Source organism: Croceicoccus sp. Ery15, from assembly GCF_020985305.1.
Classification (GTDB): Bacteria; Pseudomonadota; Alphaproteobacteria; order Sphingomonadales; family Sphingomonadaceae; genus Croceicoccus.
The window spans coordinates 848354-904860 of record NZ_CP087588.1; the positions used below are offsets into that span (position 1 = coordinate 848354).

Sequence of the window (56507 nt, forward strand, 5' to 3'; positions counted from 1 at the left end):
TCCGGAACGGTTCCTTCATCGCCAGCTTTCGCCATCAGCGTCAAGAGACGAGATTTTTTGTACGATTGTTGCGGTGCGGGTTCAATCGCGCAATATCGTACGTGATTGCGTTTTTTGGGGTGTCCGCGTGGCTTTGATTATTCCGGTTCGTTCGGTCGTTCTGACGTTTGCAGCGATGGCGCTTGCCTCATGCGGCTCCGCACCGGAGGAAGAGGCGGCTGACGTGGGGGAAGAGGCAGTCGCTGTTATGGACGCAGAGCCGGACGATATGGTCGAACCGATAGCCGATCCTGTGGAAGTAACTGCCGAACCCGAACCCGAACTCGCCGAAACGGCCTCGGATTCTGAAGCGGCGCCCGTCGCGCCCGCAGCGATGCCGGTCGCCGCGGTGGCTTTACCCGAACCGGCGTCACTGGCGCAGTGTAAATCCTGCCACAGCTTTGGCGAGGGCGAATCGGCGCGGATCGGGCCGAACCTGCATGGCATTTACGGGAACAAGGCCGCATCGGTCGCGGGATTCAATTATTCCCCCGCGCTGAAATCGTCCGGTCTGGTGTGGGACGAAAAGACGCTGGACGAATATCTGGCGGCGCCCACAAAGTTGGTGCCGGGCGGGCGCATGCCGATGGGGCAGACGAACCCCGACAAGCGCAAGGACATCATCGAATATATGAAGTCGCAGGGGTAACGCCGGTCAGGCGATCCACAGCCTGATTACCCAGCCGACCGCGCCCAGCACGGCGACGCTGGCCGTCCAGATCGCCGCCATCCACACCAGCCGCCGCCACAGCGGCTGCGCCTCCGCCGCCTTGCCGGGGGGGAGGGGGGTATTACGCCCGCTCAATGATATCCCTCGTCCGCGACCTTGCCGCGAAATACCCAATATGCCCAGAACGTGTAGCCAAGAATCAGCGGCATGGTGATCGCCACGCCCACCAGCATGAAGATCTGGCTGCGTTCTGGCGCGGCGGCATCCCATATGGTCAGCGAGGGCGGGATGACATTCGGCCAGATCGTCACGCCCAGACCGGCCATTCCCATCAGGAACAGAGCGATGGAGAGCCAGAACGGCAGCGCCTCGCGCCCCTGCATCAGCGCGCGGATCAGCCAGATCGCCAGCACGCCGGTCACCAACGGCACTGGTGCGACGTAATAGATTTCCGGTGCAGACAACCAGCGGTCGGCATATTCGGGCCGCAGCGCTAGATTATACAGGCTGACCGCGGCCATCAGCGCAAAGGTCGCCAATGCGGTCATTTTTGCCATGCGAAAGGCATGGGTCTGGCAGGGTCCGTCGGTCTTCCATACCAGCCATGTGGAACCTAGCAGCGCAAAGCCCGCCACCGTGCCCACGCCGGTCAGCAGCGTATAGGGCGTCAGCCAGTCGAACCAGCTGCCGGCATAGGCGCGGTCCACCACGGTCACGCCCTGCAGCATCGCGCCAAGGATCATGCCCTGCGACATTGCCGCCACCAGCGATCCGCCGAAAAATGCCCAGTCCCAGAATGCGCGGTGGCGCGGATCGCGCCAGCGAAATTCAAACGCGACACCGCGAAACACCAGCCCCAGCAGCATGGCGATGATCAGCGGATAGGTCGCGGGCAGCAAGATCGCATAGGCCAGCGGAAACGCCGCCAGCAATCCGCCGCCGCCCAGCACCAGCCATGTCTCGTTCCCGTCCCAAACGGGCGCGATGGCGTTCATCGCGCGGTCGCGCTCTGGCCCGGCTGCGATGGTGGGGAACAATATGCCGATGCCCAGATCGAACCCGTCCATTACCACATAGGCGAATACGGCAAAGGCAATGATAAAGGCCCAGATGGTGGTAAGGTCGATACTGACAGCCATCAGCCTTCTCCGTCCTGCGGAATGCCGCCCGATGCGATGCCCGCCGTGCGGATCGGCCCTTCGGCCTGCCGCTGCATTGCGGCCTCCTTATCGTGCGGAGTGGCCGACATCAGGCGCAGGATGTACCAGACGCCCACGCCGAACACCGCGAAATAGACGACGATGAACGCCAGCAGCGATGCGCCAAGGGCCGGGGCATCCAGCGGGCTGGCGGAATCGGCGGTGCGCAGCAGACCATAAACGGTCCACGGCTGGCGGCCCACCTCGGTAGTGAACCAGCCTGCGATCACCGCGACGAAGCCCGCAGGCCCCATCGCCAACGCCGCGCGGTGTAGCCACGACCAGTCGTATAATTTGCCGCGCAGCCGCGCCAGCAGGCTCCACGCGCCAAGCCCCAGCATCGCAAAGCCCAGCCCAACCATGATACGAAACGCCCAGAACACCACGCCGACGGGCGGATGATCTTTCTTGGGAACGGTGTCGAGGCCGTCCAGCGGCGCATCCCATTCATGTTTCAGGATCAGCGAGGAGAGCTTCGGGATCTCTACTGCGTAATGCACCGTCTCTTGCTCGCTGTCGGGAATGCCGAACAGGATCAGCGGCGCGCCGTCGGGGTGGCTCTGGAAATGGCCTTCCATGGCCATAACTTTGGCGGGCTGGTGTTCCAGAGTGTTCAGCCCGTGCATGTCGCCGACGAAAATCTGGATCGGGGCGACCACCATGACCATGCCCATCGCCATGGAGAACATGGTGCGCGCCTGCTTGTTCGTCCTGTCCGTCAGCAAATGCCACGCGCCCACGCCGCCCACGGCCAGCGCCGTCGTCAGATAGGCTGCCGTCGCCGTATGGACGAGGCGGAAGGGAAAGCTGGGGTTGAAGATGATGTCGATCCAGCTGTCGCCCGGCAGGAACTGTCCGTTTGCGCCGATGAGATAGCCGGTGGGCGTATGCATCCAGCTGTTGACCGACAGGATCCAGAACGCGCTGATGAATGTGCCCACGGCCACCATCAATGTTGCGGCGAAATGCAGCTTGCGTCCCACGCGTTCCATGCCGAACAGCATCACGCCCAGAAAGCCCGCTTCCAGAAAGAACGCGGTCAGCACCTCATAAGCCATCAGCGGTCCGATCACCGGTCCGGCCTTGTCGGAAAACACCGACCAGTTGGTGCCGAACTGGTAGCTCATCACGATGCCCGATACGACGCCCATGGCAAAGGCGATGGCAAAGATTTTCAGCCAGTATCGGAACAGATCGAGATAGCGTTCCCGCCCGGTCCACAGCCACATGCCTTCCAATACGGCAAGATAGCTGGCCAACCCGATCGAAAATGACGGGAAGATGAAATGGAAGCTGACCGTGAACGCGAATTGCGCGCGGGCCAGAAACAGCGCGTCGAGTCCTTCGAACATGGGCTGCGCTTCTAGACCCGATTGTCAGTAGCTTGAAGAGCGTATTCGGCAAATCCGATTGCGTGTGATGCAAGTCTGGATGGATTCAATCCCCTTCGAATGCGATCAGGGACTGAACGCTAACGCCTGCCTCGCGCAGCCGGTCCGCGCCGCCCAGATCGGGCAGGTCGATCACGAACAGGGCCTGTTCGACATGCGCGCCGCGCGATGTCAGCAGCTCCACTGCGGCCAGCGCCGTGCCGCCGGTGGCGATCAGGTCGTCGACCAGCACGATCGAGGCGCCGGGGCCGCAGGCATCGTCATGCATTTCCAGCATGTCGGTGCCATATTCCAGCGCATATTCGACCGACACGCGCGGACCGGGCAGTTTGCCCCGCTTGCGCAGCATCAGCACGCCGCAGCCAAGGCGATAGGCCAGGGCGGAAGCGAATACGAAACCGCGCGCCTCTATCCCCGCGATCAGTTCGGGCGGATCGCCTTCGTTTCCATTGGCCAGCGCATCGGCCAGCCGGTCGATCGTCGCGGCAAAGGCCCCGCCGTCAAGCATCAGGGTGGAGATATCGCGGAACATAATCCCCGGCTTGGGATAATCGGGGATCGTGCGGATCAGCTCTGCCAGATCGGCATTGGGCGCTTCGTGCTTGCTCATATCGTGGACCGTAGCTGCTTGTGCCGCATGCCACCAGCCTCGCGACGCTCGAAGCGCCGCGGGCAGGATTGCGCTTGCAGCGGGCAGGCGCTAAGGGCGCGCTCAACTCTTTCTCATCAATGTAACCGGACGCCTGCGACCATGCTGTCGGCACGCGATCCCCAATGGCAGGTAATCGGCATATGAAGATCAGCGGCGTGGATATCCGTCCCGGCAATATCCTGGAATATGAAGGCGGCATCTGGAAGGTCGCCAAGATCCAGCACACCCAGCCCGGCAAGGGCGGAGCCTATATGCAGGTCGAGATGAAGAACCTGCAGGACGGTCGCAAGACCAACGTCCGTTTCCGCAGCGCCGATACGATCGAACGCGTGCGCCTCGACACCAAGGACTTCCAGTTCCTGTATGCCGAGGGCGACATGCTGGTGTTCATGGACACCGAAACCTATGAACAAATCAACCTGCCCGCCGACCTTCTGGGCGATGCTGCGGCTTTCCTTGAAGACGGCATGCAGGTGATGCTGGAACTGTGGGAAGAAAAGCCCATTTCGGTCCAGCTTCCCGAACAGGTCGAAGCGACCATTGTCGAGGCCGACGCCGTCGTAAAGGGCCAGACCGCTTCGTCCAGCTATAAGCCTGCCGTTCTGGAAAACGGTGTGCGTGTAATGGTGCCGCCGCATATCGAAAGCGGCACGCGCATCGTCGTCGATGTTTACGAACGCACCTATGTAGGGAAGGCGGGCTAAGGCCCCCTTTAGCTAGGCAAAGACAATGGCAGTTTCCGGTATCATTCGCGTGTTGGAACGCGCCGCCCGCAAGGCGGGTTCGCGCCTGCGCCGCGATTTCGGCGAGGTCGAGCATCTGCAGGTCAGCCGCAAGGGGCCTGCCGATTTCGTGTCAAAGGCGGATGAGGCGGCAGAGCGCATCCTGTGGGACGAATTGCGCGCCGCGCGCCCCGACTGGGGCTTCCTGCTGGAAGAAGCGGGGGAGATCGAGGGCGACCCCACCAAACCGCGCTTCATCATCGATCCGCTGGATGGCACGACCAATTTCCTTCATGGCATGCCGCATTTCGCGATTTCCATCGCGGTGCAGGAACCCAAGCTGGGTGGCGGCGGATGGGGCGAGGTGACCGCCGCGCTGGTCTATCAGCCGATCACCGACGAAAGCTTCTGGGCGGAAAAAAGCCGCGGCGCATGGTTGCACGATGCGCGGCTTCGCGTTTCGGCGCGGCGCGAATTATCCGAATCGCTCATTGCGACGGGCATTCCCTTCGGCGGGCACGGCAATTTCCCCGAATGGCAGAAGATCGCGGGCGCCATCGGCCCGCGCGTCGCCGGTATCCGCCGCTTTGGCGCGGCCTCGCTCGACCTCGCTTGGGTGGCGGCGGGCCGTTACGAAGGCTTTTGGGAAGCAGGGCTGAAGCCGTGGGACAGCGCGGCCGGCTGCCTGCTGATCCGCGAGGCGGGCGGCTTCGTTTCCGACTGGCGCGGCCGCTCGCTGCCGATCTGCGACCAGACCATCCTTGCCGGTAACGATACGCTGCATTCGCGCCTGCACAAGCTGCTGGTCGGTGCGCTGAAAGGGGATTGATCGTTTTCCCTGCTTGATAGCGGAGCAGTCCCTGACTAAAGGGCCTGCTCCACGACGTTTTGCAACCGCAAGGCGTGCCCCTGTGGCGGAATGGTAGACGCGAACGACTCAAAATCGTTTGTCTTCGGACGTGCCCGTTCGAGTCGGGCCAGGGGCACCATCGTCGCAACAAAAGTCGTTCATCTGGGCGCAATCTTGCTGGCGTGGCGACGAAACCGCTGTTATCTGCCAGCATAATGCCCGGTTTTCCTACATATCACGCGCTGGGCGCCATGGTCTTGACCTTGGGCATGTTCATCGCATTCGCCCGCGGTCGCATCGCGACAGAGATCGTCAGCCTGGTCACCATTGCGATCATCGCGCTTGGCCTGTTCTTCTTCCCGCTCGACCTGCAAAAGCCGACAGACGGGCTGATGCTGGCCTTTGCCGGGTTCGGCCATCCGGCGCTGATTACCATTTGCGCGCTGATGATCATGGGGCGCGGCCTGGTCGTGACCGGCGCACTGGAACCGGCGACCCGCTTCCTCGACAGCGTGTGGAAGATCGACACCCGCCTCGGCATGCTTGTCTCGCTGCTGATGGCAATGGGGCTGTCGATGATGGTGAACGACACACCGGTGCTGGTGCTGTTGTTGCCGATTTTCGTCGCCTTGGCCGAACGCGGGGCGATGGCGGCATCGAAAACGCTGATCCCGCTGAATGCCGCAGTTTTGATCGGCGGCATGGCCACCACTATCGGCACATCGACCAACCTGCTGGTCGTTTCCATCGCCGAAGATCTGGGCATGGACCATATTCGCGTGTTTGATTTCACGCCCATCGTCGCCATCGCCGCGCTGATCGCGCTGCCCTATCTATGGCTGGTGATGCCGCGTCTGTTGCCCGATAACGGCACCGCAAACCTGCGCCAGCGCCGGGCGTTCGCTGCGACCTTGCGGTTCGACGATAATTCCGAACTGATAGGAATGACCCCGCGCGATCTGGAAGAAAGGCTGCCTGACGGTTTCCGATTCGAAGGGCCGCTCGACCGCCAGATCACCGCCAATTCGCGCCTGCCCGTCAGCGGTTCGCACCACGCATTGGAAGAGGCGATGCGCGTGTTCAAGGCCCGCGTTGCGCCTGCATGGGTGATCGAGCGGCTGAATGCCGCCGCCCATTCGCAGCAGGCCGATGTCGTGGTCGTCGAAATGGCGATCACGGCGGAATCGCGGCTTGTCGGCCTTACCATCCCGTCATCGGGCGTGGCGGGGCAATTCGGCGTGGCCGTGCTGGGCATTCACCAGCAGGAACGTGGGCCCGACAAGGGACGGCACGAATATTCCGAACTGCAGCTTAAAGCAGGAGACGTGCTGCTGGTGATGGGCCCCATGGCAGAGATCGAGGAATTTGCCGAAACCGACCGGCTGCTATTGCTGGAGGGGGTCAAGGAAGTTCCCCGCCGGTCCAAGGCCGTGCTGGCAGGCGCGATCATGATCGGTTCGGTCGCTACGGCCAGTTTCGGCCTGTGGCCCATCGCCATTGCCGCGCTGGGTGGGGCGATCGCGATGTTCGTTACCGGGTGCGTCAAGTTCGACCGCGTGGGCAGGGCGCTGTCCGCCAATGTCATCGTGCTGGTCGCGGCCAGCATTGCGGTCGGGCGACTTATTCTGGAAAGCGGGGCAGCCGAATGGCTGGGCGCGATCATGGCGGCAGGGCTTCAATTTCTGCCCCCTGCGGCGGTGCTGGCGGCGATCATGCTGTTCGTGACGTTGCTGACCAATTTTGCGTCTAACGCTGCGGCCGCCACGGTCGGCACGCCGATTGCGTTCAATATCGCCAATACGCTAGGCATCCCTCCAGAGCCGATGATCCTGGCGGTGCTGTTCGGTTGCAACCTGTGTTACGCCACGCCGATTGCATACCAAACCAACATGCTGATCATGGAAGAGGGCGGTTACAACTTCCGTGACTATATCCGAACCGGGGTCCCGCTGGTGATGCTGATGGCGACCACGCTGTCGGTGCTGCTGGTGATGTTTTACATGTAGCAGGATCGGGCGGAGGCTGTGGGGCTGTAAAAAGTCACTCGATGCCTGCGACCAGCCGGTAACCGATAGCCGCTTCGCTTAACAGATAGCGCGGCATGTCTGGCTCGGGCTCGATCCGGCGTCTCAGCTTGCCGATTGCGACGCGCAGATATTGCGGTTCGTAAGCGTGGCGGCCCCACAGCGCTAACAGTTCGTCGTGGACAACAAAACGACCTTTCGCGGCAATCAAAAGTGTCATGATCTCGACCTCGCGATCGGTCAGCTCGTGCTCCACCTGTCCGATCTGCAATTGCTTGCCCGAAAGCATCGTCCCTTTCGGAAGTGCGCTACCCGTCTCGATCAATCGCAACCGCGCGGATAATTCGGCGGCATCGACCGGACCGGTCGACAGGAATTCATACGCACCGGCGGCAAGGGCGTGTTGCCTTTGCGCGGTCCATGCCCGCCCAGCCAGCACAATGACGCGCTCTTGCCGGGATATATGCGCGCTCAGATTTTCGATGAAGGCATCGTGACTGGCGCTAAGCCATACGGCTCCCGACGGCGGATTTGTTCGTCCCAGATTCGAAAGCGCTGCATACCATTCTTCGCGGTCCGGATCGGTCAACCCTGCCAGTGCGCCGGAATCGTCCGAAAACTTGCTTGCGCAATCATGCATCACCGCGAGTCCTGTCTGTAGAAACAGGAAATATTCGGTCGCATATTTGGATACAAATGATCATTCATTTCGTTTTCGTGACAATGTTTCTGATCTATTGACAACTCTGTCAAATCTGCAATTTTCTGGCTCATCCGCTCGGTATGGAATGAGGGCGAGCATGAAACAGATGTATGCGCAAGTGCATGAACACAATGCGCTCAACGATAATGACGGTATTGGCGATATCGCTGCATGGCTGGACGGTTTGAAACGTCCCGCTGACGGCGGCGCGCGCGGTTTCCGGCGTACCATTGATTCGCTGATGAACGGTTGACGAACGAACGGCGGGGTAACTCCCCGCCGTTTTCGTTTCGTACATCGATCTCGGACTGTTTGGCCCCAATCACTGGGGGGCGATCGCTTGTGCGGCCAGTTTGCCAGTCAAGGTATGGGCAGCGGAACAGGCGGAACCGTTTTGCGCGCACCAGCGTTTCCTCTTCATTATTTCAAGGGGATTTTCGCATGACAGAAGAACGTATTACGCGCGTCGAAACGCCCGAAGGCAACACGCATACGACCACCGAAGTGATCCGCGACACCGAACCGCAACGATCCTCTGGCAAGGGGATGATGCTGCTGGTGCTGGTGGTGATCATCGCGCTGGTTGGCGGCTTTGTCCTGATGCAGGGACAGGATGCCGAAATCGCCAAGGATAACGCCATCGCCAATGCAGCGGACAGCGTTGGCAATGCAGCCGATTCCATCGGCAATGCCGCGGACAAGGCGGCGGACAAGATCGCCAACTGAACCCGACCATCCGGCGCAAAGGGCGCGGCAGGCGGCAAAGACCCGCCTGCCGCGCCTTTTTGCGTTCCGCTTTACGCCGCGTTTACCATGGTGCCGCTAGGCTGCCTTCATGGCCCGATCCCTCCGACAAAGCTGGCGCTTTCCCGTATCTGAGGGACGTGACGCATGACCGGTCTGGTCTGGCAAGACTGGCTTTCTCCTGACTGGCCATCTTCCGGTTGGACGGCCTTCGCAAGCGTAACGGCGGCCCTGGGCGCTTTCGCCTGTTTGTGCGCCCCTCTGCTGCTGTGGAACCGCGGGCGCAGCCTTGCCCTGCGCGCGATGGTGGTCACGGCTTTGGGCGCGGCGGGGATCACGCTGGTCACCGGTGTCGCGCCTGCCATCGATCCGCGTCTTGCATGGCTGGTCGAAACATTGCGCAATCTGGCCTTTCTGGCGCTGATCGGCGCGCTTTTGTCGGCAGAGGGCCGGCATGGCAGCCTGACATTGCTGCGCCCCGTCCTGTTCGCGCTGGCTCTGGCAGAGCTGGCGCAATTGCCGTTGATGATGCTGACCGAATGGTTCCGCCATCCCGATGCACTCGTGCTGATCATGAATGTCGCCGCGCTGATCCGCATGTTGTTCGTGGTGGGCATGCTGGTGTTGATCCATAATCTTCTTGCCGGTGCAGAGCCCGAACAGCGATCCCGGCTTGGCCCTGTCGTCACGGCGCTGGTGCTGGGCTGGGGGTTCGAGCTGAATTTCTATGCCTTCACCTATCTGTCGGGCCATGCGCCTCCTGCTATGGTCGCGGTACGGGGGCTTGCATGGGGGGCGGTGGCGGTGCTGCTGTATCGCGACGGGCGGGCACTGCCCGAACGCCGTTTCGCGCCGTCGCGTTCGGTAACGTTCCAGTCGTTGTCCCTGCTGGTTATCGCCCTTTACCTGCTGGGCATATTCGCGCTGGATACGATCTTGCAGGCGTTCGATATCGACATGGGTGTGGCCAGCCAGTTCATGGCGATCGTGCTGACCATGATGATCGGGCTCCTGCTCGCTTCGCCGGGCCTGCGGGCGATGATCCGCGAGGGGATATCGCGCAATCTGTTCCGGCACCGTTTCGATTATCGCGCCGAATGGCTGCGCTTTGCCGGCAGGATGGGTGCGCAAGGCGGCGGGGCCGCGCCGCTGGCCGTGCGCGCGGTGGAGGCTCTGGCAGAGATTCCCGACAGCCGCGGGGGACTTTTACTGACGCCCGACGACGATGGCCTTGGCAATGGGCAAGGACATCTGACCCTCTCCGCGCGATGGCAATGGCCCGATATCGACGTACCCGCCATCGCCCTGCCGCAACAATCCCTGCGCGCGATGGAAGAGGCCGAGGATGTGCTTGCGCTCGATGCTTTGCGGGGCAGCGATGCTGCTGCGATTGCCGTCCATTTGCCGGCATGGCTGCTTGACGATCAAAACGCGTGGGCGCTGGTGCCCCTGATGCTCGACGGGCGGATGGCGGGGGCCGTGGTGCTGGCCCGGCCTGCCTTTGCGCGCAAGCTGGATTGGGAAGATCACGATCTGCTGCGCATCATCGGCCAGCAACTGGCGGTGCATCTGTCCGAACAGGCTGCGCAGCGCCAATTGCTGGAGGCAGCGAGGTTCGACGAATTCAATCGCCGCATGGCCTTTGTGATGCATGACATCAAGAACCTTGCCAGCCAGCTGGGGCTGACGGTCAGCAATGCTGAAAAGCACATCGAAAACCCCGCATTTCGCGCCGACATGCTGATCACGCTGCGCAATGCGACCGGCAGGATGGAGGCGCTGCTGGCCCGATTGTCGCGTTATGGTGCCGGAAGCGGTTCGGGCAACGGATTTCGCGGCGATTGCAGTGTGGAGGAAATCTGTGCGCAGGATCTGGCGTGGCAGATATTCGGCGCTCTACCGTTCAGGGACCGGGTTGTTATCGAACGTGCGCCCGTAGCAACCGCCATGGCCAACCGCGAAGGGCTGGAGCAGGTGATGCGCCATCTGGTGCAAAACGGGCTGGATGCCAGCGCGCCCGATGCCACGGTCGTGATTTCCTTCCGCCATGACGGGGAGCAGACGGTGATCGAGATTGCGGACAAGGGCGGCGGCATGTCGGCAGAATTCGTGCGCAACGGGCTGTTCGCGCCCTTCGTTTCGACCAAGAACGACGGTTTCGGCATTGGCGCGTTCGAAGCACGCGAGACATTGCGCGCGATGGGTGGAACGCTCGACGTCGTTTCGCGCGAAGGGGAGGGGACGCGCTTTACCATCCGCCTGCCCTTGGCCGCCGACACTCCCAAGGCCGATACGGCAAGAAAGGTCGCCTGATGCCCGCGAAACCCGACATGGCGGACAAGCCCAAGCTGCTTGTGGTCGAGGACGACCCCGGCCTTGCAACTCAGCTGAAATGGGCATGGGACGAATTCGACGTGATCTGTACCGGTGACCGTGAAAGCGCCATTGCCGCGCTGCGTCAGCACGAACCCGACGTGGTGACACTGGACCTTGGCCTGCCGCCCGATCCCGACGGCACGACCGAAGGTTTCGTCGTGCTGGACGCGATCATGGCGCTCAGGCCAGAAACCAAGGTGATCGTTGCCAGCGGGCATGGCGCGGCGGAAAGCGCGATGCGCGCGATCGAGCAGGGGGCGTATGACTTTTATCGCAAGCCGGTAAAGATCGAGGAACTGGCCCTGATCGTGCGCCGCGCATTGCATCTGGCGGGGATAGAGGCGGAAAACCGCCGCCTTGCCGCCCGCAGCGGTGCGGATTCGACCGTGCTGGGCAGCATCGTTACCGCAGCGCCCGAAATGATCCGGACCGCCCGGACGGTCGAGCGTGTGGCCGCCACCGAAGTATCGGTCATGCTGATCGGCGCCAGCGGCACGGGCAAGGAATTGCTGGCGCGCGGTCTGCATGCCGCCAGCAGACGGGCGGGCGCGTCCTTTGTGGCGATCAATTGCGCCGCGATTCCCGATCATCTGCTGGAACAGGAATTGTTCGGCTACGAAGCCGGAGCCTTTGATGGCGCGCATTCGGCCCGCGAAGGTCGGATCGAGATGGCGAGTGGCGGCACTTTGTTTCTTGACGAGATGGGCGATCTGCCACCCGCGATACAGTCACGCCTGCTGCGTTTCATCGAAACCCGCGCTGTCGAACGCATGGGCAGCGCACAGGCCATCCCCGTCGACGCGCGCGTCGTTTGCGCCACCACGCGCGATCTGCCCGCCATGGTTGCCGAAGGGGATTTCCGCGAAGACCTCTATTTCCGGCTGGCCGAAGTGGTGGTTGCGATCCCCGCACTCGCCGAACGCGCGGGCGATGCGCCCTTGCTCGCCCGTCATTTCTTGTCGCGTTTCGCGGCCGAGATGAATCCGCAGATCAAGGGCTTTGCTCCCGACGCGCTGACCGCGATCGATACGTGGCACTGGCCCGGCAATGTCCGTGAGCTGGAAAACAGGGTCAAGCGTGCGGTAATCATGGCTGATGGCAGGCTGGTTAGCGCCGAAGACCTCGACCTTGCTGAACCCGATGAGGAACTGGCACAGGCGCTGAACTTGAAGGCGGCGCGCGAACAGGCGGATCGCAAGTTGATTCGCCATGCGCTGGCGCGCAGCGAAGGTAATATATCGTCTACCGCGCGCATGCTGGGCATTAGCCGGCCAACACTTTATGACTTGATGAAGCAATACGATCTTACGACTTGACGTCCATCGGACCAATTCTTCCGCTGGTCGAACAGCGCAATGGGATTATGTGGATAAGTATGCTATGGCGCTCTCGAGAGAGGGAGAGCGAGCGTGGAAGACATTCTTGAGAGATGTATGCTCGATGGATTGCGATATTATCGCGACGAAACGAAGCAGATGCTAGCCATGGCCACCGACACGGGCGACAGGACCGATGCGGCACGGCTGGAACGCAGGATGCACAGGCTGGAGGACCGGATCCGTGACTGGGATCTGACCAGCCGCCAGATGCACTGAACGCGGGCAGTGGCCTCAACATAGCCGAAAACGGCCCTCCGATCCGCGTAGGGCGGGTTCGGAAGGCCAGGGGTGTGGGGTCTTCAGTGTGTGGCCGGTTTTCCGGCTCTTGGCCGACCGTCCGGTCGGCATCATGCCTCGCGGTACAAGCATGCGGGCATGATATCGTGGCGGGCCGCCCGACCGCAACGGCCGGGCGACCCGCGATCGTCGATCAGAAGGCGAAACCTGCGCCCGCGCTGATCCCTGCATGGCCGCGTGTATTGACCGAGCCGTTGAACTTGGCCACGCCGCGCCCGTCGTTAAAGGCTGCTGACGCACCCAGCGCAAAGGCGGTTTGCCCGCGATAGTGCCCGACCGAACCGGCCAGCATGCGCCCGTCGCTTTCGATCACTTGCGGCAGGCCCGCTGCGGCCAGCGCATTTGCTGTGCCCGCATTGCTGTCGCGGCTCAGCTTTTGCAGGTCATAGCTGAAGGATTCGAACATGGTGTTGGTGTAATCCATTACCATGGCGAGCCCGTCCTGCATCTGCTGCACGTTCACCGCATCGTTGGGAAGCACGCCCGCGGCCACATTATGCATCACTACCGGAGCCGAACTGTCCGCACCGATCAGCGTGACGTCGTTCGTTATGGTGCCGCCATTGCTGACGGTCGGGTTGTCGGGGTCGGAATACTGGACCGCGACGACCGTGCTGCCGGCATAGTTGTTCTGGATATTGGTGATTGCATTCGTGTTGTTGTCGATATCGGTGCGGTTGTTGGCGATGGCCACCGTATTGGCATCGATATCGGTACGGTTGTTGTCGATATCGACGCGGTTCGCTGCCACCTGCTGGTTCGTGGCATACAGCTGCGCCCCGTTTACGGCATCGGTCGAGGTAGCATTCAGCGCGGCCGGTGCCACATTAGTCAGCGTGACCGGCGCCGAGGTATCAGCCCCGATCATGGCCGCCGTCTGGGTCGGCGTGGCGCTGGCAATCGACGGATCGGCATCGCTGACATAGCCCAGCGGCACGTTGTCGACCTGGGCCTGGATATTGTTGATCGTCGTCGTGTTGTCGGTAACCCGCACGTCAAGATCGTTGATATCCCCTTCGTTCACGGTCACGCGGCTGTCGATATTGGCGATATCGCCTTCATTGACGGTCACGCGATTATCCAGGTTCGCAATGTCACCTTCGTTCACTGTGACGCGGTTGTCGATATTGGCGATATCGCCCTCGTTCACCGTGACGCGATTGTCGAGATTGGCGATATCGGTCTCGTTCGTGGTGACACGATTGTCGAGGTTGATGATATCCCCCTCGTTCGTCGTCACCCGCGCATCGATATTGGCGATATCGGTGGTGTTCTGGTCCACCTGCTGGTTGGTCGCGAACAATTGCGCGCCGTTCACCGCCTCGCTCGACGTGGCCGACAATTCGCCATCTGCCACGTTGGAGATGGTGGTGCCGCCCGCACCGCCCAGCGCCACTTCGGTCTGGGTGGCGTCGGTATATTGCACCGACAACGCCTGCGCATCCTGAAGATCGGCGATATCGCCTTCGTTCACGGTTACGCGATTGTCGATATTGGTGATATTGGTCTCGGCTGTCGTCACCCGCGTATCGATATCGGTGATCGCGGTGGTATTGGCATCGACCTGCTGGTTGGTGGCAAACAATTGCGCCCCGTTCACCGCTTCTGCCGACGTGGCCGAAACCTCGCCGTCGGCGACGTTGCCGATGGTCGTGCCGCCGGCACCCGCCAGCGTGACCGACGCCTTGGTGCCGTCGTCATACAGGACCGCATCGTCGGCCAGTTCGGCCACTGCACCGGTTACCTGCCCGACCGTGGCGGCATCGCTATCCTGCGTGCCGGGGGCGACATTGGTGATCTGGCGCAGATTGCCCGCACTGCCGACCGATACGGTGCCCACGCTGTCGAACGTGCCCGACAGGCCGGGGGCGGTATAGCCCGCGAGCGCGCCGCGATCGGCCAGCGATCCGCTGCCCAGCGCAACGCTGTTGGCCGCAGTCACGGTCGCATCGGCACCCAGCGCGAGCGAACCGGTCGCGCCGACATCGGCCAGCGCACGGTTGCCGATGGCAATTGCATCGACGTCATTGGCCAGCGCCACTTCGCCGTCGTCGCCAAGGCCGGTAATCTGGTTGCCACCGATAGTGATGCCGCCAGACGTGTTCAGCGAATATCCGTCTGCCGCCAGGTTACAGTCGCTGCCCGGTGCCAGCAGGTTGCCATCGGTGTCCAGCACCTGAAGGCTGATCGGTTCACCCGCAGCGATACCGGCGAGAATGCCGTTGATGTCGGTATTGACGTCGGGAACGTTCAGCAAATCTCCCGGCCCGAAAATCGATCCGATCAGGTCGCCCACGACAGGCAGGCTGACGGCATCGAGCGTTGCGTCGATCTGGATCAGATTGTTGGTCAGCGTTTCAAGCGATCCGATGATTGGATCGTTTGCTGCATCGATAATATCGGTGACGGCTGATGGCGGCAGAGAAACGCCGGTGCAGACATCGACCACCGGCTGAAGTGCCTGTGCTTTGGCTTCCTGTGCGTTCAGCGCAATGGCTAGCGCGCTGACGGCGACGGCCCCTGCAAGCATGGTTCTGGACTGTGAAAAAACCCCGTTCATCGCTTGTACCTCTCATTTGCGTCGAGTTTTCAACTGCTTCGAGGGTCAGGGCATGGGATGAAGAAAAAGTTACTCGATTATTGACGTCAATGTTAATTGAAACGGTTTGTTTACCGACAAATGTTTGTCATGATTGTATCAGTTCAAATTTGTAATTTTTTTTTGCATTTTATGTTAGTTTTATAACAGATGCCTTTATGGAAATCGACTATCACCGGAATTTAATTTTAACAGAGTGAAATTCCTGGAACAAAATAATATCTAGTAACATGTTTATTCCGTCCGTCGGCATGAAAAATTACGCCATGTCACTCACGGAACAGAGAATCGGGCAGAATGATCGGTCGGGCCAGAGATATCCTCGACGTGATCCGAAGCGCTGTCCGGCACATGCTGTTGAACGGGGACAGGATGCTCCCCAAATGGCGGACAACCGGTGCCGTGCATCTTGACGCGGCGGAACATCTGCGGAACATCCATTCTCCATGAGCCTTACCACCATTTCCGTCCGCGGCGCGCGTGAGCATAATCTCAAAGGGATCGACATCGATCTGCCGCGTGACGCGCTCATCGTGATTACGGGCCTGTCCGGTTCGGGGAAATCCAGCCTTGCCTTCGACACGATCTATGCCGAGGGGCAGCGCCGCTATGTCGAGAGTCTGAGCGCCTATGCGCGGCAGTTTCTGGAAATGATGCAAAAGCCCGATGTGGAACATATCGACGGGCTGAGCCCCGCGATTTCCATCGAGCAGAAGACGACCAGCCGGAACCCGCGTTCCACCGTGGCGACGGTGACCGAAATCTATGACTATATGCGTCTGTTATGGGCGCGCGTGGGGGTGCCCTACAGCCCCGCGACCGGCCTGCCGATCGAGGCGCAGACCGTGTCGAACATGGTCGACCGCGTGATTGCGCTGCCCGAAGGGACTCGTGCCTATCTGCTGGCACCCGTGGTGCGCGGTCGAAAGGGCGAATATCGTAAGGAACTGGCCGAATGGCAAAAGGCGGGCTTTACCCGCGTGCGCATCGACGGCGAAATCTATCCGATCGAGGAAGCGCCCGCGCTCGACAAGAAATACAAGCATGACATCGAAGTGGTGGTGGACCGGCTCGCCGTTCGCCCAAGTAAAGACGGACAAGGTGGGATCGAAACGCGGCTTGCGGATTCGTTCGAAACGGCTTTGCGTCTGGCCGACGGGCTGGCCTATGTCGATCTGGCCGATGGTGTCGTGCCGGGGCGCGAGGGCGAGGGGCAGTCGGCCAATGCGCGTGGCGGCAATCTGAAGGGCGCGGGCATTCCGGCGAACCGGATCGTCTTTTCCGAACGTTTCGCTTGTCCCGTCAGCGGCTTTACCATCGAAGAGATCGAGCCGCGCCTGTTCTCCTTCAACGCACCGCAAGGCGCGTGTCCGGTTTGCGACGGTCTGGGCGAAAAGCTGCTGTTCGATCCGCAACTGGTGGTCCCGAATGAGCAATTGAGCCTGAAGAAGGGCGCAGTCGTGCCATGGGCCAAATCGAACCCGCCATCGCCCTATTACATGCAGGTGCTGGCCAGCCTTGCCAACCATTACGGTTTCGAGTTGGAGACGCCGTGGGAGGAACTGGCGCAGGAACACCGCGATGCGATCCTGTATGGCACCAAGGGCAAGCCGGTGCCGCTAACCTTCAAGGACGGGCGCAAAAGCTATACGGTGAACAAGCCGTTCGAGGGCGTGATCGGCAATCTCAATCGCCGCATGCTGCAGACCGAAAGCGCGTGGATGCGCGAGGAACTGGGCAAGTTCCAGACCGCGCAGCCCTGTGAAGCCTGTGGCGGCGCGCGCCTGAACGAGAAAGCATTGGCCGTGAAGGTGGCGGGCAGCGACATCGCGGGTCCGGTCCGTCTGTCGGTCAGCGATGCCAAGGCGTGGTTCCTGGGCCTTGAGGAGAAGCTGGGCGACCAGCAGAAGCAGATCGCCAAGGCCATCCTGAAAGAGATCAACGAACGGCTCGGTTTTCTCGACAATGTCGGGCTCGACTATCTCAACCTCGACCGCACCAGCGGCACGCTTTCGGGCGGAGAGAGCCAGCGCATCCGCCTTGCCAGCCAGATTGGCAGCGGCCTGTCGGGCGTGCTCTACGTTCTCGACGAACCTTCCATCGGCCTGCACCAGCGCGATAACGACCGGCTGCTCGAAACGCTGAAACGCCTGCGCGATCTGGGCAATACGGTCATCGTTGTCGAACATGACGAGGATGCGATCCGCGCTGCCGACCATGTGGTCGACCTTGGCCCCGGCGCAGGCGTGCATGGCGGCGAAGTCGTCGCGCAGGGCACGCTGAAACAGGTGCTGAAGTCGAAGAACTCGCTCACCGCTGCCTATCTTAACGGCACGCGCGCGATCGAGGTGCCGGCAAAGCGCCGCAAGGGGAACGGCAAGAAGCTGACCGTGCACGGCGCCACCGCCAATAATCTGAAAAACGTCACGGGCGAGATTCCGCTGGGCACCTTCACCTGTATCACCGGCGTGTCCGGATCGGGGAAGTCCAGCTTTACTATCGACACGCTCTATGCCGGCGCCGCCCGCGCATTGAACGGCGCGCGTGTCATCGCGGGTCCGCATGAGAAGATCACGGGCCTCAACCACTGCGACAAGGTGATCGAAATCGACCAGTCGCCCATCGGTCGCACCCCCCGCAGCAATCCGGCCACCTATACCGGTGCCTTCACCAATATCCGCGACTGGTTCGCCGGCCTGCCCGAAGCGCAAGCGCGCGGGTACAAGCCGGGGCGTTTCAGCTTTAACGTCAAGGGCGGACGGTGCGAGGCGTGTCAGGGCGACGGCCTTATCAAGATCGAGATGCACTTCCTGCCCGACGTCTATGTCACGTGCGAGGAATGCGGTGGCAAACGCTATAACCGCGAGACACTGGAGGTGAAGTTCAAGGGTAAATCCATCGCCGACGTGCTCGACATGACGATCGAGGATGCGGAGGAATTCTTTGGCGCCGTGCCCCCGATCCGCGACAAGATGCACATGTTGAACGAGGTGGGGCTGGGCTATGTGAAGGTGGGCCAGCAGGCCACCACGCTATCAGGGGGCGAGGCGCAGCGGGTAAAGCTGGCCAAGGAACTTTCGCGCCGTTCGACCGGACAGACGCTCTATATTCTGGACGAGCCGACGACCGGCCTGCATTTCGAGGATGTGCGCAAGCTCCTCGAAGTGCTCCACCGTCTTGTCGATCAAGGCAATAGCGTGGTGGTGATCGAACATAATCTCGACGTCATCAAGACGGCGGATTGGGTGATCGACCTTGGCCCCGACGGCGGCGTGCGGGGGGGCGAGATCGTGGCGACCGGCACGCCCGAGGATGTGGCCAGGGTCGCGCGCAGCCATACGGGACACTACCTCAAATCCATGCTCTAGCGCGGGTTCAACCCGATCTTAACCGTACCGCGCCAAGCTGACGTGCGGAGCGTCAGGTTGTCAGCCCAGGACGACCGGCCATCGGGATCGGGAGTTTGCGCATGAAAATGCTGGTGATGATCGTGGCGGGAATAATCGGCTTTGTGGCTGCGTTTTCCTTTACCGCCAGCGACGAAATCGGCGCCGAAGTCGACCGACGTCTGGACGAGGACTTCATCCCCCAATGCGTCGCTCGCGCGCGCTTCCCCGCCGAACTGGAGGCCAAAGCCCCCGCGATCTGCGGCTGCATGAAACGCGAATTCGACAATCGCGGCTTCAAGTTGACCGACGCATTCGGCGCCAAACAGGCCGAGATGCAGGAGTTCACGCAGGCTTGTGCGCAGGTTTATGGGTGAGAGGCGCTAACCGGCCATTCTAAGAGGACAAGTAGGTTGCGATTTTTCGCAACCGAAACCCGCGCATGTCCACCCGCTTTGGCACTATCGGGGCAAGGCGACAGCGCGTGTAGGACATGTCGCCTGTGTCAACCGTAGCCTTTTCGAGGCTTTCTGGTGGAAACCCCCGATATGGCAGCGCCGCGCACGGCCGCATTCTTGCGCAACGGACGGTCGGACATGCTCGCAAGAATGGAGACGATCATGACGACATTTTGGAGAAAGACGAAACTGGCGGCTGTTGCGTCGGTCTGTCTTGCCATTTCAAGTTTCGCGGCACCTGCTGCGGCGGAAATCCCGCAGGTGGATGGCAAGCTCTGGGTGGAGTCCACGACTGAGCAGAAACAGGCCTATCTGGTCGGTGTGGTCAATCTGCTGGCCGTCAGCCAGGCGCTACGCGAAAAGCGCGGCACCGCAGATGCCAGCGATCCCATGGCCCGCTATCTGGCGGCGGCGGATACGCAATCCATCGCCCAGATTCAGGCGCGGCTCGACAGCTATTACGCCAATTCGGCCAATTTGTCGGTTCCGGTGTTGGGCGCCCTGTGGCGCGCATCGGTCGCAGCGAGATAAGGCGGGAAAGGATCGGATCATGACCACGAAGAGAAACAGCCGGATCGCAATCGTTGCCATGCTGGCCATCGTCATCGCGGCCTGCGCCACCACCAAGGGCGCAGCGGTCGGCGCAGGCATTGGCGCGGTTGCAGGCGATGCAGGCAAGGGTGCCGCCATTGGCGCTTCGGCAGGCGCGGTGATCGACATCATCGACTGACCGGCACAGGAAACATCCCCCGGAGCGGTGCAGGTTTTGCCACGGCCTGCACCGCTTTCCGTTTGGCAGGTTTGAACAGACTGTCGAACCGGAATCGGACTTGGCAGCGCATGGGTTTGGGGTGACGGATGCATCGGTTCGTCGCTGGTCAGGCACAAGTGCCTCATTTCGGCCCCGATTAAGGCACGAGGCAGCCGTCAGGGCGTTGAAAACGGGGCAGGGCAGCGGAATTTCTTGTCGTGTAGTTGCGACAAGGAGTTCGAGATTATGAAAAAGACGACTTTATTCGCCGCCGCCATGGCCACCGCCATCGCCGCCCCCGCCATGGCCCAGGAAGCGACCGATCACGCAAGCCAGGCCATGGATGCTCCGGCTGAATCCGCACCGGCCGCACCGGCCCCCGCGCAAGCCGCTACGGCGGTCACCGATGCCGAGGTAGACAGCTTTGCGGCTGCCGTGGTCGACATCCAGAAGATCGACGCCGATGCGACAATCGCGGACGAGGAAAAGCAGGCGCAAATGGTGGCCACGGTCGGCGAACACGGCCTGACCCCGCAGCGCTTTAACGAGATCAGCACCCAGACGCAGAGCGACCCGGCCCTGCAACAGCGGGTGCAGGTCGCGATGAGCGCTCTGGCGCCCCCGGCGGGCTAATCGGGACAATGCTTTTTGGAGCGCGGCCCCGCTCACACCGGCCCGCTCCAGCTTTCGCGAACCCAACCTTCGCGAAACCGAACGGGCGTCCCGCCGATCAGGCGGGGCGTCCGTTCCTTGCATTCGGAGAATTAACCGGCGGGGACAGTGGAGGCCTGTTCGTTGATTTCCACCGCAGCGTCGCTGACAGGGGCAGCCTCGGCAGCAGGGAGTGCGACATTATACTCTGAAACGATCTTCCAAAGACCGTCGGTCTGGCGCTGCCAAACCGACTGGCTGGTGCTTTGGATGGAAACCGGATTGTCGGGACTGGTGCTGGTGAGTGAGATCTTGGCAGTGGTCACAGCAAAATCCGCGCCTGCCGATACCCAGGTCTGGGTGGGGATGACAACCATCGTCACGCTGTCATCGCCCAGCAGCGAGGCGTAGTTCGCGCGGATCGAGGCAAGGTCGGCCAAGGGGCCGGCATCGGGAATGACTAGCGTGGCATTAGGCGCATAGACGGACACAGCCCCGTCCACATCGCGCTTGTTCAATGCGGCGATACGGGCGGCCTGTGCCTCCTTGATCGATGCGGCGGCCTTGGCCGGATCGGGCGCTTCCTTGGCCGGTTGTTCGAGGACGGTGACTTCATCGGCCTTATCGCATGCCGAAAGGGCCGTCAGCGACAGCCCCAAAACGCAGGCCAAGGCCATGCGGTTACCCAATGTCATTCAAATCTCTCCTGCACGCCCCATCCCCGGCGGCGTTGCTGTCATAGGAAAGCGCCAAACGCCCGTCTGTTCCCTGTAGCCACGCTTAGCGAACCGTTTCGGTTTCTTCGATCATTTTTACGAATTTTTCGCGCCACCAGTGCACATCCTCGCGCTCCACACCATCGCGCAGGGTCTTGAATCGGGCCTTGCGTTCGGACAGCGGCATTTTCAACGCACGCTGGATGGCATCGGCCACTTCTTCTGGCGCATAGGGGTTGACTAACAAAGCATCCGACATTTGCGCGGCTGCACCGGCAAACCGCGACAGGACAAGGACCCCCGGGTCCTCGGGATCTTGCGCCGCGATATATTCCTTGGCGACAAGATTCATGCCGTCGCGCAGCGGTGTGACAAGGCCGACCCGCGCGGCACGATACAGCGCGGTCAGCTCCTCGCGCCTGTAGCCGCGATTGACATAGCGGATCGGGGTCCAGTCTACCTCGGCAAACATACCGTTGATGCGGCCCGCCAACTCGTTCAGTTCCTCGCGGACATGGCGGTATTGTTCCACCTCGCCGCGCGAAGGCGGCGCAACCTGCACCAGCACGACCGAACGGTGCAATTCGGGGTGCGCGCTCAACATATGTTCAAAACTGACCAGGCGTTCCTGCAACCCCTTCGAATAGTCGAGCCGGTCGACCCCGACGATCATCGTCAACTGCCGCAGCGAAACGCGCATCCGTTCGGACAATTGATGCGCCAGTTCGGTTTCGCCGGATTCGACGAAATTCTTGAAATCGATCCCGATCGGGCAGACGACCGCGCGCAGACGCTGGCCATCGACAGTAATGTAGTCGCCGTCGACGGTGCCGCCCAGTTCATTCTCGCAATAATGGCGGAAGCTTTCCAGCCATTCGCCGGTCTGGAACCCGACAACATCATAGCCGAACATCGACCGCACGAGCCGTTCGTGGTGCGGCAATGATACAAGCAGGCGCGTCGGCGGCCATGGCGTGTGAAGGAAAAAGCCAATCTTGTTCTTGATGCCGTGTTCGCGCAGCAGCGATGCCATGGGGATCAAATGGTAATCGTTGATCCAGATCGTGTCGTCCGGCTCGATCATCACATGCAGCGGCTCGGCAAAACGCTGGTTCACGCGTTCATATCCGGAACCGAAGCTGCGATTATATTTCGCAATGTCGATGCGGTAATGGAACAGCGGCCACAATGTGCGATTGGCAAAGCCGTTGTAATATTCCTCGACGTCCTGCGGCTCCAGATCGACGACGGCCGATCGTACCCCATCGGCCTCTTCGAAACTGACCGAGCCGGTGAACTTCGAAACCTCTCGCCCCGACCAGCCGAACCATAAGCCACCGGATTCGCGCAAGGCGGCCTGCAATGCGACGGCAAGCCCCCCCTGCGATCCATCGGGGCTGGGCATCGAAACACGGTTCGAAACGACGATCAGGCGGCTCATGGCATTCCCCCGTTACTATGCTCTGCCCCTTCGGACGCACCGGCCTGCAACGAACGTGCAAGCCATTCGTTCACCGCTGCGACTCCGCCCAGCACATGGCTGGCTTGGGTCGCGCGTTCCGAACCGACCAAAATCCCCGTGCCGCCGGCAGTTTCAACGGCACGGAAACCGTCTTCATCGGTCACATCGTCGCCGAGAAACACGGGGCGATGTCCGTTGAACGGCGCCAGTTTCATCAATTCGCCGATTGCGGTGCCTTTGTCCACGCCGGGAACACGCAATTCGACCATGTCGTGCCCCCGTTGCAGGTGAAGCCGGTGGGCCTGCGCTAAATCTTCGGCAAGCGTGTGAGCGGCATCACGCTGTTCCGGTGCAAGGCGATAATGCAGCGCCGCGCCCAGAGGCTTGTCTTCGAACAATAATCCGGCCGCAGTATCGGCAAATAGCGTGAAATGTTTGCGTGCAATATCCAGACCTTCCGGTCGCGGCAGGAACTTGCGCGAGCCGCCTGCCAGACGCCATTCCGATCCGTGGCTGCCTGCTGCTGCCAACCTGCCCATGCCGAAACCGTCGAGCACTTCGATCGCTCTGCCGCTGACCAATGCCAGTCGTCCGCCAAGCCGGTCGCTCAACGCGTGCAGCATATCGATCAGCCGGTCGGACACCTCGACCGCATCGGGCCGGTCGCAAAGCTCGACCAATGTGCCATCGAAATCAAGGAACAGCGCATCCGAACCGAAATCCAGCAGCGGAGGTTCGGAAAGCGGAGGATCGTTGTTCTCTGGTGTCACCCGTTTGATTTGGCCGCTGGGGGCTGTGGGGTCAACCCTTGGTGCTGCAATTGCGAAGGCGGAATAGCGTGGCTCAATCGTTTTTGCGAAGCCAAGCCAGCATGCGGGCATCTCGATCCGCTGCTGCGCGTAGATCACGATTGCCGGCGGCGGCCAGGTAATTGCGTCCGCGCCTCCATGCCCATGCGGGATATGCGCTCCACCGGCGGTGGTCATTCGACGAAGACCCCGCAATCTCGGCCAGTTTCTGCGGATCGGGCTGCAGCATTTTGGCCATGGCTGCCAATGGACCGGTTCCCGCCTGCTCGATGTTCAACCGCCGGAAGAGGGCGCGTTGTTCGACTTCGGCAGGTATCTGAAACATCGCTTCCATTGCGGTGGGCACAAATGCTTTGGCATTCTCTATACGCGCTTCCAGCCATGGAGGCAGTGACAGTGGACCCGCGGTGCGTGCAATCGCCAGTAACAGGGCGAGCGGGCGGCCAAGCGAGAGCCGATCTGCCATCTCGACCGCCAGATGACGGTCAAGGTCCGGATGGTGCCAAAGCCGATGAACATCGCTGATGGTCAGAGGCCCGTTGTCGAAACAATTATGCAGCGTGGCATGTACCGTGAGGTGCATTAAATTCGCCAGCGGCGCGGACAGATGGCACGTCTTGCCGCCGGCCGTGACCGATTGCGCCGTTTCCATCAGCATGGCGCAGATTGCAGCATCTCCTTCCCATCCGCGGGAATAGATGCGGTGGTGTATCTCAACCGTGACATTGTGACGGTCCGACACCAGTTCGGGCAATTGATGGTTGAATTCGGTGCCGTATTCCTTGGCCCATGGTGCGCGCGAGAAACCGTTTTGCTGCAACAGATAATGCGCCTCTGCCGCACGGTCGGAGGGCACAAGGACATCGATATCGCGCAACGGCCGCATGGCAGGTTGCGGATAGACCGTGAAGGCCAGCGCCGCCCCTTTCAACGCGACATTGGCGATCCCTCTGCTGTCGAGCAATTCGGCAACTCGCCCCAGAACCAGTCTTTGTTCAAGCCCATAGAGCGATTGCCTTCGATAGAGGTCACCCAGCCGCGCCCCGATCAGGGCGGGAACGCCTAGCCGGTTGTCCGCGATATGCCGGTGCAGCAAATTCGCCGTCCGCGTCCGCACGGCGATGGCTTCCAAAGCGTTCCAGCCGTGTGCGTCCAATGCGGCGAAACAGGCATTGGCCGGCGGACTGCCGCCGCACAAGGCCGTGATGATCCGCTCGGCTTCGGCGTGGCGGGGCACGGAATAGGTCCAGTCCGGAGTTTCAGCCATTGCGGCGGTCCCGATAACGCATCAGCCGCGCCGCCGTCAGTCCGCGGCCCACCGCGCTGAAAATTAGCGCCATTTCAGGTCCGCCGACCGAATTCTTACCGGACCATTCGCGAAGGTTGCGCTCCATCCTCGGCAAATCGAACATTTGCGCCATGCGCGGATCGTTGGAAAGGCTTGCAATCTCGTCCAGCATTGCGGCGCGTTCCCGATTGAACCTGACCGGCCAATCGCTGCTTTGTATGCCGAAACTGGTATTGGTGCGAACCTGTTCGGGAATGCGCCCCTTTAACATGCGTCTCGCCAGCCAGCGCGTCTCCCCTTCGCGCAGATATTGATCGTCTGCGATCCCTGCCGTCAGTTCGAACAAGGGGCGGTAGGCAAGCGGAGAGCGTGTTGGGACGCCATATAGCAGTTCATATGCCAAGGTGATGTCGGCACCGTCGTTTTCGCCCATTGCCAGTGTAGCGGCGCGCCAGTCCATTGCGCTGGGAAGGTCGAGGAACATCGGGTCATGACCCACAGCCTCGCTTCTTGCCAGCACGCCGTGATCCTCTGCAAAACCGGCGCGCAGTGGGCACCAGCTTTCGAAAGGATCGGGGGTTTTGCCTCGCAAGCGGCGCAGGCGTTGACGCAACTTGATCGGCAACTGCGGCATGATCGCGTGGCTGAAAAATCGCGCGATATGCGAACGCTTGCCGCCCAGCAAACCGATCTCGCGCCATGCGCGGACTATGCGGCCTTGCCGCATCCAGGTCGCGGGTCCGGTCAGACCGTCATAGCTGAAACCGTTATTCCCGAACCCGCCATCAAACACCACACCGTGTCCCGCCGCGGCGGCGCGGCGCAAGATCTCATGGCCCCAGTGCATATTGCCGCCGCCCATCGGCGCAATGCCGGTTAGCATGAAAATCTTGTCTTCCTGATGCGTCAGGGGCAGATCGCCGGTATCGACAAATTCCAGCTCCACGCGACGATGCATGGTGGCAAAGGCGTGCGCCAATGACGTTTCGTCACCATGCGCGGCAGGCCAGTCGAGCGGTTCGAAGCCGGCCTGAGGCACCCAGCAATAGGCCTTTAACGTGGCATCGTCTGGCAGGAAATCGAGCGTGAAACTGGCGACCGCCTGCGAATCAAGGCCGCCCGATAACTGGGTAGCCGGCTTGGCGAATCCTCCAGCTACCTCTTGCACTCCCTTTGCCATTTCGGCGGAAACCGCCTCTACATAGGCGTCATCGCTGTTGAGACGGACAGAAGGCAAATCGCGGATGGTCCAGAACCGTCTGCGGCGTGCGCCTTCCGGATCGAGCCAAACGATCTCTCCGGTCGGAACACGGTCGATGTCGCGATACCAGCCTTGCCGACAGTCTCGAAAATTCAGGAACAGGGCATCGGCCAGCCGTTCTTCGTTCAGGGCATCGTCTGCGCCCGCAGCGATGGCGGCACGTGCGGTCGAAGCGGCAACAACGCGTCCGCGATCGGTCCACAGGTGCAAGGGCGGAGCATTGATCGGCGATCGCGCAAGCCGCAGCCTGCGTTCGTCCGGATACCAACAGATCGCTGCGTAATATCCATTGATCCTGCTGTCGCAATCCGCGTTGAAATGCGCCAAGGCAGCTGCGTATAGCGCGGCATCGTCCTGACCGGCGACAGCAGATGGCAGGGCCTGACGCAGGCTGTCACGATCGTACAAATCGCCGGCGAACAGCACATGGGCACCGTCCGGTCCAACATGCGCACGCCACGGTCTGCCGCGTGCACCCGTTCGCGGCGGAGGCGCATCGCGCAATGGCGCGCGCGACAGCAGCAGGGCCGATGATGCCGTGGATGTTCCCACCGGTCCGCCATGCCCCAGCGCAAGCGAACTTGCCATGCGATCCCGCAAGACGGCATCGCCGGCGGGGTTCCAGCTTCCGTCGGCCAGGTCGACAGCGGCAGCGATCAGCAAAGCCCCCATGGCCGGTTAACGGTCAAGCATGGCCGGCGTGACCAACGGGCCGCCTGCCACCACCAGCAGCGAATGATAGCTTGTCCGGTCGCAGTGGCCGATCAGGATCGTGTCGTTGCATTCGACCCACGCGTGGTAATCGTCTGCACCGGACCGCCCCCCCTTGCGCATGGCGATCACCAGACAGGCTGGCAGGCCACGGCGTCGAAGCATCCATTGCAAGGCCATCGCGCGCGGCAGGCATTTGGTGTGCAACGGCAGCCGTTGTGCCGCGCGTTCCACTTGTCGTGCCAGCTTTGCCGCGCGCGCGGCACCGTCGGATGGCAGTGTAGAATGCGGGCCAAGATCTGGTTTGCCAATAATTGTGCCCAGACTGCCACGCCAATGCTTTAGCTTGATATGATCGACCAGAAAGCGTGCAACGGGCAGCAAGGCCATGGCTTCAATCGTCAGCAATCGTGATGCGAGCCGCGTCATGCTTGCAGGATTGTCACCAGGTTGCGGTCGGATCAATCGGATCGCGCCTGTAATCGACGGTAAACCGCAGAAATTAGCCGTTTGCAGAACCTGCGAAGCGTGCAAAGCCGGCTTCGACAAGGCTGTCCGCGAATTGCCTGACACTTTCGCGGGCTTGTCTCGCTTCGACCTCGTATTCCGAACACAAAGCAGCGGCGATGGCGTCAAGATCGCTTTCCCTGTCAAGCATGGTCCAGATCCGCAGGCCAACATCCTTGAGTGCAAAGAAGCGACCGCTATCGACGTCGATCAGCATTAGCTCGTCATCGATCGGACTGGCTTCGAAACGTTCAGGCCTTTTGAATAGTCTGTTCGCCATATTAGCCGTTTACAGGAAATGTCCGCACGAAGGAATTGGTGAAGCCGTCGACCGGGCTGTCGATTATCAAAACGGCCTTGGATGGAATGTCTGAATCTGACGGCATAAGTCTGACGGCCCATATCAAGTCTGTCGGTCTGCACGATTTCGAAACCGGAACCGAGAGACGGGACAAATGCCGTCGCAAATTCGTGCGACTTGCCATTGCCTTGCCAGACTTGCCGTAAACATCAATCAATTGGGGCAAAGCCCGATCTCAGGCTGCGCCGTCATCGTCGCGGCATTCTATAGCTTGCGCCAGCCCGGATATTCGAGACGAGAACCGCGGCGGCAGCTGGCGAAAATCCGCCTGTGGCCTGCTGATCCGGACCTCTTAAGAATTCCGCGAAAGGTTGTTATTGTGTGAGCCATCGATGAAAGTATTATTGCCGTTCTCGACAGCGGACAGGTCGACGTCAAGCGGCTCAAGCTTCGGCTCGGTCCAAACGTTTTTCGACTTTTCCATAAGGCTTAGTAATCCTGGTTAACCCACGGTTGTTGCTCAAGTGCTATATAGTTCCCGGCAAAATTCGCAAGTGCACAATCAGGTTTTGAGCATCTCGAGACTGTGAACGATACGGCCAATGTCATCGGCAAATCGGTCGCGACTACGTTGCCGTGACAATGTCCAGATCTTCAATCCGGTTGCCAATCGCGCCAAATGCTCCCGATGGCGTTGCTCGTCCCTTAGCCAGATGGGTATTTCGATGCGGTACATTGCATTGACGATCAATGGCAGCTTTCCGGCGCCGGTGCATGGCGCAAGCTGGGGATCGCCCTGTTCCCTGCTCTCCAGAACGACCAGATCGCGAAGGGGCAGGGGGGATTGATCCTGTCCCTGCGGCCTTGGTGTGCCAAGGCTATGTACCTTCGCGAAAAACTTCGACGCTCCGGGTTCGATTGCGGCCAGCTTTTCCGCTCCGGTCAGGTCGAACGCGTCCTTGCAAAGCTTTATCCGCTCGCGATCGGGCCATGCGCGGATTGTCCGGTCTTTAATCTCCAGTAGCAGTACATCGTCGGATCGGTGTTCGAAACCGTGTCTCGCCAATGCGGCGGCAAGGGTTGATTTCCCTTCGCCAGACTTTGCCGTGAAGGCGATCACTTTACCGTCCTTGGCGACGCTGCTCGCATGCAACGGAACCAGCCCGTTCAGCCACACGACGGCGCCATAGACGGTGCCGTGATAGAACAGACCGGTTTCCGCATCCGATCCGTCAGCGGATTGTTCAATCGCGATGCCTTGTCCGATTGCATAGTGAAAACGCGTTCCACGCGGGGTTGTGAAAATGAAACTGTCGCGGCGCAATTGCAATTCAGGCTCAACCCTGCAGCAATCGTCCAACCGTTCCGGCACACGGCGTGCCTCCACCCGCATCTCGTCGCGAATGATCGCCGGAAAATCCATTGCCCATGCCTTTAAAGGGGCGGTGCGCCCTTGCTGCTCGGCCATGTAATTCCCTGCGGGTTTCAGTCCACGAAAGCAGCGTCTTCCAGCATCAGCTCTGCTGCCGGAACGCTGCCCCAATCGTCGATCTTGGCGCGGCCCGCCAGCCATAGTCTGCGCCCCTTCGATCCGTAGAGAAGCGCCTGACCCATGTCGCTCTCCTCCGCCCGAAAGGCGATGGCCTTGAACCGCGCGCCATCCTGCCCTGCCGCGATCAGGCGGACATGACCCTGACCGACCACATCGGCCTTGACCAGAGTAACCGGTCCGACTGCCACGCGGGGGGCAGGCCAGCCGACGCCATAGGGGCCGGCGGCTTCCAACTGGTCGATCAGTTGCGGCTGCAATCCGCGGGGCGTGAGCGAAAGGTCGAGCGTGAGCGCGCGCGAAGCCATCGCCTTTTCGATATCGCGGCCCAGCCGTTCGTCCAGCCAGTCGCGGAACGCATCGATCTGTGCTTCTACTATCGTCAGTCCGGCCGCCATCGCATGGCCGCCGCCCTTGACCAGCAGGCCGCTCTCGCGCGCGGCAATCACGGCGGCGCCCAGATCGACGCCGCTGATCGATCGGCCCGATCCCTTACCCTGCAATGCGCCATCCGCCGCTTCGTCTTCAACCGCGATGACGAAAACGGGCTTGTTGGTCTTTTCCTTGATCCGCCCCGCGACAATGCCGATCACCCCGGGGTGCCAGCCGCGCCCTGCCAGCACCAGCACAGAGCGGTTATGCTGCCCCTGTAATTGCGCTTCAGCGGCCTCTTGCACGGCAGCCTCAATAGCGCGGCGCTCCTCGTTCAGCCGGTCCAGCGTCGCGGCGATCTCGCGCGCTTCGCCCATGTCTTCGGTGGTCAGAAGCCGCACCCCAAGGCTGGAATCGCCGATTCGTCCCGCGGCATTGATACGCGGGCCAAGTGCAAAACCCAGATCGCTGGCCTGCGGAGCGCGCTTCACGCGGCCTGCATCCATCAACGCCGCGATCCCCACATTCTGCCTGCGCGCCATGATTTTGAGGCCCTGCGCCACAAAAGCGCGGTTCAGCCCGTGCAAAGCCGCCACATCGGCCACCGTGCCCAATGCTACCAGATCGAGCAGCCCCATCAGATCGGGCTCTTTACGGGCGGCGAAGAACCCTTCGCGGCGCAGGATGCGGATCAGGGCAATTGCAACCAGAAATGCGACGCCGACGGCAGCAAGATGGCCATGGGCCGCCGCATCGTCGCTGGAATCGAGGCGGTTGGGGTTCACCAGCGCCGCGGCGCGGGGCAATTCGGCAGAGCATTTGTGATGGTCGACCACGATCACATCGACGCCCACATCGGCGGCAGCGGCCAAAGCCTCGTGCGCCATCGCTCCGCAATCGACGGTGACGATCAGGCTGGAGCCCTGACGGGCCAGTTGGACCAGCGATTCGCCGGTCGGGCCATAACCTTCCAGCAGGCGGTCCGGGATATAATGGCCCGGATTGGCGCCCAGTTGCCGCAAAAGGCGGATCAGCAGCGCCGCGCTGGTCGCACCGTCGACATCGTAGTCGCCATAGATGGTGATCGCTTCCCCGCCCAGAACGGCCTGCGCCAGCCGTTCGGCGGCGCTGTCCATGTCGGCGAAGATGGAGGGGTCGGGAAGGAAACCGCGCATCGTCGGCTGCATCTGGCGGTCGACATCATGTTCGGCCACACCGCGCGACAATAGCAATTGACGCAGCAGGCCCGACCCGTCGGACGACGCACCCAGCGCCATATTGCCCCCGCGCCACTGCCATGCCCGCCCCGAAAGCGAGGAGGAGACATTGCAGACAAATCCCTTGATATTGCGTTCGTCTATACCGGCAGCCATGGTGCGTGCTTAGCACGGCTGCGCAGTGCAGGGCGGCCCCTCGGCGTGATCGCGCGGACTTATCCACCGCAAACGCCAAAACGCACGGCGGGCAGGAGCGGACCATGACCAAGCAAGACAATCGCCGCGACCTGTTGATCGTCTGGCACTCCCGCACAGGCGGAGCAGAGGCGATGGCCGCCGCCGCGCGCGACGGGGCGCTCGAGCAGGATGGCGCGTCCTGCCGCTTGTTGCGCGCCGAAGAGGCTATGCCCGGCGATTTGCTTGCTGCCGGTGCGCTATTGGTCGTCTGTCCCGAAAACCTTGCAGCCATGACCGGCGCGATGAAGGAGTTCTTCGATCGCTGCTATTATCCCGTGCTCGGCAGAATTGAGGGGCTGGCCTATGCCACCGCCATCGCTGCCGGTTCGGATGGAGACAATGCGACGCAGCAGATCGACCGGATCGCCACCGGTTGGCGTCTGCGGCGCGTGGCCGATCCCCTGATCTGCAACTTTCACGCGCAGACACCCGAAGAAATCCTCGCGCCGAAGCAGCTGGACGATGCCGATCGCACACGTTGTACCGATCTGGGGGCAGCGCTGGCGGCGGGACTTGCCATGGGTGTGTTTTAGTTAAGATAGATGAAATCTGTCCTGACTCGGGATAGGTCCGAATTGGATCAGTGGTAACCTCGTCAGGCGCGAAACTTTCGTTTAGTAAAAGCACCTAAGGGATTGTTGTCTTCAAATTTGTCGTCGGATGCAAAGCCGGTAACGTTTCAATATGGGAACGAAATAAAGTTGCGGGGTCTTGTGTTAACCCTCTTTTTCCGGTGTTCGCAGCCGGTGCTCGAACAGCATTTGCGGTCTACTCTGGAATCGATCGGTGCCGACGCCAATCCGGCGGCCGATGGCGTGTGGATTGTACAAGCGGCCGATTCCGATGGAGAAGCCGATTTGCGCATTGCCATGTCGACCGATCGCCACGATCCGGCCCTTGATCCGCAGATCGATCATCGTTTCGATGTCGACGGCAGCGTGCTGGACGATTGCGCGGCGTTGGTGATCGCACCGGAACGTGTCGGCCAATACGGCGATCCGGTGGAAATCCTGCACGCACAGGCCGCGCTGGCACTGACCTTGTCGAATGCCGACGCAATGGCTGTGCACTGGGACGGGGCTTCGGTGCTGATGGGGGCCGGCTATTTCCGGCGCATGGCTGCGATCTGGCTGGAGGGCGGGGCCTTTCCGGCGCTTGGGCTTGCCGCGCTGGTGCGGCAGGACGATGGGGTGGTGCGTTCGGTGGGGCTGGACCTTCTGGTCGGACAGGATGTCGCCGTGCTGCCATCGGATAATATGGCTCCGCCGGATCAGGCACGGCTTGCCATGCGGATGATGGATTTTCTGGTGCGCGAAGGGCCGGTTCAGGCCGATCAGACGGTCGAAGTCGACGGGTTCGGCCCCGTCAATGTGCAGATTGATGCGAATAAAGGCCTTCTTAACCTTTCTCGCTAAGACTGCCATTAGCAATTGATCGCGTAGTGCTGCCATGACAGGCATGCAGGTAACACCACCGAATATCACTTCGACCACAACGCGGTTTTCGTCGATCAACAGAAGGGGCTCGCCGGGATACTCCCCGGGATGGCAGCGGCATCATTTGCTGCCCCGGCAACTTCTCTCTTGCAGCAGTCTGGAGCATTTCTTTGCGGAGCTGGTTCCGCAGGGGCTGGGGTTTGAGAATTTCGGGGCCAACGGGGTCCTGCTGCCGGCGACGGAAAGGCTGGCTCTCAAACACGGGTTGCCGCTGCACCGCGGCCCACACCGCCTCTATAACGAACTGGTGCTGGAAAGGGTCACTGCGATCGAGATGTCTTGGTCACAGTCTAGGAAGGGAAGGCGGGCAGCGGGCGGCATGGCATTGGACCCGGCTGTCCGGCAACGGGCCGACGGCGATGCGCTGGAACGTATGGCCCTGCTGCAACGCGCCCTGAAACGACGGCTGGTGACGGCAGCGGGACGGCCCCTGATCCTGAATCGCAAGGACCCGATCGGCGCGCATATCGATTTCTCGCACCTCGACGCCATGGCCGAACTGCTGTGGCAGGATACGCGCCCCTTTCGGTGATCCTCTGAACGGGGACCGAAAGGGGCAGTTTTTCCCTTTATCCTACCCTCGCAGGCCCCATGCGCCATTTGCGGCGCTAAGGATCGCGCGCACGCTGGCCGTGGCGACATCCTCGTCAATGCCTACACCCCAGATCGTATCGCCGTCCGGCGTGATACATTCGACATAGGCGGCCGCACGCGCATCCGAACCCTTGGTCATCGCGTGTTCGGAATAATCGTTCACTTCCAGCGCAAGGTCGAAACTGTCGCGCAGGGTTGCGATGACCGAGCTGATCAGGCCGTTGCCACGACCGGAGACCGAGCGTTCTTCGCCATTGACCGATACCTTGCCGGTGAAGATGCGCGTACCATCTGCGGCGCGCGCCTCCTCATATTCGACCAGCTGGAAATGCTGGGGGCGCGACAGGTGATATTCGTGCTGGAACGCCTGCCAGATATCTTCGGCATTCAGCTCGCGGCCGGTCTCGTCCGCCATTTTCTGCACGGCTTTCGAGAAATGGGGCTGCAGCCGTTTGGGCAACTTCAATCCCTTGTCCTGCTCCAGAACCCAGGCGAAACCGCCCTTGCCGGATTGCGAATTGACCCGGATGACCGCTTCGTAATTGCGACCCAGATCGGCCGGGTCGATTGGCAGATAGGGGACGCGCCAGATCTCGTCGTTCTGCTGCTCGTGCGCTTCGAACCCTTTCTTGATGGCGTCCTGATGGCTGCCTGAAAAGGCCGTGAACACCAGCTCGCCGCCATAGGGGTGGCGTTGGTGGACGGGGATCTGGTTGCAATATTCGACCGTCTCGATCACCTCGTCGATGTTCGAGAAATCGAGGCCGGGTTCGACCCCTTGCGTGTACATATTGAGCGCCATGGTGACGAGGCAGCAATTGCCCGTCCGCTCGCCATTGCCGAACAGACAGCCCTCGATCCGGTCGGCGCCTGCCATCAGCCCCAGTTCCGCCGCGGCCACGCCGGTGCCGCGATCGTTATGCGTGTGCAGGCTGATCACCGCGCTTTCGCGATTGGGCAGGTTGCGGCAGAAATATTCGATCTGGTCCGCATAGATATTGGGCGTTGCGGCCTCGACCGTGGCGGGCAGGTTCAGGATGATCGGATGGTCGGGCGTCGGTTGCAGAATATTCATCACCGCTTCGCAGCATTCGATCGAGAAATCGAGTTCGGCGGTCGAGAATGTCTCGGGCGAGTATTCGAAATGCCAGTCGGTATCGGGTCGCTTGCCGGCCTCGTCGCGGATCACCTTGGCACCCGCGACGGCAATCTCGCGCACTTCCGGCTTGGTCATGCGGAACACGATGTCGCGCCAAGCGGGGCTGACCGCGTTATAGACATGCACGATCGCCTGCCTCGCACCCTCCAGGCTTTCGAAGCTGCGACGGATCAGATCCTCACGGCTTTGGGTCAGAACCTGAACCATCACGTCATCAGGGATGCGTCCCGAACGGACGAGGCCTTGAATAAAGTCGAACTCGGTCGCGCCCGCGGCAGGAAATCCGACTTCGATCTCTTTCAGCCCGACCTTGACCAGAATGTCGAAGAAGCGGTTCTTTTTCACCGCATCCATCGGATCGATCAGCGACTGGTTGCCGTCGCGCATATCGGTGGAAAGCCAGCGCGGCGCCTTGTCGATCAATTTGCTGGGCCACTGGCGGTTGTCCAGAGGCACGGTCGGAAACGGCCGGTATTTGGCCGAAGGGTTCTGCAACATCGTCATGGGATTGTTCGCTTTACGTCCTGGAATTCTGCGGCTGCTGACTGATTCGCCGGTTATTGGCCTTTCAGTGTTGAACGATCATGTCCCCCGGGGCGCCAACCGCGCCGTGGACACGACGCATCGCCTCACGCCCGGGGGCGGATAAGTCGCAGGATTAGTCCAAGCTTTGCGTTCATGGCGCTGCCTATGCTGCACATGGCCGTGCTTGTAAAGCGAAAGAGGTGCTCGAACGGGGCGGTTTGCGACCACAAACGCGCCCCGAACGTGTCATTTCGTGCAGTTTTACTGCTTTTCGAACGCCGCCGTGATGTCGAGGATGACTTCGTCGGACACCATCGGAACGAAAGTGTCGATGCCAAAGTCGGAGCGCTTGATCGCGGCCCGGCCTTCGAAACCGATGGTTTCCGCCTGGCTCATCGGATTGGCGCCGGCGCCGGTGAATTCGGCTGCAATCACGACCGGTCTGGTCACGCCGTTTAGCGTGAGATTGCCGGTGATATTGGCCATCGTGTCGCCCGTGACCGTCACGCCGGTCGAGGTGAAGCGCGCCGCCGAAGGTGCGGGACCGAAGAAATCAGGCTTTGCGCCATCGGCGCCGGGGCGCAGCAAATGGTCTTTCAACTCAGAAGCGGCGACGGTGACATCGGCCACAGGGATCGTCACATCGACGCGGGCAGCCGAGAGATCGGCGGGATCGATCTGTAATTGGCCGGTAACGCCGCCGAAAATGCCGAAATAATCGTTGAAGCCGAAATGGTTGAGCCGGAATCCGACCAGCGTGTGCATCGGATCTGCGGCATAGCTGCCTGCGGCGACACGCGAAACATCGACCTGTCCGGGAAGGGCAGGGGCTTCGCTTTGTGCGAGTACCGGCGCGGCGATGGCGGCGCTGGCAAGTGCGGCGGCGGCGAGTTTGGTCTTCAGGTTGAATGTCATGATGCTGTCTCCTCCATACGGGAACCGTTTGCGGGGGTAATTGGCCATGACGATCCAGTCGGAAAAGAAGGCACAGATGTGTAACCGATGGAAAATCATTCAAAATGCACAATAAAAATCCCGCCGTCCGATCATCCGGACGGCGGGATTCTGGGCATTCGGACAGGCTGGCCTATATGCTGGCCAGCCGGTCGAAGGGCTTAGTTCTTTTCCTTGTCGACCAGCTTGTTTGCGCCGATCCACGGCATCATGGCGCGCAGCTTGGCACCGGTCTGCTCGATCGGGTGTGCTTCTGCGGCCTTGCGGCTTGCCTTCAGCTCGGGCTGGCCCGCACGATTGTCGAGAACGAAATCCTTGACGAAGCGGCCTGACTGGATGTCAGCCAGAACGCGCTTCATTTCGGCCTTCGTCTCGTCGGTGATGATGCGCGGACCCGTTTTGATGTCGCCATATTCGGCAGTGTTCGAAATCGAATAGCGCATGTTCGCGATGCCGCCTTCATACAGCAGGTCGACGATCAGCTTCGTTTCGTGCAGACATTCGAAATAGGCCATCTCGGGGGCGTAACCAGCCTCGACCAACGTTTCGAAGCCGGCCTGGATCAGATGGGTCACGCCGCCGCACAGAACGGCCTGTTCGCCGAAAAGGTCGGTTTCGCACTCTTCCTTGAAGTTCGTTTCGATGATGCCCGAACGGCCACCGCCGACGCCGCTGGCATAAGCCAGCGCCACGTCATGCGCATTGCCGGTCGCGTCCTGATGGATCGCGATCAGGCAGGGCACACCGCCGCCGCGCTGGTATTCGCTGCGCACCGTGTGACCGGGACCCTTGGGCGCGATCATGATGACGTCGATGTCCTTGGGCGGTTCGATCAGGCCGAAATGGACGTTCAGGCCATGGGCGAAAGCCAGTGCCGAACCGGGCTTCATGCGGCCCGCGATATCGTCGTTATAGATCGCAGCCTGATGCTCGTCGGGGGCAAGGATCATCAGGATGTCGGCCCATTCGGCAGCTTCCGAATTGGTCATCACCTTGAAACCGGCGCCTTCGGCCTTTTTGCGGGTGGCCGAACCTTCGCGCAGGGCGATGGCCACGTCCTTCACGCCGCTGTCGCGCAGGTTCTGCGCATGGGCATGACCCTGGCTGCCATAGCCGACGATGGCGATCTTCTTGTCGGTGACCAGATTGATGTCGCAATCGGCGTCGTAATAAACCTTCACTTCGTATTCCCCTTCAGCCCGGCAATTCGTGCAGGGCGATTAGACGGGCTGACGCATGGCTTCAATGCACATTTCGCCAGCCAATGGATGGCCAATGGATTTCAGGTTCCGGCGGTCAGACGCCGTTCGCCCCGCGCATCATGCCCACGATCCCGGTCCGGCCCACTTCGACCAGACCCAGTTCGCGCATCAATGCGACGAAGCTGTCGATTTTCTCCGGTGCACCGGTGATTTCGAAAATGAAACTCTGCGTGGTCGAATCCACGACCTTGGCCCGATACACATCGGCAAGGCGCAGTGCCTCGACCCGGTTGTCGCCCTTGCCGGCCACTTTCACCAGCGCCAGTTCGCGTTCGACATGCGGCCCCTGTTCGGTCAGGTCCACGACCTTGTGCACGGGGACCAGCCGTTCCAGCTGCGCATGGATCTGGTCGATCACCTGCGGAGGGCCGTGGGTGACGATGGTGATGCGCGATACCCGATGGTTTTCGGTAATATCGGCCACCGTCAGCGAATCGATATTATAGCCGCGTGCGGTGAACAAACCGGCGATCTTGGCCAGAATGCCCGGGTCGTTATCGACGGTGACGGCCAGAACGTGCCGTTCCTGCTCTCTGTGCTGGATATGCATTAGACCGAGGCTTTCGCTTCTGCGCTGACGGTGATGGCGGCGGGCGCCTCGTCACCATAGAGCATCATGTCGGTATGGGCCGCGCCCGAACGGAACATCGGCAGGCAATTGGCAAGCTTTGCCACGCGGCAATCGACGATCACCGGACCGTCATAGTCGATCATCGCCTGAATCCCGGCGTCGAGGTCGGCCGGATCGTCGATCACGATGCCCTTCCAGCCATAGGCCTCCGCCAGTTTCACGAAATCGGGTAAAGCGTCGGAATAGCTGTTCGAATAGCGCGATTCATAGGTCAGCTCCTGCCACTGGCGGACCATGCCCATGAATTCATTGTTCAGGATGAAAATCTTGACCGGCAGACGATACTGGCTTGCCGTGCCGAGTTCCTGAATGTTCATCTGGATCGATGCTTCGCCTGCGATGTCGATGACCAGCGCGTCCGGATTGCCGATCTGCGCGCCGATGGCAGCGGGCAGGCCATAGCCCATGGTGCCAAGGCCGCCGCTGGTCAGCCATTTGTTCGGGCCGAAGAAACCGAAATGCTGGGCGGCCCACATCTGGTGCTGGCCGACCTCGGTAGTGATGATCGGGTCCTTGTCGCGCGTCAGGGCGAACAGCCGTTCGATCGCGAGCTGGGGCATGATTTCCTGCTCGGACTTGGGATAGGCCAGCGACTGGCGCGCCTTCCATCCGGTGATCCGCGCCTTCCACTCGGTCAGGTCGTTCGCCTCGTGGCCTGCTGCTTTCCAGCGGGCGATCATCTGGCGCATGATTTCACCCACATCGCCCAGGATCGGCAGATCTACCGCGACCGTCTTGTTGATCGATGAACGGTCGATATCGACATGGATCTTGCGCGCATGAGGCGCAAAATCCTCGATCCGGCCGGTGACGCGATCGTCAAAACGCGCGCCAAGGCACAGGATCAGATCGGCACGGTTCATCGCATGGTTCGCTTCCCACGTACCATGCATGCCCAGCATGCCCAGCCAGTCGCCATGATCGGCGGGAAACGCGCCAAGCCCCATCAGCGTCGAGGTAACGGGCGCGCCGCACAGCGCCTGCAATTCGCGCAGCAGCGCGCTTGCCCCGGGTCCCGAATTGATGATCCCGCCGCCCGTATAAAGGACCGGCGCATCGGCCGCCGCCAGCATGTCCATCGCCTGCGCAATGGCCTTTTCATCGCCGGTAAAGGGCGGGTTGTAGCGGCTTGGCATCTGGTGCGCCTTGCCGTCGATGCTGGCGACCTGAACATCCTTGGGAATGTCGATCACGACGGGGCCGGGGCGGCCCGTGGTGGCAATCTGGAACGCCTCGTCGATGGTCGCTTCCAGATCGGCGGGGTCTTTCACCAGATAGTTATGCTTGGTGCAGTGGCGCGTAATGCCGACGGTATCGGCCTCCTGAAAGGCGTCGGTGCCGATCATTGCGGTCGCGACCTGTCCGGTCAGCACGACCATCGGGATCGAATCCATGAACGCATCGGCAATTCCGGTGACGGCATTGGTCGCCCCCGGACCGCTGGTGACCAGAACGACCCCGGGCTTGCCGGTGGAGCGCGCATAGCCTTCGGCGGCGTGCGCGGCACCGGCTTCGTGCCGGACAAGGATGTGGCGAATACGCTCGTCATTGAAGAGGGCGTCATAGATGGGAAGCACCGCGCCGCCGGGATAGCCGAAGACGACTTCGACCCCCTGCTCGACCAGCTTGTCCATCAATATCTCTGCGCCGCTGCGCTCGGTCACGTATCGCTCCATCGTTTAGTCTGGCGAACCCCATGACAGATGAGGGTTCGTAAAAACAGGGTGCCCGGATGAGTTCGGGCCCGAGCGTTTGACCGCCGGGCCCGCAGGCATCATCCCCATTGCCGGGCGAAGTAGGAGACATAATTGATCATGTCAAGCCAAAATAATGTAATAAAGTTGCAATCTGATCCTTAAAATCAGAATTATATCGCTCAATACGCTTCCAATCCTGCGGAGGCTGATGGCGGAACCATGTATATTGCCGTTTGGCATAGCGCCGCGTGGCAAGCGCGCCCTGCGCTTTGGCTTCCTCTTGTGTGATCTCGCCGCGCAGCCATGCTGCGATCTCGGGCACGCCAATCGCGCGCATCACGGGCAGGGCTGGGTCCAGATCGCGGGCAAGAAGGCGTTCGACTTCCGCTATCGCCCCAAGCTCCAGCATCAGGCCAAATCGCCGGTCGCATCGTTCGTAAAGCCACGCGCGGTCGGGCAGCAGGATCGTTGCGGCCAGATCGATCCGGTTCCCGATCCCGCCCTCCAGCCGTGCCTGCCAGTGGCCAAGCGGCTTACCGGTAGAGCGCACCACTTCCAGCGCGCGGGCGACGCGCGTGGTGTCGGCCGAGGAAAGGCGGGCGGCGGCCTGCGGGTCTTCGCGAGACAGGGCATCGTGCGCCTCGGTCACGGGCAGGGCGCGCACAGCCTCGCGGATGGCCGGATCAATGTCGGGCACGGGGGCGATGCCGTCGATCAAAGTGCGAAGATAGAGCCCCGTTCCGCCAACCAGTACCGCCAGGCGGCCCGCAGCATGCGCCGCATCGATCTCTGCCCGTGCGGCATTGGCCCAATCGGCGGCGCTGCACGGCATGGCTCCGTCCCACGAACCGAACAGCCGATGCGGCACGCCGCGCATTTCCTCTTCGCTCGGCCGAGCCGATAAAACCGCCAGATCGGCATAGACCTGCGCGCTATCGGCATTGATTACGGTCGCGGGCAAGCCATGTTCGTACGCCGCCAATGCAAGCTGCACGGCCAGATCGCTCTTGCCGCTCGCCGTCGGCCCTGCGATGAGCGCGACCCTTGGCCTGTTCGCCTGAATCGCTTCGTTGGAGAATTGTCCCGTGCTCATCGCCCGGCTGATAGCAGACCCCGCCACGCTTGAAAGCGCGCTCGACACCGCCAGCGCTGCATTGGATGCCAAAGGCTGGCCGGTGGCAGAGGCCGCGATGCTGGATTTTTGCGGCGATGTGCTGGAAATCTCGCTGGCGGAAGGCGATCCGGCTGCTGTTCGCCAAATATTGTCCGATGCATTCGCGCCATCCGACCTGCTCGTTTCGGCAGGCCCGATCGAAGTGCCGCATCTGTTCGTGTCCGACATGGACTCGACCATGATCGGGCAGGAATGCATCGACGAGCTGGCGGATTTCGCGGGTCTGAAAGAGCGGATTGCTGCCATCACCGAACGCGCAATGCAGGGCGAACTCGATTTCGAGAGCGCATTGAAAGAACGTGTCGGCCTGCTGAAAGACTTACCCGAAAGCGCGATTGCGCAATGTCTTGCCGAAAGGATCACGCCCATGCCCGGCGCGCGTGTTCTGGTCGAAACGCTGAATGCGCGCGGCTGCCATACGGTGCTGGTGACAGGCGGGTTTCACAGCTTCGCCGATCCGGTGGCCGAGATGTTGGGCTTTTCCCGCGTGGTCGGCAATGTGCTGGGCGTTGCGGATGGCAGGCTGACCGGCGCTCTCGCCGCCGCCATCGTCGACAGTTCGGTCAAGAAGCAGACGTTGAAGGGCGAGATGGAGCGGCTTGGCCCCAATGCGCGCAGCCTTGCCATGGGTGACGGCGCCAATGACATTCCAATGATCGAAGCGGCCGATTACGGCATATCCTATTACGCCAAGCCCAAGGCCCGCGCGGCATCGGACGGCTGGATCGAGCGTGGCGATCTGACGAGCGTTCTGAAATTGTTCGATATTCCGCGATCGGATTGGGCGAAATAGGCGGCAATCACCATACGCCGCGGCTCGCGGGGGCAAGCGTCAGGCGCTTTTCCCCGCGTTACCTTCAGCCTTCCATCCACTCATGAAAGAACGCGCGATGGGCCGCGCTGATTTCGTCCAGCGCGACAATGCTTTCGCCATATGTCGAGCGGAAGAGCAGCCTGTCTCCGCCAGTCACACCCAATGCCACGGCGGCAAGGCCGGCCGCTTCGGCAGCCTCCAGTACGGGTTCGGCTTCGGCTGCGGTCACGACATAGCGGGCCTGATCCTCTCCGAACCAGAATGCCGCCAGTGATGTGCGATCCTCGGGCATGGCAACTGTGCATCCCATCCCGCCGGACAACGCCATTTCGGCCAGCGTCACGGCCAGCCCGCCATCTGCGCAATCATGCACGGCCGTGACCGCACTATCCGCGATCAGCTGTCGCACGGTTTCGCCCGCCTTACGTTCCAGATCAAGCATGACGGGCGGCGGCGTGCCTTCTTCGCGCCCGCGAATTTCGCGTAGCCACAGCGACTGGCCCAGATGGCCGCTTTCGCCGCCAATCACCACGATCTGCTCTCCCGCCGCCTTGAAGCGCGGGGTGGCCATAATCGCGTAATCCTGCATCAGGCCGACACCGCCAATCGCGGGCGTAGGCAGGATCGCGCTGCCGCCGCCGGTGGCCTTGCTCTCGTTATAAAGCGAAACGTTCCCCGACACGATCGGGAAATCCAGCGCGCGGCACGCATCGCCCATGCCTTCGAGGCAGCCGACGAACTGGGCCATGATTTCGGGCCGCTGCGGATTGGCGAAGTTCAGGCAATTGGTCACCGCAAGGGGCAGGGCGCCCACTGCGCAAATATTGCGCCAAGCCTCGGCAATTGCCTGTTTGCCGCCCTCGTGCGGGTCGGAATAGCAATAGCGCGGGGTGCAATCGGTGCTGATCGCCAGCGCCTTTTTCGTGCCGTGAACGCGCACCACGGCCGCATCGCCGCCGGTCTGCAGCGTATCGGCACCAACCTGCGAATCATATTGTTCGGCAATCCATGCGCGCGAAGCGAGATCGGGCGAGCCGATCATGCGCTTCAGATCGCCCGCCACATCGTCGGTATCGGGCGTATCGGCCAGCGGCGCGGTGCCCGCCCATGCGGCATATTCCTCGCGATCGATATAGGGACGGTCGTACAAAGGCGCATCTGCCGCCAGCGGGCCGAGCGGAATGTCGCACACGACCTCGCCGTCGAATTCCAGCACCATATGCTGCGTATCGGTCACTTCGCCAATGACCGCGAAATCCAGTTCCCATTTCCTGAAAATCGCCTCGGCCATGGCTTCCTTGCCCGGCTTGAGCACCATCAGCATGCGTTCCTGCGATTCCGACAGCATCATTTCATAGGGCGTCATGCCGGTTTCGCGGCAGGGCACCTTGTTCATGTCCAGCCGGATGCCCGCCTTGCCATTGGTCGCCATTTCGACCGAGGACGAGGTAAGCCCTGCCGCGCCCATGTCCTGAATGGCGACGATCGCATCGGTCGCCATCAGTTCGAGGCAGGCTTCGATCAGCAGCTTTTCGGTAAAGGGATCGCCCACCTGCACGGTCGGGCGCTTTTCTTCCGAATCCTCGCCGAAATCGGCGCTGGCCATGGTTGCGCCATGAATGCCGTCGCGGCCGGTTTTCGATCCGACATAGACGATCGGATTGCCAAGTCCCGTGGCGGCGGAATAGAAAATGCGGTCCGCATCGGCCACGCCCACCGTCATCGCATTGACGAGTATGTTGCCGTCATAGGCCTTGTGGAAATTGGTCTCGCCGCCAACGGTCGGGACGCCGACGCAATTGCCGTATCCGCCGATGCCTGCGACAACCCCTTGCACCAGATGCTTCATCTTGGGGTGATCGGGCCGCCCGAAGCGCAGCGCATTCATATTGGCCACCGGGCGCGCGCCCATGGTGAACACGTCGCGCAAAATACCGCCCACACCGGTCGCCGCGCCCTGATAGGGTTCGATGTATGACGGGTGGTTGTGGCTCTCCATCTTGAAGATGCATGCCTGACCGTCACCGATATCGATCACGCCCGCATTCTCGCCCGGGCCGCAGATTACCCAGTCCGCCTCGGTCGGCAGCTTCTTCAGATGCAGGCGGCTCGATTTATAGCTGCAATGTTCGGACCACATGACCGAGAAGATGCCCAGTTCGACCAGATTGGGTTCGCGCCCCAGCGCGTGCAGGACACGCTCATATTCCTCGTGGGAAAGGCCGTGGGCGGCAACGACATCGGGAGTGATAGCATCAGTCATGGCGCGCGCCTTACCTAGGCACGAAGGGCAGCGCTAGTCCGTTTCGCGATCAAAACGCATCCAATCCACCGCGCCGCCTCGTTCGCTTCGCATTGCCCTGTCAATCTGTGTCTTTTGGGGCAGGCGGGGGAAGTGCCGCCGCCACGGCTTGACCCGATGGCAGGCAGGTTCCAAACACGCAGCGATGAGCGACGCACCCGATATTTCGCAGATGAGTTACGAACAGGCCCTTGCCGCGCTGGAGGATGTTGTCCGCCGGCTGGAAGGGGGCGAGGCCGCGCTCGACGAATCGATTGCGCTCTACGAACGCGGAGAGGCTTTGCGCAAACATTGCCAGGCCCGGCTCGACGCCGCGCAGGCAAGGATCGAGGCGATCGTGGCCGATGCCGAAGGTCGCGCCACCGGTACGCGCCCATTCGACGAGGCTGCGGGCTGATCCATGACGGTAACCGCCGTGAGCGACAATCTGGCCGGAGCGCTGCAAAAGATCGCCATCGACGTCGATACTTGTTTCGACGCGGTGCTGAAGGTGCCGCAGGACCCGCGCGCACGGTTGATAGAGGCGATGCGCTATGCCGCCATCGGCGGGGGCAAGCGGATGCGGCCCCTGCTGTGCGTGACGACGGCGGAAATGCTGGCGGTGAACCGCGAAACCGCCGTCCGCGTCGGCTGCGCGATCGAGGCGATCCATGTCTATTCTCTGATCCATGACGATCTGCCCTGCATGGATGATGATGCACTGCGCCACGGCAAGCCGACGCTTCACCGCGAGTACGACGAGGCGACGGCCGTACTGGCGGGCGATTCGCTGCATGCGCTGGCGTTCGAGATTTTGAGCGATGCCGAGCGTCTGCCCGATCCCTTCACCCGTGCGGAGCTGGTCGCCTGTCTGGCGAAAGCCAGCGGTGCGAATGGCATGGCGGGCGGTCAGATGATGGATATCGTGGCCGAAGAAAGCGAGTTCGACCTGCCTACGGTGACGCGGCTGCAGCAGCTGAAAACGGGCGCATTGCTCGCCGCTTCGGTCGAAATGGGCGCCATACTGGGCCATTTGCCTGCCGAGGGACGACGCGCTTTGCGCCATTATGCGCATGATATTGGCCTTGCGTTCCAGATCGCGGACGATCTCCTCGATCACGAGGGGGACGAGGAACTGGCAGGCAAGGCCCTGCGCAAGGATGCCGAGGCCGGCAAATCGACCTTTGTCTCGCTGCTGGGACCAGAGCGGGCGCGAGAGCAGGCACGCGTTCTGGTCGATCAGGCGATCGGCCATCTCGACGCTTATGGTCGTGAGGCCGATCTGCTGCGCGCGGTCGCCCGCTTTGTGGTCGAGCGGCAAAGCTGATCCATCGACAACAGATAACCACGCTGGAGCAGGATTTTGAGTGACAGGCACGAGCAGGTCGGCATTTACCCGGGGACGTTCGATCCAATCACCTTGGGTCATTGCGATATCATCCGTCGCGGCGCGAAGCTGGTCGACCGGCTAATTATCGGGGTCACGACCAATCCGTCCAAGAATCCGATGTTCACCCCCGAAGAGCGCATGGCCATGGTCGAACGCGAATTGGCCGCCATGGGGGTCGAAAATGCCGAAGTCGTCGGTTTCAACGCCTTACTGATGCGTTTTGCGGAAAAGCAAGGGGCCCAAGTGATCGTTCGAGGCCTGCGCGCCGTGGCCGATTTCGAATATGAATATCAAATGGCGGGCATGAACCAGCAATTGAACGACGATATCGAAACCGTCTTTCTGATGGCCGATGTCTCGCTGCAGCCGATCGCGTCGAAGCTCGTAAAGGAAATCGCGCAATTCGGCGGCGACATCTCACCCTTCGTCAGCCCCGCGGTAAAGGATGATGTGGTCGCGCGCGTGGCGCAGCAGGGGTTGAAGGGCGATTACTGAACCGGCACCTGTGGCCGTGATCGAGGCGATTTATTCATTTAACTGACAGCGCGCACTGGCTAAGCGGCTGCGCAGTTTACAAGGGATTTTTGATGACCATCCGTATTTCGATGCCCGCCCGCCCGTGGATCAAGGCAGGCGTTGCCGCCGCTGCACTGGGTCTGGCCGGGATTGGCCTGCCGGTTGCCGCACTGGCGCAGGCCGATGAGGAAGCGTCCGAAACGCTGACCGAAGATCAGGTCGAAGCAACGGCACCCGCTCCCGCATCGGCCTATGGCCCCGAATATTGGACGGTGAACACCGATGCCAGCGTCGATCCTGAAAATGTCTGGATCCTCGACCTGTCGAACGGCGGGCGCGTTACCATCCGCTTGAAGCCGGAATGGGCGTCCGAACATGTGAACCGCATCAAAACACTGACCCAGCAGGGTTTTTACGACGGCATCATCTTTCACCGCGTGATCGACGGATTCATGGCGCAGTCCGGCGATCCCAGCGGCACGGGCCGCGGCGGGTCCGAGCTTCCCGATCTGAAGGCGGAATTCAACCGCGTGCCCCATTTGCGCGGCACGGTTTCGATGGCGCGCATGGGCAATTCGAACGATTCGGCCAACAGCCAGTTCTTTATCGTGTTCTATCCGACGATGGCGATTGACGGAAAATACACCGTTTTCGGCCGCGTAATCGGCGGCATGAATTATGTCGACAATATCCAGCGTGGCCAGCCGCCCGCCAATCCCACGCGCATCGTTCAGGCATCTTTGGGCAGCCAGCATAAGGTAGCTCCCGCTCCGGCAGCTCCGGCGGGGGAAATCACCGCCGACATGCTGAATAATGCGGTTTCCGATCCGCAGTAGTAAGCCACGGACTTTCCATCGCGCGCGCACCCCACTATCGCGGCGCGATGCGAGTTGATGCTTTCGATTTCGAACTGCCGCCCGAACGGATCGCCCTGCGTCCGGCGTGTCCGCGCGATGCCGCGCGCATGTTGCTGGTCGAAGGGGGCGAGGGTGCCCTGACCGACCGCCATGTGCGCGATCTGCCATCGCTGCTGTCGCCGGGCGATGTGCTGGTGTTCAACGATACCCGTGTGATCCCTGCACAGCTTGACGGCGTTCGCCCTGCGCGGGATGGCGAAGCGGGTGAGGGCGCACGGATCGGCGCGACGCTGCACAAACGGATCGATTTGCGGCGCTGGCAGGCCTTTGTGCGCAACGGCAAGCGCCTGCGCGAAGGTGACACCATCCGCTTTCCCGCCGATGTCACCGCCATCGCCGAAAACCACCTGCCCGACGGAAGCTGGACGCTTGCGTTTCAGGGCGATGAGCCGGTCGAAGTGCTGCTGGAGCGGGCAGGGCAAATGCCGTTGCCCCCCTATATCGCCGGCAAGCGCGGAACGGACGAGAAGGACCGCAGCGATTACCAGACCATGTTCGCCAAAGCCGACGGTGCGGTCGCGGCCCCGACGGCAGCGCTGCATTTCACCCCCGAACTGATCGCGGCGCTGGACGCGCGCGGTATCGGGCGGGAAACTTTGACCCTGCATGTCGGAGCAGGCACGTTTCTGCCAGTCAAGGCCGAGGATACCGACGATCATGCGATGCATGCCGAATGGGGCACCATCGATGCCGCCACCGCAGACCGGCTGAACATCGTGCGAAGAGCGGGCGGCCGCGTTGTCGCCGTCGGCACGACCGTGCTGCGCCTGCTGGAAAGCGCGGCTGATGAAAATGATGTTATTCAGCCATTTGCGGGTGATACTTCGATCTTTATCACGCCGGGTTACCGGTTCCGCGCGGTCGATGCGCTGATGACCAATTTTCACTTGCCCAAATCGACCCTGTTCATGCTGGTCAGCGCGCTGATGGGGCTGGATGTGATGCAGGCGGCCTATGCCCATGCCATTGCCGCCGATTACCGCTTCTATAGCTATGGCGACAGTTCGCTGCTGATCCCGCCCAGGCGTTGATGCAGCGCGCTCCTTGAAAAGCGGGGTTGACGCGCCCACACAGGCAATCGTGGAAACCATACTCGATATTCGCGGCCTGTCGAAAACCTATCCCGGCCGGGGCAACGCGCCTCCCGTTACCGCCCTGAACAATGTGGACCTGCAGATCCGCAAGGGAGAGATTTTCGCCCTGCTGGGCCCCAATGGTGCGGGCAAGACGACATTGATCGGCGCGGTGTGCGGTATGGTGCGTCCCACGAGCGGCACGGTGACGGCATTCGGGCACGATATGGCGCATGACTGGCGCCGCATGCGGTCGCGCATCGGGCTGGTGCCGCAGGAATTGTCGATCGACATTTTCGAAAAGGTTCACCGCGCCGTAGCCTATTCGCGCGGGCTGTTCGGCAAGCCCGCCGATCCAGCGCGGGTCGAGGAAGTGCTGAAAACCCTGTCGCTATGGGACAAGCGGGATTCGCAGTTGCGTGCTTTGTCGGGCGGGATGAAGCGCCGCGTGCTGATCGCCAAGGCGCTGGCGCATGATCCCGACCTGCTGTTCCTCGACGAGCCGACTGCGGGTGTGGATGTCGAACTGCGCCGCGACATGTGGCAGACCATCGACCGCCTGCGCGAGCAAGGCGTGACGGTGATCCTGACCACCCATTACATCGAAGAGGCCGAGGAAATGGCCGACCGCGTCGGGGTGATCAACAAGGGGCGCATCCTGTTGGTCGACGGCAAGACCGAGATCATGAAGCGAATGGGCCGGACCGAGGCGTGTTTCAGCCTTGCGCAGCCCCTGACCGCGTTGCCCGCGGCGTTGGACGGGTTCCCCGTTACGCTAGAGGATGGCGGTCGGAACATCGTGTTTCGCGGCGGAGACGGCAGCGGTCTGGGCAAGGAGCAGGTGGCTGAAATCGCCAAGATTCTTGTCACCGGCGGTATCGATTTTAACGGCATCGTCCAGCAGGAATCGAGCCTTGAGGATATCTTCGTCCGTCTTGTCGAGGAGGAGGGGGCAGCGGCATGAGCTTCAACCTCACCAGTGCGCTGACAATCTATCGCACCGAATTGCTACGCTTCCTGCGCACCGCATTCGGTTCGCTGGTCTCTCCGGTTCTGACAACCTGTCTGTATTTCATTGTCTTTGGTGCCGCCATCGGCGGAGGGATGGACGAGATAGGAGGCGTGGATTACGGCGCTTTCATCGTGCCCGGCCTGCTGCTGCTGACCATGCTGTCGGAAAGTACCGCTAATGCCAGTTTTGGCATTTATATGCCGCGTTTTACCGGCTCGATCTATGAGCTGCTTTCCGCACCTATAGGGGTGGCGGAAACACTGGTCGGATTTGTCGGTGCGGCGGTCACCAAGTCGCTGATCCTGGCGGCCATCATCCTGATTACCGCAAATCTGTTCGTCGATTATCACATCGCCCATCCGGTTGCGGCATTCTTCTTCATATTGCTGGTCGCCACGGCATTCTCTTTGCTGGGTTTCATTCTTGGCCTGTGGGCCGACGGGTTCGAAAAACTCCAGATGGTGCCGCTGCTGCTTTTGACTCCGCTGACGTTTCTGGGCGGCACGTTTTACTCGATCGACATGCTGGCCGAACCTTGGCGCACGGCGGCATTGTTCAATCCCATCGTTTATCTGGTCAGCGGGCTGCGCTGGACGTTTTACGGGCAGGCGGATGTCTCTATTGCGGTTGCAACAGGGCTGACCATTGCATTTCTTGTGCTATGCGTGACTGTTATCGCTATTATTTTTCAAACAGGCTGGCGGCTGCGAGAGTGATTTGATACCGCGCTGCGTCATGAAATCACGGTCGCTGATTATTGCTACGCTTGCGGCCGCTGCCGCCACACCTGCCTTTGCGCAGGATGCCGTTTATATCGAGCCTTATCCGCGCCCCGAAGTCCCCGAGCCGGAGCCTGTGGGCTTGCCCGATGCCGCGCGGGAGATGGTCGAGACGGCCATTGCGACCGGCGACCCGGACAAGGTGAATACGGTGATCCAGATCGCCCGCCACACCTATCCTGCCGGTGGGCCGGAGCTCGACAGGCTGGAAGCCGCGTTCAAGGCCAATCGTCAGCGCATCGTCGCTGCGGAGGAGGCGCGCAAGCGCGAATCGCTGCGCAACGCAGGTCCGCTGGAAGGCTGGACCGGAAAGGGCGAATTCGGCGCCCTTGCATCAAGCGGCAATAGCGAGGATCTGGGCGTGACCGCCGCGTTTCGCGCCAATCGTGTCGGGCTGACATGGCGCCATCGCGTCACCGCGCGCTTCGATTTTCAGCGCAGCGACGGGGATACGACGCGCGAACGCTATCTCGCTTCGTACGAGCCCAGCTTCGACCTGTCGAAACGGGCCTTTGTCTTTGGTCTTGCTCAATATGAGCGCGACGAGTTCGCGGGCTTTTCCTCGCGCTATTCGGCATCGTCCGGTATCGGTTATCGCCCGTTCGACCGAGACGGCTTGCGGTTGGAGCTAAAGGGAGGCCCCGCATGGCGGCGCACCGAACTGGTCGATCCGCTGACGGCGTCCAGTGATGACAGCTATCTCGCGGCGTTGGCAGCGATGGAGCTGGAGTGGCGGATCGCGGACAATCTGACCTTAACCGAAAGCGCGAACGCGTTCATCCATTCCAGCAATTCGACCTATCTGGCGCTGACCGGACTGGAAGCGGGCATCGGCAAGCGGCTGAAGGCGCGGCTGTCCTATAGCATCGAATACGATACCGACCCGCCGGCCGATACCGAGGCAACCGATACGCTGTCGCGCATTTCGCTGATCTACGATTTCTAGGCCGTAAACCAGCCCCAGATCAGCTTGGCGGTAAGCGCAAGGCTGACCGCGACGAGCAGGGGTCGGATCAGTTTGGCCCCGTGCTTCACGGCGAATTTCGATCCGATCCACGATCCCGTCATAGCGCCCAGTGCGCACGCGATGCCCAGCGTCCAAATGATCTTCCCGCCCGTGGCAAAAACAGTGACCGCCGCCACATTGGTCATCATGTTGAACAGCTTTGCGTGGGCCGTTGCGCGGGTCAGACCTTCGCCGCGTAATCCAACTTGTGTGGCGGCAAAGAAACTGCCGGTGCCGGGACCGAAGAATCCGTCGTAAAAACCGATCGCGCCGGCCACGGGGGCATATCCCTTGCGCGTCACTAGATGGTGGGCCTGCACGTCATCCATCTTGGGTGACAAAAGAACATAAAGTGCAACTGCCATCAGAAGCAGCGGAACGATCAATTCCAATGCGCGACTGGATATCTGCTGCACGAGCAAAGATCCGATGGCGGCACCGATCAGGGCAATGATAGCCAGCCATTTCTCTTTGCGCCAATCAACCAGACCGGCCCGCGCGTAGTTGAAAAAAGCTGTCGAACTGGCCCCGATAGCCTGACACTTGTTGGTGCCGAGAGCCAGTTGCGGCGGAATGCCCGCAAACAGCAAGGCGGGCATCATGACCAATCCGCCGCCGCCTGCGATGGAGTCGATGAAGCCGGTGCAAATGGCAAGGCATCCAAGGGCGACGATCAGCCAGATCTCAATTTCCATGGCCGCGCATGTAACGGTTGCGGGATTATTGGCAAACAGGAATGCAGGATACCTGCCTGTAGCTGGTGCATCTTCACTGATGACGCGCCGCGCGCAAGGCGCTAGGCGCGCAGGCCATGACCCGTTTCCATTTCACTATCCACGCCCGCGAAGGCAAGGCCCGCACGGGCGAGATCGCCATGCAGCGCGGCACGATCCGCACGCCCGCTTTCATGCCTGTCGGCACAGCCGCCACGGTCAAGGCCATGAAGGTGGAAGATGTCCGCAAGACGGGTGCCGATATCATCCTAGGCAATACCTATCACCTGATGCTGCGTCCGGGTGCGGAACGCGTGGCGCGGCTTGGCGGGTTGCACAAATTCATGGGCTGGGAGCGCCCGATACTGACCGACAGTGGCGGTTATCAGGTGATGAGCCTGTCGGAACTGCGCAAGATTACCGAGGAAGGGGTGACCTTTAAAAGCCACCTCGACGGATCACGCCATTCGCTGACCCCCGAACGGAGCATGGAAATCCAGCGCCTGCTGGGCAGTGATATCGTGATGGCTTTCGATGAATGCCCGCGCGCCGATCGCCCGCGCGACGAGATTGCGGCCTCGATGGAAATGTCGATGCGCTGGGCAAGGCGCAGCCGCGAGGGGTTCGACAGCGGAGGGGAACACGCCGCTCGGTCAGCGCTGTTCGGCATCCAGCAGGGCGCCCTGGACGAGGAACTGCGCAAGATCAGCGCCGAAAAGCTGATCGAGATCGGCTTTGACGGATATGCGGTAGGTGGTTTGGCCGTGGGCGAGGGGCAGGAGGCGATGTTTGCCACGCTCGATTTCGCGCCAGCACAATTGCCCGATGACCGGCCTCGCTATCTGATGGGCGTCGGCAAGCCCGACGATCTGGTCGGTGCGGTCGAGCGCGGGATCGACATGTTCGACTGCGTCCTGCCCAGCCGGTCGGGGCGCAACGGGCAGGCTTTCACATGGAATGGCCCGATCAACATCCGCAACGCGAAGTTTGCCGAGGATCAGGATCCGATTGACGATCGCTGCGGCTGTCCGACCTGTGGCAAATATACCCGCGCCTATCTCCACCATCTCGTCCGCTCGGGCGAAATCCTTGGCGCGATGCTGATGACGGAGCACAATCTGTCATTCTATCAGCAGCTCATGCAGGTCATGCGCGATGCCATTGCGGAAGGGCGTTTCGCGATATTTGCGGCGGATTTCCGGAGAGACTATCGAAACGCGTCCAGCTGAGTCATTTAAGGTCCGTTCAGCAATCGCCATTATGAGCAGGCCATGGCTGACATACGACAAATAGCAATATTCGTGGGCGGGGCGGTCTTGACGGGCGGGGTGGTCGGCATGGTCACCACACCCAACGGTCGCGCGGCGATGGTCGATGCAGGGCAAACGCTAAGAGCTGCGAGTGATATGCGTGAGCGAGCACCGCAGGCCGGCGATTATTGGGCCGGATGCAACGATGCGCGCGCTGCAGGTACGGCTCCGATCTATCGCGGTGAACCCGGCTATCGCAAGGAGATGGACGGTGACAGTGACGGGATCGCCTGCGAACCTTATCGCTGATCCGCTGCGTTCCCGAGAGGCCAACGAAAAAGGGCGGCCCCGCAGGACCGCCCCCTTTGTTCCGTAGTCCGGAAAACTGATCAGCGCGAGTAGAACTCGACCACCAGATTCGGTTCCATGCGGACGGGATAGGGAACCTCGTCCAGCGTGGGAACGCGGGTGAAGGTCACCTTGTCGGTGCCGTCGGTCGCGACATAGTCGGGGATCTCACGCTCGGGCAGGCTCTGCGCTTCGATGACCAACGCCATTTCCTTGGCCTTGTCGCCCAGCGAGATCACGTCGCCCACGAAGCAGCGGCGCGATGCGATGTTGCACTTCACGCCATTGACCTTGATGTGACCGTGCGAAACGATTTGGCGCGCCGCAAAGATGGTCGGCGCGAACTTGGCGCGATACACGATCATGTCGAGGCGCTGTTCCAGCAGGCCGATCAGGTTCTGGCTGGTATCGCCCTTCATGCGCGACGCTTCCTGATAGGTGCGCTTGAACTGCTTTTCGGTGACGTCGCCGTAATAGCCCTTGAGCTTCTGCTTGGCGCGCAGCTGCAGACCATAGTCCGAAACCTTGCTCTTGCGGCGCTGGCCGTGCTGGCCCGGGCCATACGAGCGACGGTTTACGGGGCTGTTGGGACGGCCCCAGATGTTTTCGCCCATGCGGCGGTCGAGTTTATGCTTCGAGGCTTTACGCTTCGACATAGTCTTTCCTTCAATATGCAGGCCGTGGCGCCAGTTGCGCGCGGGCCGATTTGGGTTTTTCGTAGCCCGGATACGCACCATCCGGTCTGAAACCGGACGCGGCCGCCGCTTCACCGGGGTGCGGGGCCTATTGCGAGCGCGCGCATTTACAGAATTGTACCGGCCCGTCAAGTCCTGCGGCGGTCCGGTGCGCGTACAGCCAAGCAAAGCAGCCAAGCAAACGGGCCGTTCCGCTGGACTTATCGCTCTGCACACGGCAAGGGCGCGCCATGGAAAAGGCAATCGAACCCGAACTCTGCCGCACGATGAAGGAAGTGCGCCAAGGCGTCGATGCGATCGATGCCGAACTGGTCGCGCTGCTTGCCCAGCGCTTCGGCTATATGCGCGCCGCCGCGCGGATCAAGCAGGATCGCAGCGCCGTGCGGGACGAGGACCGCAAGCGCGCCGTGATCGACGCTGCCGTCGCCGCCGCACGCGCGCAGGGCATGCCAGATGATTTCGTCGCGCGCCTGTGGGAGGATCTGGTCGAGACTTCCATCGCCTATGAAGACGGGGAATGGGTGCGTCAGCGCGGCTGATCTCACTCGGCGGTCATCGGGCTGATCAGTGCCTTGATTTCGCTGATGCTGTTCGCTGGAAAGCCCGCCGTCTCGGCATGGGTCTTGATCAGTTCTTCGCTCGGCGCGCGATAGATGCAATAGATCTTGTCGGGCGTGACATAGCTGTGGACCCACTGGATATCGGGACCCAGATCGCGCAGCACGTTGCAACTTGTCTGCGATGCGCCTTTCAAGCCTGCCGCATCGGTGTCGCCGACACCCGGCATCTCGCGTTCGATCACATATTCCGGCATCGAATGTCCTCCCTCGTCGGGGAGCGACCCGTGGGACATATTATCACGAAGCGGTGCGGGTGCGAATGGCTCAATCGTCGCGCGGGCCGCGGGCCAGCGCGCTCAGCACGCCGCGCATCGTGCGGATTTCCAGATGGTTCCACGCAGGTTTGGTCAGCATGGTACGCAAAGTGCGCCGCGTTGCCTGTGCGCGGCTTTCGGGCCGGAAATAGCCGCAGGGCTCCAGCATCGCTTCCAGCTGGCCGATCATGCCGTCCAGCTCTTCCTGCGGGGCAGGGGGAAGCAATTCCTCGCTCGTCGGCTGTGCCAGATCGCGTGATTTCGACCATTCATAGCTGAGCAGGATCACGGCCTGCGCCAGATTGAGCGAGCCGAATTCCGGATTGATCGGCACCGTAACGATGGTGCGTGCCAGCGCCACATCGTCGGTTTCCAGCCCCGAACGTTCGGGACCGAACAGGATCGCGTGGCGACCTGCCATGGTCGCCATTTCGCGCGCGGCTTCCTCGGGCGTCAGCACCGGCTTGGTCACGCCGCGCTTGCGCACGGTGGTGGCATGGACATGCGCACAATCGGCCACTGCATCGGCCACGCTGTCGAAAACCTGCGCCTGTTCCAGCACGATATCCGCGCCCGACGCCGCAGGACCGGCCGAAGGATTGGGCCAACCGTCGCGCGGGGCGACTAGCCGCATTTCGGTCAGGCCGAAATTCAGCATGGCGCGCGCGGCCTTGCCGATATTCTCGCCCAGTTGCGGGCGGACAAGGACGATTACGGGGTTGTGCGCCCCGTTTGGATCAGTCGGCTGCGACATCGCGCACCGTGCTGGCGAATTGTTCGAAATCGCTCGCCTCGCTGAATTCGCGATAGACGCTGGCAAAGCGGATATAGGCTACGGAATCGAGCTGGCGCAGCCCCTCCATCACCAGTTCGCCGATATCGGCCGAAGGAATCTCGCTCTCGCCGCGTGTTTCCAACTGCCGCTGCACGCCCGACACCAGCCGGTCGATCTGCTCGTGCGAGATGTCCCGCTTGCGGCAGGCAAGGCGCACGGCCAGTTCCAGCTTGGCACGGTCGAACGGCTCGCGGCGCGGATCCTCGTCCGGTCCGCGCGACTTGAGCACAGTCACTTCGCGCAGCTGGATGCGTTCGAAGGTGGTAAAGCGCGCGCCGCAACCCTCGCACTGGCGGCGACGGCGGATGGCGCTGCCGTCTTCGGCGGGCCGGCTGTCTTTGACCTGGCTCGATTCATTCGCACAGAAAGGGCAACGCACTTATCGTAATACCTTCAGATTTTGCCCTTGGCCTTGGCATAGCCCAGCCCGCCGCCGACAATGGCGCCCAGAATGGGCCCGACGAATGGCACCGGAATGGCGATCACTGCACCGACAGCGCCCCATTTGGCCGCTTTCTGCGCTTCGGGTGACATTCCGTTCCAATAATCCTTGATACCGCCGGGCTCGCTCATTTCGGGCTCCTGTTCAGAATTAATCCTCGTAGATCGGAAAACGATCGCACAGGGCTTCGACGCGCGCGCGGACATTCTGTTCCACCTGCGCATCGCCAGCCTCGCCGCATTTGGCCAGGCCGTCGAGGACGTCGGCGACCATATGGCCGATCTCGCGGAATTCCTCCGGTCCGAAACCGCGCGTCGTACCCGCGGGCGAACCGACGCGGATACCGCTGGTCTTCATGGGGGGCAGCGGGTCGAAGGGGATGCCGTTCTTGTTGCAGGTAATGCCCGCGCGCTCCAGCGCTTCGTCGGCATCCTTGCCGGTCACGCCCAGCGGCGAAAGGTCGATCAGCGCCAGATGCGTATCGGTGCCGCCCGACACGATCTCGGCACCGCGGTCTTTCAGCGTAGCGGCCAGAACCTGCGCATTTTCGACCACAAGGCGGCTATAGGTCTTGAACTCGGGACGCAGCGCCTCTCCGAAAGCAACAGCCTTGGCAGCGATCACATGCATCAGCGGCCCGCCCTGAAGCCCGGGGAACACGGCCGAGTTGATTTTCTTGGCCAGCTTTTCGTCATTGGTCAGGATCATGCCGCCACGCGGACCGCGCAAGGTCTTGTGCGTAGTGGTGG

The 56507-nt window shown here is 61.4% G+C and carries 58 protein-coding genes, 1 tRNA gene and 1 pseudogene (1 of these 60 cut by a window edge); 31 read left to right on the forward strand and 29 right to left on the reverse strand.

Translation table 11 applies throughout. The features are described 5' to 3' along the window. Positions 1–127: 127 nt before the first annotated feature. Positions 128–688: a cytochrome c family protein gene (locus LOZ77_RS04220; RefSeq protein ID WP_230280945.1), complete on the forward strand. Its 561-nt coding sequence runs from the start codon at positions 128–130 to the stop codon at positions 686–688. A 6-nt stretch (positions 689–694) separates the two neighbouring features. Here the strand turns inward: LOZ77_RS04220 and LOZ77_RS17920 are convergent, their stop codons facing one another. The 4 genes from LOZ77_RS17920 to LOZ77_RS04240 form a co-directional block, all read right to left on the reverse strand. Then, positions 695–844 carry a DUF2474 domain-containing protein gene (locus LOZ77_RS17920; protein ID WP_370638043.1) on the reverse strand — a complete coding sequence of 50 codons (150 nt, stop codon included), beginning with the start codon at positions 842–844 and terminating at the stop codon, positions 695–697. Continuing rightward, a complete protein-coding gene (gene cydB / locus LOZ77_RS04230; RefSeq protein WP_230280946.1) occupies positions 841–1848 on the reverse strand; it encodes a cytochrome d ubiquinol oxidase subunit II in 1008 nt (335 codons plus the stop codon). The genes LOZ77_RS17920 and cydB overlap by 4 nt, the downstream gene beginning before the upstream one ends. After that, positions 1848–3260, reverse strand: a complete 1413-nt coding sequence (locus tag LOZ77_RS04235) for a cytochrome ubiquinol oxidase subunit I (protein WP_230280947.1) — start codon at positions 3258–3260, stop codon at positions 1848–1850. Before LOZ77_RS04235 ends, cydB begins: the two co-directional genes overlap by 1 nt. Before the next feature lie 85 nt (positions 3261–3345). Continuing rightward, positions 3346–3909: an adenine phosphoribosyltransferase gene (locus tag LOZ77_RS04240; RefSeq protein ID WP_230280948.1), complete on the reverse strand. Its 564-nt coding sequence runs from the start codon at positions 3907–3909 to the stop codon at positions 3346–3348. Positions 3910–4091: 182 nt separating this feature from the next. Between LOZ77_RS04240 and efp the strand changes: the two genes are divergently transcribed. From efp to LOZ77_RS04260, 4 genes are all read left to right on the forward strand, one after another. Further along, positions 4092–4655, forward strand: coding sequence for an elongation factor P (gene efp / locus LOZ77_RS04245; RefSeq protein WP_230280949.1), 564 nt, complete (start codon positions 4092–4094; stop codon positions 4653–4655). A gap of 25 nt (positions 4656–4680) precedes the next feature. Further along, positions 4681–5502: an inositol monophosphatase family protein gene (locus tag LOZ77_RS04250; protein ID WP_230280950.1), complete on the forward strand. Its 822-nt coding sequence runs from the start codon at positions 4681–4683 to the stop codon at positions 5500–5502. 76 nt (positions 5503–5578) lie between these two features. Beyond that, positions 5579–5662 (forward strand) — tRNA-Leu (locus LOZ77_RS04255). Between the two features lie 130 nt (positions 5663–5792). Next, positions 5793–7529, forward strand: a complete 1737-nt coding sequence (locus LOZ77_RS04260; protein WP_230280951.1) for an SLC13 family permease — start codon at positions 5793–5795, stop codon at positions 7527–7529. Between the two features lie 34 nt (positions 7530–7563). Here the strand turns inward: LOZ77_RS04260 and LOZ77_RS04265 are convergent, their stop codons facing one another. Beyond that, the gene (locus tag LOZ77_RS04265) at positions 7564–8187 is read right to left on the reverse strand and encodes a response regulator transcription factor (protein WP_230280952.1); all 624 of its coding nucleotides are present in this window, start codon (positions 8185–8187) and stop codon (positions 7564–7566) included. Between the two features lie 160 nt (positions 8188–8347). Here LOZ77_RS04265 and LOZ77_RS04270 point away from each other — a divergent pair, with 160 nt between their 5' ends. The 5 genes from LOZ77_RS04270 to LOZ77_RS04290 all read left to right on the forward strand — a co-directional run bounded on the left by LOZ77_RS04270 (position 8348) and on the right by LOZ77_RS04290 (position 12965). Then, positions 8348–8503, forward strand: coding sequence for a hypothetical protein (locus tag LOZ77_RS04270; RefSeq protein ID WP_230280953.1), 156 nt, complete (start codon positions 8348–8350; stop codon positions 8501–8503). Positions 8504–8691: 188 nt separating this feature from the next. Beyond that, on the forward strand, positions 8692–8976 hold the full coding sequence (locus LOZ77_RS04275) for a hypothetical protein (RefSeq protein WP_230280954.1): 285 nt from the start codon (positions 8692–8694) through the stop codon (positions 8974–8976). A 165-nt stretch (positions 8977–9141) separates the two neighbouring features. After that, positions 9142–11307, forward strand: coding sequence for an XrtA/PEP-CTERM system histidine kinase PrsK (prsK, locus tag LOZ77_RS04280; RefSeq protein WP_230280955.1), 2166 nt, complete (start codon positions 9142–9144; stop codon positions 11305–11307). Then, positions 11307–12686 (forward strand): PEP-CTERM-box response regulator transcription factor, encoded by a 1380-nt coding sequence (prsR, locus tag LOZ77_RS04285; RefSeq protein ID WP_370638044.1) that lies wholly within the window; start codon positions 11307–11309, stop codon positions 12684–12686. The genes prsK and prsR overlap by 1 nt, the downstream gene beginning before the upstream one ends. 93 nt (positions 12687–12779) lie before the next feature. Further along, positions 12780–12965: a hypothetical protein gene (locus LOZ77_RS04290; protein WP_230280956.1), complete on the forward strand. Its 186-nt coding sequence runs from the start codon at positions 12780–12782 to the stop codon at positions 12963–12965. A 214-nt stretch (positions 12966–13179) separates the two neighbouring features. Here the strand turns inward: LOZ77_RS04290 and LOZ77_RS04295 are convergent, their stop codons facing one another. Next, complete coding sequence (locus tag LOZ77_RS04295) at positions 13180–15576, reverse strand: YadA-like family protein (protein WP_230280957.1); 2397 nt, start codon at positions 15574–15576, stop codon at positions 13180–13182. A gap of 515 nt (positions 15577–16091) precedes the next feature. Between LOZ77_RS04295 and uvrA the strand changes: the two genes are divergently transcribed. From uvrA to LOZ77_RS04320, 5 genes are all read left to right on the forward strand, one after another. Then, positions 16092–19013: an excinuclease ABC subunit UvrA gene (gene uvrA, locus LOZ77_RS04300; RefSeq protein ID WP_230280958.1), complete on the forward strand. Its 2922-nt coding sequence runs from the start codon at positions 16092–16094 to the stop codon at positions 19011–19013. Between the two features lie 101 nt (positions 19014–19114). Beyond that, the gene (locus LOZ77_RS04305; protein ID WP_230280959.1) at positions 19115–19408 is read left to right on the forward strand and encodes a hypothetical protein; all 294 of its coding nucleotides are present in this window, start codon (positions 19115–19117) and stop codon (positions 19406–19408) included. A gap of 243 nt (positions 19409–19651) precedes the next feature. Next, positions 19652–20020, forward strand: coding sequence for a hypothetical protein (locus LOZ77_RS04310; protein ID WP_230280960.1), 369 nt, complete (start codon positions 19652–19654; stop codon positions 20018–20020). A gap of 19 nt (positions 20021–20039) precedes the next feature. Next, positions 20040–20219, forward strand: coding sequence for a hypothetical protein (locus LOZ77_RS04315; RefSeq protein WP_230280961.1), 180 nt, complete (start codon positions 20040–20042; stop codon positions 20217–20219). Between the two features lie 267 nt (positions 20220–20486). Beyond that, complete coding sequence (locus tag LOZ77_RS04320; RefSeq protein WP_230280962.1) at positions 20487–20873, forward strand: DUF4168 domain-containing protein; 387 nt, start codon at positions 20487–20489, stop codon at positions 20871–20873. A 131-nt stretch (positions 20874–21004) separates the two neighbouring features. Here the strand turns inward: LOZ77_RS04320 and LOZ77_RS04325 are convergent, their stop codons facing one another. From LOZ77_RS04325 to recJ, 9 genes are all read right to left on the reverse strand, one after another. Then, on the reverse strand, positions 21005–21586 hold the full coding sequence (locus LOZ77_RS04325; RefSeq protein WP_230280963.1) for a DUF4440 domain-containing protein: 582 nt from the start codon (positions 21584–21586) through the stop codon (positions 21005–21007). A gap of 85 nt (positions 21587–21671) precedes the next feature. Next, entirely contained in the window at positions 21672–23048 is a 1377-nt protein-coding gene (locus LOZ77_RS04330; RefSeq protein ID WP_230280964.1) for a trehalose-6-phosphate synthase, read from the reverse strand. Continuing rightward, positions 23045–23839: a trehalose-phosphatase gene (otsB, locus tag LOZ77_RS04335; protein WP_230280965.1), complete on the reverse strand. Its 795-nt coding sequence runs from the start codon at positions 23837–23839 to the stop codon at positions 23045–23047. The genes LOZ77_RS04330 and otsB overlap by 4 nt, the downstream gene beginning before the upstream one ends. A 73-nt stretch (positions 23840–23912) precedes the next feature. Next, positions 23913–25145, reverse strand: a complete 1233-nt coding sequence (locus LOZ77_RS04340) for a nucleotidyltransferase family protein (protein ID WP_230280966.1) — start codon at positions 25143–25145, stop codon at positions 23913–23915. Continuing rightward, complete coding sequence (locus tag LOZ77_RS04345) at positions 25138–27015, reverse strand: asparagine synthase-related protein (RefSeq protein WP_230280967.1); 1878 nt, start codon at positions 27013–27015, stop codon at positions 25138–25140. The genes LOZ77_RS04340 and LOZ77_RS04345 overlap by 8 nt, the downstream gene beginning before the upstream one ends. Before the next feature lie 90 nt (positions 27016–27105). After that, positions 27106–27687: a lasso peptide biosynthesis B2 protein gene (locus LOZ77_RS04350; protein WP_230280968.1), complete on the reverse strand. Its 582-nt coding sequence runs from the start codon at positions 27685–27687 to the stop codon at positions 27106–27108. Further along, complete coding sequence (locus LOZ77_RS04355) at positions 27641–27862, reverse strand: PqqD family protein (RefSeq protein WP_230280969.1); 222 nt, start codon at positions 27860–27862, stop codon at positions 27641–27643. The genes LOZ77_RS04350 and LOZ77_RS04355 overlap by 47 nt, the downstream gene beginning before the upstream one ends. Positions 27863–28508: 646 nt before the next feature. Continuing rightward, a complete protein-coding gene (locus tag LOZ77_RS04360) occupies positions 28509–29519 on the reverse strand; it encodes a hypothetical protein (RefSeq protein ID WP_230280970.1) in 1011 nt (336 codons plus the stop codon). Continuing rightward, positions 29432–31240, reverse strand: a complete 1809-nt coding sequence (recJ, locus tag LOZ77_RS04365) for a single-stranded-DNA-specific exonuclease RecJ (RefSeq protein WP_230280971.1) — start codon at positions 31238–31240, stop codon at positions 29432–29434. Before recJ ends, LOZ77_RS04360 begins: the two co-directional genes overlap by 88 nt. Before the next feature lie 104 nt (positions 31241–31344). Here recJ and LOZ77_RS04370 point away from each other — a divergent pair, with 104 nt between their 5' ends. From LOZ77_RS04370 to LOZ77_RS04385, 4 genes and pseudogenes are all read left to right on the forward strand, one after another. Beyond that, the gene (locus LOZ77_RS04370; RefSeq protein WP_230280972.1) at positions 31345–31854 is read left to right on the forward strand and encodes a flavodoxin family protein; all 510 of its coding nucleotides are present in this window, start codon (positions 31345–31347) and stop codon (positions 31852–31854) included. A 213-nt stretch (positions 31855–32067) separates the two neighbouring features. Then, the gene (locus LOZ77_RS04375) at positions 32068–32736 is read left to right on the forward strand and encodes a hypothetical protein (protein ID WP_230280973.1); all 669 of its coding nucleotides are present in this window, start codon (positions 32068–32070) and stop codon (positions 32734–32736) included. Between the two features lie 43 nt (positions 32737–32779). Continuing rightward, positions 32780–33112: pseudogene (locus LOZ77_RS04380) on the forward strand (AHH domain-containing protein); the annotation flags it as partial. 24 nt (positions 33113–33136) lie between these two features. Further along, complete coding sequence (locus tag LOZ77_RS04385) at positions 33137–33349, forward strand: hypothetical protein (RefSeq protein WP_230281963.1); 213 nt, start codon at positions 33137–33139, stop codon at positions 33347–33349. A gap of 42 nt (positions 33350–33391) precedes the next feature. On the opposite strand, the gene leuA is transcribed toward LOZ77_RS04385, so the two are convergent. The 6 genes from leuA to miaA form a co-directional block, all read right to left on the reverse strand. Continuing rightward, entirely contained in the window at positions 33392–35074 is a 1683-nt protein-coding gene (gene leuA, locus LOZ77_RS04390; RefSeq protein WP_230280974.1) for a 2-isopropylmalate synthase, read from the reverse strand. Between the two features lie 282 nt (positions 35075–35356). Beyond that, positions 35357–36010, reverse strand: coding sequence for a YceI family protein (locus LOZ77_RS04395; RefSeq protein ID WP_230280975.1), 654 nt, complete (start codon positions 36008–36010; stop codon positions 35357–35359). A 200-nt stretch (positions 36011–36210) separates the two neighbouring features. Then, complete coding sequence (gene ilvC / locus LOZ77_RS04400) at positions 36211–37230, reverse strand: ketol-acid reductoisomerase (RefSeq protein WP_230280976.1); 1020 nt, start codon at positions 37228–37230, stop codon at positions 36211–36213. Positions 37231–37345: 115 nt separating this feature from the next. Beyond that, entirely contained in the window at positions 37346–37861 is a 516-nt protein-coding gene (gene ilvN / locus LOZ77_RS04405) for an acetolactate synthase small subunit (protein ID WP_230280977.1), read from the reverse strand. Further along, positions 37861–39576 (reverse strand): biosynthetic-type acetolactate synthase large subunit, encoded by a 1716-nt coding sequence (ilvB, locus tag LOZ77_RS04410; protein ID WP_230281769.1) that lies wholly within the window; start codon positions 39574–39576, stop codon positions 37861–37863. The genes ilvN and ilvB overlap by 1 nt, the downstream gene beginning before the upstream one ends. A gap of 178 nt (positions 39577–39754) precedes the next feature. Continuing rightward, the gene (gene miaA / locus LOZ77_RS04415) at positions 39755–40732 is read right to left on the reverse strand and encodes a tRNA (adenosine(37)-N6)-dimethylallyltransferase MiaA (RefSeq protein ID WP_230280978.1); all 978 of its coding nucleotides are present in this window, start codon (positions 40730–40732) and stop codon (positions 39755–39757) included. Here miaA and serB point away from each other — a divergent pair. Next, positions 40725–41606 carry a phosphoserine phosphatase SerB gene (serB, locus tag LOZ77_RS04420; RefSeq protein ID WP_230280979.1) on the forward strand — a complete coding sequence of 294 codons (882 nt, stop codon included), beginning with the start codon at positions 40725–40727 and terminating at the stop codon, positions 41604–41606. The two genes, miaA and serB, sit on opposite strands and share 8 nt — an antisense overlap. Before the next feature lie 64 nt (positions 41607–41670). On the opposite strand, the gene purL is transcribed toward serB, so the two are convergent. Beyond that, positions 41671–43890, reverse strand: coding sequence for a phosphoribosylformylglycinamidine synthase subunit PurL (gene purL, locus LOZ77_RS04425; protein ID WP_230280980.1), 2220 nt, complete (start codon positions 43888–43890; stop codon positions 41671–41673). 184 nt (positions 43891–44074) lie between these two features. On the opposite strand from purL, the gene LOZ77_RS04430 reads away from it, so the two are divergent. The 8 genes from LOZ77_RS04430 to LOZ77_RS04465 all read left to right on the forward strand — a co-directional run bounded on the left by LOZ77_RS04430 (position 44075) and on the right by LOZ77_RS04465 (position 50541). Further along, on the forward strand, positions 44075–44326 hold the full coding sequence (locus LOZ77_RS04430) for an exodeoxyribonuclease VII small subunit (protein WP_230280981.1): 252 nt from the start codon (positions 44075–44077) through the stop codon (positions 44324–44326). 3 nt (positions 44327–44329) lie between these two features. Continuing rightward, positions 44330–45235 carry a polyprenyl synthetase family protein gene (locus tag LOZ77_RS04435; protein WP_230280982.1) on the forward strand — a complete coding sequence of 302 codons (906 nt, stop codon included), beginning with the start codon at positions 44330–44332 and terminating at the stop codon, positions 45233–45235. A 36-nt stretch (positions 45236–45271) separates the two neighbouring features. Continuing rightward, the gene (gene coaD, locus LOZ77_RS04440; protein WP_230280983.1) at positions 45272–45793 is read left to right on the forward strand and encodes a pantetheine-phosphate adenylyltransferase; all 522 of its coding nucleotides are present in this window, start codon (positions 45272–45274) and stop codon (positions 45791–45793) included. A gap of 92 nt (positions 45794–45885) precedes the next feature. Continuing rightward, positions 45886–46650, forward strand: a complete 765-nt coding sequence (locus LOZ77_RS04445) for a peptidylprolyl isomerase (RefSeq protein ID WP_230280984.1) — start codon at positions 45886–45888, stop codon at positions 46648–46650. A gap of 47 nt (positions 46651–46697) precedes the next feature. Continuing rightward, positions 46698–47762, forward strand: coding sequence for a tRNA preQ1(34) S-adenosylmethionine ribosyltransferase-isomerase QueA (gene queA / locus LOZ77_RS04450; protein ID WP_230280985.1), 1065 nt, complete (start codon positions 46698–46700; stop codon positions 47760–47762). A gap of 46 nt (positions 47763–47808) precedes the next feature. Continuing rightward, positions 47809–48768 carry an ABC transporter ATP-binding protein gene (locus tag LOZ77_RS04455; RefSeq protein WP_230281770.1) on the forward strand — a complete coding sequence of 320 codons (960 nt, stop codon included), beginning with the start codon at positions 47809–47811 and terminating at the stop codon, positions 48766–48768. Continuing rightward, positions 48765–49532 (forward strand): ABC transporter permease, encoded by a 768-nt coding sequence (locus tag LOZ77_RS04460; RefSeq protein WP_230280986.1) that lies wholly within the window; start codon positions 48765–48767, stop codon positions 49530–49532. The genes LOZ77_RS04455 and LOZ77_RS04460 overlap by 4 nt, the downstream gene beginning before the upstream one ends. A gap of 19 nt (positions 49533–49551) precedes the next feature. Continuing rightward, positions 49552–50541 carry a YdiY family protein gene (locus tag LOZ77_RS04465; RefSeq protein WP_230280987.1) on the forward strand — a complete coding sequence of 330 codons (990 nt, stop codon included), beginning with the start codon at positions 49552–49554 and terminating at the stop codon, positions 50539–50541. Here the strand turns inward: LOZ77_RS04465 and LOZ77_RS04470 are convergent. Then, positions 50538–51296 carry a TSUP family transporter gene (locus LOZ77_RS04470; protein WP_230280988.1) on the reverse strand — a complete coding sequence of 253 codons (759 nt, stop codon included), beginning with the start codon at positions 51294–51296 and terminating at the stop codon, positions 50538–50540. The genes LOZ77_RS04465 and LOZ77_RS04470 overlap by 4 nt on opposite strands. A 116-nt stretch (positions 51297–51412) precedes the next feature. On the opposite strand from LOZ77_RS04470, the gene tgt reads away from it, so the two are divergent. Further along, positions 51413–52543, forward strand: coding sequence for a tRNA guanosine(34) transglycosylase Tgt (gene tgt / locus LOZ77_RS04475; RefSeq protein ID WP_230280989.1), 1131 nt, complete (start codon positions 51413–51415; stop codon positions 52541–52543). A gap of 42 nt (positions 52544–52585) precedes the next feature. Further along, positions 52586–52873 carry an excalibur calcium-binding domain-containing protein gene (locus LOZ77_RS04480; protein ID WP_230280990.1) on the forward strand — a complete coding sequence of 96 codons (288 nt, stop codon included), beginning with the start codon at positions 52586–52588 and terminating at the stop codon, positions 52871–52873. Positions 52874–52953: 80 nt separating this feature from the next. Here LOZ77_RS04480 and rpsD read toward each other — a convergent pair whose 3' ends face one another. Continuing rightward, the gene (gene rpsD, locus LOZ77_RS04485; RefSeq protein ID WP_230280991.1) at positions 52954–53568 is read right to left on the reverse strand and encodes a 30S ribosomal protein S4; all 615 of its coding nucleotides are present in this window, start codon (positions 53566–53568) and stop codon (positions 52954–52956) included. A gap of 269 nt (positions 53569–53837) precedes the next feature. Here rpsD and LOZ77_RS04490 point away from each other — a divergent pair, with 269 nt between their 5' ends. Beyond that, a complete protein-coding gene (locus tag LOZ77_RS04490; RefSeq protein WP_230280992.1) occupies positions 53838–54146 on the forward strand; it encodes a chorismate mutase in 309 nt (102 codons plus the stop codon). A gap of 2 nt (positions 54147–54148) precedes the next feature. Here LOZ77_RS04490 and LOZ77_RS04495 read toward each other — a convergent pair whose 3' ends face one another. The 5 genes from LOZ77_RS04495 to glyA all read right to left on the reverse strand — a co-directional run. Continuing rightward, entirely contained in the window at positions 54149–54421 is a 273-nt protein-coding gene (locus tag LOZ77_RS04495) for a DUF4242 domain-containing protein (RefSeq protein WP_230280993.1), read from the reverse strand. A gap of 70 nt (positions 54422–54491) precedes the next feature. Beyond that, entirely contained in the window at positions 54492–55235 is a 744-nt protein-coding gene (locus LOZ77_RS04500; protein ID WP_230280994.1) for an RNA methyltransferase, read from the reverse strand. Further along, entirely contained in the window at positions 55219–55695 is a 477-nt protein-coding gene (nrdR, locus tag LOZ77_RS04505) for a transcriptional regulator NrdR (RefSeq protein ID WP_230280995.1), read from the reverse strand. The genes LOZ77_RS04500 and nrdR overlap by 17 nt, the downstream gene beginning before the upstream one ends. 14 nt (positions 55696–55709) lie before the next feature. Continuing rightward, positions 55710–55889, reverse strand: a complete 180-nt coding sequence (locus tag LOZ77_RS04510) for a hypothetical protein (RefSeq protein ID WP_230280996.1) — start codon at positions 55887–55889, stop codon at positions 55710–55712. A 19-nt stretch (positions 55890–55908) separates the two neighbouring features. Further along, positions 55909–56507 carry the 3' end of a serine hydroxymethyltransferase gene (gene glyA / locus LOZ77_RS04515; protein ID WP_230280997.1) on the reverse strand. Its footprint extends 700 nt past the window's final position, so the window shows 599 of its 1299 coding nt (coding positions 701–1299); its start codon lies beyond the right edge, outside the window; it ends in the stop codon at positions 55909–55911.

Coding starts and splice junctions, on each gene's coding strand:
- cydB (WP_230280946.1), bottom strand. CDS start 1,848: ATGGCTGTCAGTATCGACCTTACCACCATCTGGGCCTTTATCATTGCC.
- LOZ77_RS04235 (WP_230280947.1), bottom strand. CDS start 3,260: ATGTTCGAAGGACTCGACGCGCTGTTTCTGGCCCGCGCGCAATTCGCG.
- LOZ77_RS04240 (WP_230280948.1), bottom strand. CDS start 3,909: ATGAGCAAGCACGAAGCGCCCAATGCCGATCTGGCAGAGCTGATCCGC.
- efp (WP_230280949.1), top strand. CDS start 4,092: ATGAAGATCAGCGGCGTGGATATCCGTCCCGGCAATATCCTGGAATAT.
- LOZ77_RS04250 (WP_230280950.1), top strand. CDS start 4,681: ATGGCAGTTTCCGGTATCATTCGCGTGTTGGAACGCGCCGCCCGCAAG.
- LOZ77_RS04260 (WP_230280951.1), top strand. CDS start 5,793: ATGTTCATCGCATTCGCCCGCGGTCGCATCGCGACAGAGATCGTCAGC.
- LOZ77_RS04265 (WP_230280952.1), bottom strand. CDS start 8,187: ATGCATGATTGCGCAAGCAAGTTTTCGGACGATTCCGGCGCACTGGCA.
- LOZ77_RS04270 (WP_230280953.1), top strand. CDS start 8,348: ATGAAACAGATGTATGCGCAAGTGCATGAACACAATGCGCTCAACGAT.
- LOZ77_RS04275 (WP_230280954.1), top strand. CDS start 8,692: ATGACAGAAGAACGTATTACGCGCGTCGAAACGCCCGAAGGCAACACG.
- prsK (WP_230280955.1), top strand. CDS start 9,142: ATGACCGGTCTGGTCTGGCAAGACTGGCTTTCTCCTGACTGGCCATCT.
- prsR (WP_370638044.1), top strand. CDS start 11,307: ATGCCCGCGAAACCCGACATGGCGGACAAGCCCAAGCTGCTTGTGGTC.
- LOZ77_RS04295 (WP_230280957.1), bottom strand. CDS start 15,576: ATGCTTGCAGGGGCCGTCGCCGTCAGCGCGCTAGCCATTGCGCTGAAC.
- uvrA (WP_230280958.1), top strand. CDS start 16,092: ATGAGCCTTACCACCATTTCCGTCCGCGGCGCGCGTGAGCATAATCTC.
- LOZ77_RS04305 (WP_230280959.1), top strand. CDS start 19,115: ATGAAAATGCTGGTGATGATCGTGGCGGGAATAATCGGCTTTGTGGCT.
- LOZ77_RS04310 (WP_230280960.1), top strand. CDS start 19,652: ATGACGACATTTTGGAGAAAGACGAAACTGGCGGCTGTTGCGTCGGTC.
- LOZ77_RS04315 (WP_230280961.1), top strand. CDS start 20,040: ATGACCACGAAGAGAAACAGCCGGATCGCAATCGTTGCCATGCTGGCC.
- LOZ77_RS04320 (WP_230280962.1), top strand. CDS start 20,487: ATGAAAAAGACGACTTTATTCGCCGCCGCCATGGCCACCGCCATCGCC.
- LOZ77_RS04325 (WP_230280963.1), bottom strand. CDS start 21,586: ATGACATTGGGTAACCGCATGGCCTTGGCCTGCGTTTTGGGGCTGTCG.
- LOZ77_RS04330 (WP_230280964.1), bottom strand. CDS start 23,048: ATGAGCCGCCTGATCGTCGTTTCGAACCGTGTTTCGATGCCCAGCCCC.
- LOZ77_RS04340 (WP_230280966.1), bottom strand. CDS start 25,145: ATGGCTGAAACTCCGGACTGGACCTATTCCGTGCCCCGCCACGCCGAA.
- LOZ77_RS04345 (WP_230280967.1), bottom strand. CDS start 27,015: ATGGCAAGTTCGCTTGCGCTGGGGCATGGCGGACCGGTGGGAACATCC.
- LOZ77_RS04355 (WP_230280969.1), bottom strand. CDS start 27,862: ATGCTGATCGACGTCGATAGCGGTCGCTTCTTTGCACTCAAGGATGTT.
- LOZ77_RS04360 (WP_230280970.1), bottom strand. CDS start 29,519: ATGGCTGGCGGGCCGCGCCAAGATCGACGATTGGGGCAGCGTTCCGGC.
- recJ (WP_230280971.1), bottom strand. CDS start 31,240: ATGGCTGCCGGTATAGACGAACGCAATATCAAGGGATTTGTCTGCAAT.
- LOZ77_RS04370 (WP_230280972.1), top strand. CDS start 31,345: ATGACCAAGCAAGACAATCGCCGCGACCTGTTGATCGTCTGGCACTCC.
- LOZ77_RS04385 (WP_230281963.1), top strand. CDS start 33,137: ATGGCATTGGACCCGGCTGTCCGGCAACGGGCCGACGGCGATGCGCTG.
- leuA (WP_230280974.1), bottom strand. CDS start 35,074: ATGACGATGTTGCAGAACCCTTCGGCCAAATACCGGCCGTTTCCGACC.
- LOZ77_RS04395 (WP_230280975.1), bottom strand. CDS start 36,010: ATGACATTCAACCTGAAGACCAAACTCGCCGCCGCCGCACTTGCCAGC.
- ilvN (WP_230280977.1), bottom strand. CDS start 37,861: ATGCATATCCAGCACAGAGAGCAGGAACGGCACGTTCTGGCCGTCACC.
- ilvB (WP_230281769.1), bottom strand. CDS start 39,576: ATGGACAAGCTGGTCGAGCAGGGGGTCGAAGTCGTCTTCGGCTATCCC.
- miaA (WP_230280978.1), bottom strand. CDS start 40,732: ATGAGCACGGGACAATTCTCCAACGAAGCGATTCAGGCGAACAGGCCA.
- purL (WP_230280980.1), bottom strand. CDS start 43,890: ATGACTGATGCTATCACTCCCGATGTCGTTGCCGCCCACGGCCTTTCC.
- LOZ77_RS04430 (WP_230280981.1), top strand. CDS start 44,075: ATGAGCGACGCACCCGATATTTCGCAGATGAGTTACGAACAGGCCCTT.
- LOZ77_RS04435 (WP_230280982.1), top strand. CDS start 44,330: ATGACGGTAACCGCCGTGAGCGACAATCTGGCCGGAGCGCTGCAAAAG.
- LOZ77_RS04445 (WP_230280984.1), top strand. CDS start 45,886: ATGACCATCCGTATTTCGATGCCCGCCCGCCCGTGGATCAAGGCAGGC.
- queA (WP_230280985.1), top strand. CDS start 46,698: ATGCGAGTTGATGCTTTCGATTTCGAACTGCCGCCCGAACGGATCGCC.
- LOZ77_RS04460 (WP_230280986.1), top strand. CDS start 48,765: ATGAGCTTCAACCTCACCAGTGCGCTGACAATCTATCGCACCGAATTG.
- LOZ77_RS04465 (WP_230280987.1), top strand. CDS start 49,552: ATGAAATCACGGTCGCTGATTATTGCTACGCTTGCGGCCGCTGCCGCC.
- LOZ77_RS04470 (WP_230280988.1), bottom strand. CDS start 51,296: ATGGAAATTGAGATCTGGCTGATCGTCGCCCTTGGATGCCTTGCCATT.
- tgt (WP_230280989.1), top strand. CDS start 51,413: ATGACCCGTTTCCATTTCACTATCCACGCCCGCGAAGGCAAGGCCCGC.
- LOZ77_RS04480 (WP_230280990.1), top strand. CDS start 52,586: ATGGCTGACATACGACAAATAGCAATATTCGTGGGCGGGGCGGTCTTG.
- rpsD (WP_230280991.1), bottom strand. CDS start 53,568: ATGTCGAAGCGTAAAGCCTCGAAGCATAAACTCGACCGCCGCATGGGC.
- LOZ77_RS04490 (WP_230280992.1), top strand. CDS start 53,838: ATGGAAAAGGCAATCGAACCCGAACTCTGCCGCACGATGAAGGAAGTG.
- LOZ77_RS04495 (WP_230280993.1), bottom strand. CDS start 54,421: ATGCCGGAATATGTGATCGAACGCGAGATGCCGGGTGTCGGCGACACC.
- LOZ77_RS04500 (WP_230280994.1), bottom strand. CDS start 55,235: ATGTCGCAGCCGACTGATCCAAACGGGGCGCACAACCCCGTAATCGTC.
- LOZ77_RS04510 (WP_230280996.1), bottom strand. CDS start 55,889: ATGAGCGAGCCCGGCGGTATCAAGGATTATTGGAACGGAATGTCACCC.